Source organism: Clostridium sp. CAG:221 (assembly GCA_000435835.1).
Lineage (GTDB): Bacteria > Bacillota > Clostridia > Clostridiales > Clostridiaceae > Clostridium.
Map to the genome: position 1 here is coordinate 68855 of FR883427.1, position 57671 is coordinate 126525.

51 protein-coding genes, 2 pseudogenes and 3 other annotated features (1 of these 56 cut by a window edge) are annotated in these 57671 nt (G+C 30.0%); of the genes and pseudogenes, 43 read left to right on the forward strand and 10 right to left on the reverse strand.

Annotation, left to right across the window (positions count from 1 at the left end; genetic code table 11):
• Window positions 1-70: 70 nt before the first annotated feature.
• The 3 genes from Q5O44_RS13395 (at window position 71) to Q5O44_RS13405 (ending at window position 1134) form a co-directional block, all read left to right on the forward strand.
• The gene (locus tag Q5O44_RS13395; RefSeq protein WP_022168949.1) at window positions 71-193 is read left to right on the forward strand and encodes a hypothetical protein; all 123 of its coding nucleotides are present in this window, start codon (window positions 71-73) and stop codon (window positions 191-193) included.
• A gap of 40 nt (window positions 194-233) precedes the next feature.
• Entirely contained in the window at window positions 234-371 is a 138-nt protein-coding gene (locus Q5O44_RS13400; protein ID WP_022168950.1) for a clostri-philic family protein, read from the forward strand.
• Between the two features lie 109 nt (window positions 372-480).
• On the forward strand, window positions 481-1134 hold the full coding sequence (locus tag Q5O44_RS13405; RefSeq protein WP_022168951.1) for a peptidylprolyl isomerase: 654 nt from the start codon (window positions 481-483) through the stop codon (window positions 1132-1134).
• A gap of 167 nt (window positions 1135-1301) precedes the next feature.
• Here the strand turns inward: Q5O44_RS13405 and Q5O44_RS13410 are convergent, their stop codons facing one another.
• Complete coding sequence (locus Q5O44_RS13410; RefSeq protein WP_022168952.1) at window positions 1302-1811, reverse strand: L,D-transpeptidase; 510 nt, start codon at window positions 1809-1811, stop codon at window positions 1302-1304.
• A gap of 98 nt (window positions 1812-1909) precedes the next feature.
• Here Q5O44_RS13410 and Q5O44_RS13415 point away from each other — a divergent pair, with 98 nt between their 5' ends.
• The 4 genes from Q5O44_RS13415 to Q5O44_RS13430 all read left to right on the forward strand — a co-directional run bounded on the left by Q5O44_RS13415 (window position 1910) and on the right by Q5O44_RS13430 (window position 4709).
• Window positions 1910-2776 carry a hypothetical protein gene (locus Q5O44_RS13415; protein ID WP_022168953.1) on the forward strand — a complete coding sequence of 289 codons (867 nt, stop codon included), beginning with the start codon at window positions 1910-1912 and terminating at the stop codon, window positions 2774-2776.
• Between the two features lie 49 nt (window positions 2777-2825).
• Window positions 2826-3101: an ATP cone domain-containing protein gene (locus Q5O44_RS13420; RefSeq protein ID WP_022168954.1), complete on the forward strand. Its 276-nt coding sequence runs from the start codon at window positions 2826-2828 to the stop codon at window positions 3099-3101.
• 87 nt (window positions 3102-3188) lie between these two features.
• Window positions 3189-4001, forward strand: coding sequence for a sugar-phosphatase (gene yidA, locus Q5O44_RS13425; protein WP_022168955.1), 813 nt, complete (start codon window positions 3189-3191; stop codon window positions 3999-4001).
• 57 nt (window positions 4002-4058) lie between these two features.
• Window positions 4059-4709 (forward strand): nitrite reductase, encoded by a 651-nt coding sequence (locus Q5O44_RS13430; protein ID WP_022168956.1) that lies wholly within the window; start codon window positions 4059-4061, stop codon window positions 4707-4709.
• 137 nt (window positions 4710-4846) lie between these two features.
• Here the strand turns inward: Q5O44_RS13430 and Q5O44_RS13435 are convergent, their stop codons facing one another.
• Entirely contained in the window at window positions 4847-5488 is a 642-nt protein-coding gene (locus Q5O44_RS13435) for an undecaprenyl diphosphate synthase family protein (protein ID WP_022168957.1), read from the reverse strand.
• Window positions 5489-5821: 333 nt separating this feature from the next.
• Here Q5O44_RS13435 and Q5O44_RS13440 point away from each other — a divergent pair, with 333 nt between their 5' ends.
• Window positions 5822-7324, forward strand: a complete 1503-nt coding sequence (locus Q5O44_RS13440; protein ID WP_022168958.1) for a DUF1846 domain-containing protein — start codon at window positions 5822-5824, stop codon at window positions 7322-7324.
• A gap of 242 nt (window positions 7325-7566) precedes the next feature.
• On the opposite strand, the gene Q5O44_RS13445 is transcribed toward Q5O44_RS13440, so the two are convergent.
• Complete coding sequence (locus tag Q5O44_RS13445) at window positions 7567-8064, reverse strand: aromatic acid exporter family protein (protein WP_022168959.1); 498 nt, start codon at window positions 8062-8064, stop codon at window positions 7567-7569.
• 107 nt (window positions 8065-8171) lie between these two features.
• Window positions 8172-8405: a binding site (T-box leader), on the forward strand.
• Between the two features lie 58 nt (window positions 8406-8463).
• Between Q5O44_RS13445 and metG (Q5O44_RS13450) the strand changes: the two genes are divergently transcribed.
• From metG (Q5O44_RS13450) to Q5O44_RS13495, 10 genes are all read left to right on the forward strand, one after another.
• Window positions 8464-10407 (forward strand): methionine--tRNA ligase, encoded by a 1944-nt coding sequence (metG, locus tag Q5O44_RS13450; protein WP_022168960.1) that lies wholly within the window; start codon window positions 8464-8466, stop codon window positions 10405-10407.
• A gap of 219 nt (window positions 10408-10626) precedes the next feature.
• Window positions 10627-12255 (forward strand): methionine--tRNA ligase, encoded by a 1629-nt coding sequence (gene metG / locus Q5O44_RS13455; protein WP_022168961.1) that lies wholly within the window; start codon window positions 10627-10629, stop codon window positions 12253-12255.
• A gap of 235 nt (window positions 12256-12490) precedes the next feature.
• Window positions 12491-13264 (forward strand): zinc ribbon domain-containing protein, encoded by a 774-nt coding sequence (locus tag Q5O44_RS13460; RefSeq protein WP_022168962.1) that lies wholly within the window; start codon window positions 12491-12493, stop codon window positions 13262-13264.
• Between the two features lie 52 nt (window positions 13265-13316).
• Window positions 13317-14102 carry a TatD family hydrolase gene (locus Q5O44_RS13465; protein ID WP_022168963.1) on the forward strand — a complete coding sequence of 262 codons (786 nt, stop codon included), beginning with the start codon at window positions 13317-13319 and terminating at the stop codon, window positions 14100-14102.
• A gap of 214 nt (window positions 14103-14316) precedes the next feature.
• Complete coding sequence (locus tag Q5O44_RS13470; protein WP_022168964.1) at window positions 14317-15378, forward strand: G5 and 3D domain-containing protein; 1062 nt, start codon at window positions 14317-14319, stop codon at window positions 15376-15378.
• 252 nt (window positions 15379-15630) lie between these two features.
• On the forward strand, window positions 15631-16185 hold the full coding sequence (gene rnmV, locus Q5O44_RS13475; RefSeq protein ID WP_022168965.1) for a ribonuclease M5: 555 nt from the start codon (window positions 15631-15633) through the stop codon (window positions 16183-16185).
• A 1-nt stretch (window position 16186) separates the two neighbouring features.
• Entirely contained in the window at window positions 16187-17032 is an 846-nt protein-coding gene (rsmA, locus tag Q5O44_RS13480) for a 16S rRNA (adenine(1518)-N(6)/adenine(1519)-N(6))-dimethyltransferase RsmA (protein WP_022168966.1), read from the forward strand.
• Between the two features lie 207 nt (window positions 17033-17239).
• Window positions 17240-18487 carry a hypothetical protein gene (locus tag Q5O44_RS13485; RefSeq protein ID WP_022168967.1) on the forward strand — a complete coding sequence of 416 codons (1248 nt, stop codon included), beginning with the start codon at window positions 17240-17242 and terminating at the stop codon, window positions 18485-18487.
• 164 nt (window positions 18488-18651) lie between these two features.
• Window positions 18652-19482, forward strand: coding sequence for a hypothetical protein (locus tag Q5O44_RS13490; protein ID WP_022168968.1), 831 nt, complete (start codon window positions 18652-18654; stop codon window positions 19480-19482).
• A gap of 72 nt (window positions 19483-19554) precedes the next feature.
• A complete protein-coding gene (locus Q5O44_RS13495) occupies window positions 19555-19743 on the forward strand; it encodes a ferredoxin (RefSeq protein ID WP_291661619.1) in 189 nt (62 codons plus the stop codon).
• 50 nt (window positions 19744-19793) lie between these two features.
• Here the strand turns inward: Q5O44_RS13495 and Q5O44_RS13500 are convergent, their stop codons facing one another.
• From Q5O44_RS13500 to Q5O44_RS13510, 3 genes are all read right to left on the reverse strand, one after another.
• Window positions 19794-19985: a hypothetical protein gene (locus Q5O44_RS13500; RefSeq protein ID WP_022168970.1), complete on the reverse strand. Its 192-nt coding sequence runs from the start codon at window positions 19983-19985 to the stop codon at window positions 19794-19796.
• 81 nt (window positions 19986-20066) lie between these two features.
• Complete coding sequence (locus tag Q5O44_RS13505; protein WP_022168971.1) at window positions 20067-20516, reverse strand: PadR family transcriptional regulator; 450 nt, start codon at window positions 20514-20516, stop codon at window positions 20067-20069.
• 5 nt (window positions 20517-20521) lie between these two features.
• Window positions 20522-21367, reverse strand: a complete 846-nt coding sequence (locus tag Q5O44_RS13510; RefSeq protein ID WP_022168972.1) for a DegV family protein — start codon at window positions 21365-21367, stop codon at window positions 20522-20524.
• Window positions 21368-21651: 284 nt separating this feature from the next.
• Here Q5O44_RS13510 and nrdD point away from each other — a divergent pair.
• The 11 genes and pseudogenes from nrdD to argS all read left to right on the forward strand — a co-directional run.
• Window positions 21652-22128: pseudogene (nrdD, locus tag Q5O44_RS13515) on the forward strand (anaerobic ribonucleoside-triphosphate reductase); the annotation flags it as partial.
• 312 nt (window positions 22129-22440) lie between these two features.
• Window positions 22441-23250: a hypothetical protein gene (locus Q5O44_RS13520; RefSeq protein WP_022168974.1), complete on the forward strand. Its 810-nt coding sequence runs from the start codon at window positions 22441-22443 to the stop codon at window positions 23248-23250.
• Window positions 23251-24196: 946 nt separating this feature from the next.
• Window positions 24197-26026 carry a group II intron reverse transcriptase/maturase gene (gene ltrA, locus Q5O44_RS13525; protein WP_370545579.1) on the forward strand — a complete coding sequence of 610 codons (1830 nt, stop codon included), beginning with the start codon at window positions 24197-24199 and terminating at the stop codon, window positions 26024-26026.
• Between the two features lie 97 nt (window positions 26027-26123).
• A pseudogene (locus tag Q5O44_RS13530) lies at window positions 26124-27680 on the forward strand (anaerobic ribonucleoside triphosphate reductase); the annotation flags it as partial.
• Between the two features lie 263 nt (window positions 27681-27943).
• Complete coding sequence (gene nifV / locus Q5O44_RS13535) at window positions 27944-29107, forward strand: homocitrate synthase (protein WP_022168977.1); 1164 nt, start codon at window positions 27944-27946, stop codon at window positions 29105-29107.
• Between the two features lie 32 nt (window positions 29108-29139).
• Complete coding sequence (locus Q5O44_RS13540; RefSeq protein ID WP_022168978.1) at window positions 29140-31062, forward strand: aconitate hydratase; 1923 nt, start codon at window positions 29140-29142, stop codon at window positions 31060-31062.
• Between the two features lie 128 nt (window positions 31063-31190).
• Entirely contained in the window at window positions 31191-32087 is an 897-nt protein-coding gene (locus Q5O44_RS13545) for an aminoglycoside phosphotransferase family protein (RefSeq protein WP_022168979.1), read from the forward strand.
• Window positions 32088-32161: 74 nt separating this feature from the next.
• Window positions 32162-32668 carry an anaerobic ribonucleoside-triphosphate reductase activating protein gene (nrdG, locus tag Q5O44_RS13550; RefSeq protein WP_022168980.1) on the forward strand — a complete coding sequence of 169 codons (507 nt, stop codon included), beginning with the start codon at window positions 32162-32164 and terminating at the stop codon, window positions 32666-32668.
• Between the two features lie 385 nt (window positions 32669-33053).
• Window positions 33054-33359 (forward strand): helix-turn-helix domain-containing protein, encoded by a 306-nt coding sequence (locus Q5O44_RS13555; RefSeq protein ID WP_022168981.1) that lies wholly within the window; start codon window positions 33054-33056, stop codon window positions 33357-33359.
• Between the two features lie 60 nt (window positions 33360-33419).
• The gene (locus Q5O44_RS13560) at window positions 33420-34094 is read left to right on the forward strand and encodes a lipopolysaccharide assembly protein LapB (RefSeq protein WP_022168982.1); all 675 of its coding nucleotides are present in this window, start codon (window positions 33420-33422) and stop codon (window positions 34092-34094) included.
• Between the two features lie 73 nt (window positions 34095-34167).
• Window positions 34168-34385: a binding site (T-box leader), on the forward strand.
• Between the two features lie 48 nt (window positions 34386-34433).
• Window positions 34434-36191 carry an arginine--tRNA ligase gene (gene argS, locus Q5O44_RS13565; RefSeq protein WP_022168983.1) on the forward strand — a complete coding sequence of 586 codons (1758 nt, stop codon included), beginning with the start codon at window positions 34434-34436 and terminating at the stop codon, window positions 36189-36191.
• Window positions 36192-36540: 349 nt separating this feature from the next.
• Here argS and asnS read toward each other — a convergent pair whose 3' ends face one another.
• Window positions 36541-37935: an asparagine--tRNA ligase gene (asnS, locus tag Q5O44_RS13570; RefSeq protein WP_022168984.1), complete on the reverse strand. Its 1395-nt coding sequence runs from the start codon at window positions 37933-37935 to the stop codon at window positions 36541-36543.
• A gap of 50 nt (window positions 37936-37985) precedes the next feature.
• Window positions 37986-38218: a binding site (T-box leader), on the reverse strand.
• A 99-nt stretch (window positions 38219-38317) separates the two neighbouring features.
• Here asnS and Q5O44_RS13575 point away from each other — a divergent pair.
• Window positions 38318-38734: a cytochrome b5 domain-containing protein gene (locus Q5O44_RS13575; protein WP_022168985.1), complete on the forward strand. Its 417-nt coding sequence runs from the start codon at window positions 38318-38320 to the stop codon at window positions 38732-38734.
• Window positions 38735-38870: 136 nt separating this feature from the next.
• Here Q5O44_RS13575 and Q5O44_RS13580 read toward each other — a convergent pair whose 3' ends face one another.
• Window positions 38871-39569 carry a metallophosphoesterase gene (locus tag Q5O44_RS13580; RefSeq protein ID WP_022168986.1) on the reverse strand — a complete coding sequence of 233 codons (699 nt, stop codon included), beginning with the start codon at window positions 39567-39569 and terminating at the stop codon, window positions 38871-38873.
• A 136-nt stretch (window positions 39570-39705) separates the two neighbouring features.
• Between Q5O44_RS13580 and Q5O44_RS13585 the strand changes: the two genes are divergently transcribed.
• Complete coding sequence (locus tag Q5O44_RS13585; RefSeq protein WP_022168987.1) at window positions 39706-40782, forward strand: Xaa-Pro peptidase family protein; 1077 nt, start codon at window positions 39706-39708, stop codon at window positions 40780-40782.
• A gap of 174 nt (window positions 40783-40956) precedes the next feature.
• Here the strand turns inward: Q5O44_RS13585 and Q5O44_RS13590 are convergent, their stop codons facing one another.
• Together Q5O44_RS13590 and murC are read right to left on the reverse strand one after the other, a co-directional pair.
• Window positions 40957-41775, reverse strand: coding sequence for a purine-nucleoside phosphorylase (locus Q5O44_RS13590; RefSeq protein ID WP_022168988.1), 819 nt, complete (start codon window positions 41773-41775; stop codon window positions 40957-40959).
• Window positions 41776-41803: 28 nt separating this feature from the next.
• Window positions 41804-43180, reverse strand: coding sequence for a UDP-N-acetylmuramate--L-alanine ligase (gene murC, locus Q5O44_RS13595; RefSeq protein WP_291662688.1), 1377 nt, complete (start codon window positions 43178-43180; stop codon window positions 41804-41806).
• Between the two features lie 248 nt (window positions 43181-43428).
• On the opposite strand from murC, the gene purR reads away from it, so the two are divergent.
• The 12 genes from purR to Q5O44_RS13655 form a co-directional block, all read left to right on the forward strand.
• Complete coding sequence (gene purR, locus Q5O44_RS13600) at window positions 43429-44244, forward strand: pur operon repressor (protein ID WP_291662690.1); 816 nt, start codon at window positions 43429-43431, stop codon at window positions 44242-44244.
• A 120-nt stretch (window positions 44245-44364) separates the two neighbouring features.
• Window positions 44365-44646 carry a septation regulator SpoVG gene (spoVG, locus tag Q5O44_RS13605; protein ID WP_022168991.1) on the forward strand — a complete coding sequence of 94 codons (282 nt, stop codon included), beginning with the start codon at window positions 44365-44367 and terminating at the stop codon, window positions 44644-44646.
• A gap of 215 nt (window positions 44647-44861) precedes the next feature.
• Entirely contained in the window at window positions 44862-46232 is a 1371-nt protein-coding gene (gene glmU, locus Q5O44_RS13610) for a bifunctional UDP-N-acetylglucosamine diphosphorylase/glucosamine-1-phosphate N-acetyltransferase GlmU (protein ID WP_022168992.1), read from the forward strand.
• 59 nt (window positions 46233-46291) lie between these two features.
• A complete protein-coding gene (locus Q5O44_RS13615; protein ID WP_022168993.1) occupies window positions 46292-47254 on the forward strand; it encodes a ribose-phosphate diphosphokinase in 963 nt (320 codons plus the stop codon).
• A 184-nt stretch (window positions 47255-47438) separates the two neighbouring features.
• A complete protein-coding gene (locus tag Q5O44_RS13620; RefSeq protein WP_291662696.1) occupies window positions 47439-48125 on the forward strand; it encodes a response regulator transcription factor in 687 nt (228 codons plus the stop codon).
• Window positions 48125-49528, forward strand: a complete 1404-nt coding sequence (locus Q5O44_RS13625; RefSeq protein ID WP_022168995.1) for an ATP-binding protein — start codon at window positions 48125-48127, stop codon at window positions 49526-49528. The genes Q5O44_RS13620 and Q5O44_RS13625 overlap by 1 nt, the downstream gene beginning before the upstream one ends.
• Before the next feature lie 27 nt (window positions 49529-49555).
• Entirely contained in the window at window positions 49556-50668 is a 1113-nt protein-coding gene (locus tag Q5O44_RS13630; protein WP_022168996.1) for a S1C family serine protease, read from the forward strand.
• A 124-nt stretch (window positions 50669-50792) separates the two neighbouring features.
• Window positions 50793-51368, forward strand: coding sequence for an aminoacyl-tRNA hydrolase (pth, locus tag Q5O44_RS13635; RefSeq protein WP_022168997.1), 576 nt, complete (start codon window positions 50793-50795; stop codon window positions 51366-51368).
• A 23-nt stretch (window positions 51369-51391) separates the two neighbouring features.
• Window positions 51392-54934 carry a transcription-repair coupling factor gene (gene mfd / locus Q5O44_RS13640; protein WP_022168998.1) on the forward strand — a complete coding sequence of 1181 codons (3543 nt, stop codon included), beginning with the start codon at window positions 51392-51394 and terminating at the stop codon, window positions 54932-54934.
• A gap of 64 nt (window positions 54935-54998) precedes the next feature.
• The gene (locus Q5O44_RS13645; protein WP_022168999.1) at window positions 54999-56051 is read left to right on the forward strand and encodes a peptidylprolyl isomerase; all 1053 of its coding nucleotides are present in this window, start codon (window positions 54999-55001) and stop codon (window positions 56049-56051) included.
• 237 nt (window positions 56052-56288) lie between these two features.
• Complete coding sequence (gene spoVT / locus Q5O44_RS13650; RefSeq protein WP_022169000.1) at window positions 56289-56837, forward strand: stage V sporulation protein T; 549 nt, start codon at window positions 56289-56291, stop codon at window positions 56835-56837.
• A gap of 119 nt (window positions 56838-56956) precedes the next feature.
• On the forward strand, window positions 56957-57671 hold the 5' end (the start) of the coding sequence (locus Q5O44_RS13655) for a polysaccharide biosynthesis protein (RefSeq protein ID WP_022169001.1). The gene runs 821 nt beyond the window's last position; the window shows 715 of its 1536 coding nt (coding positions 1-715); the start codon lies at window positions 56957-56959; its stop codon lies off the right edge, out of view.

Below are 57671 nucleotides of genomic sequence, written 5' to 3' on the forward strand. Positions count from 1 at the left end.
GAGTCTAAAAAATTAACTAGGTATTAATATAAAAAATAGGTTAAAAATAATATGGAAAGGAGTGAAGCAAATGACTAAAGTAAAGCAAAAAAAGTTTGAAGAAAGCAAAATGAGAAGTAAAGAGGAAAATATTAATTTAAGCAATATAGAAAAGACTTTTCAATATAAAAATTTTGAAGGAAAAAATTGTTAACATATATTTATAATACTATGGTTAAGGAAGTGTAAAAGAAATGACAAAAAAAATGGCAACAATGAATCAAACAGAAAGAGGTTTAAGAAGACAAAAGCTACATAAGAATCAAAATAATATTGGTAATGATAAGAATCCGCCAGAATATAAGTCAATGGATGGAGAAGATTTAGAATAAATATAGCTACTTTTAAAGGAACGCTATTAATTAAATAGTGTTCCTTTTTATATAGAAAAAATGATATAATAAGTGTTATAGTAAAAAACTAGTAAATTGAGGTAGAAATATGAAGATTGTTAAAAAAATTATTTTAGCTGCAACAGTTTGTACAGCAATAATTGCAGCTATGGGATGTACTAAAAATGAAAGTAGTAAAGAAGTTAAAGAAAGTAATGATGATTCTATTGTGGAAAGTGGTGAACTTCCAATTGCTACAATAGTAGTAAAGGATTATGGTACTATTGAAGCAGAGTTATATCCAAGTAAAGCACCAAATACAGTAAATAATTTTATTTCTTTAGCAAACTCTGGATTTTATGATGGATTAACTTTTCATAGAATTATAGATGGTTTCATGATACAAGGTGGAGATCCAGAAGGAAACGGAACAGGAGGTCCAGGCTATTCTATAGCAGGGGAATTTTCCAGTAATGGTTATACAGAAAATGATTTAAAGCATACTGATGGTGTATTATCAATGGCAAGAGCAAGAAGTAAGGATTCAGCAGGAAGTCAATTTTTCATTATGGTAGGAGATTATAATAATCTAGATGGTGAATATGCTGCCTTTGGTAAAGTTATAAGTGGACTAGACATAGTAAAGAACATTAGCAAAGTAGCAACTGATAATAACGATAAACCCAAAAAAGAAGTAGTTATAGAATCTATTACAGTAGATACAAAGGGAGTTAATTATCCAGAAGTGGAGAAAGCAAAATAAAAATTATGAATTATGAATGATGAACTTAGTTAATGATGAATTATGAGTGATGAATGATGAATGAAGGAATAAACTCCCTTAGGGGAGTTTAGAAAAGATATATTTCTCAGAAATTCTGTAAGAATTTCATCTTTAATTCATAATTCATAATTCATAATTCATAATTCTTAATTAATAAAGATGGTTGTTCCTTCAGGGATGTTATCGTAAATCCATTTGGCGTTTTCGGTGGAAAGTCGAACACAACCATCAGTGAGTTGCATGCCAAGCCTATCATCCTTTATAGTACCATCTAAATAATAGACTATGGAGTGAAAGAGATAGTTTCCTTTAATTTGAGTATAGTAGAGGCATCTAAAGCCACGACTTTCACCAAAAGAATAACCTTTTGCGCCAACAAAAAAGGTTCCCTTAATGGTTGGTTGCCAGGGTTTGCCTATGGTACATAAAAAACTTTTATATAGGGTCCAGGAATTTTTAGATTTTTTAAAGATATTGGTTTTGAAATTAGAGGTATCAACCCAAATTAGATACATGCTAGAGCTAGTAATGTTTTTTAAGTTTATAAAAGATTCTGCAGTAGATAAGTAGTCTTTGGCATAACTTCTTGATGAAAATAGATGAAGGTTTTTTAAATTAAGTTTCGTATATATTTTTTTTATAAAGTTAGAAATCATAATTTAGAAATCCTTAAATCATTAATATACTATATATTATAAAAATAAATATAAAATGGTATAAAATTTATAGCATATATGCTATAGGGAGAATAGAAATGAATCAATTAAAAGTCTTAATAAAAATTATGATGCTTCAAGATTGGGGCATAAATGGCTTTTCCAATAAAATAGAAGAGAGTATGGAAAAGCGTAAGTTAAAATCCATATTGATGATGATTGTTTTCATGATGTGCTTATGTTGTTATCTTATATTAACATACTCTATATTGCTTAGAAATAAGCTAGAAGCTTCTAATTGCCAAGATGTTTTGTTCAAACTATCTAATATAATTGTATCAGTGGCAATATTTTTATTAGCTATGTATAAAGCAGATAATGGATTTTTTAATGTGAATAATAATAGTATGCTTAGAACATTGCCAATTTCACCTAAAAGTATAATTGCTGCAAAGATAATAAGTATTCTTATAGCAAGTTATATATTAATTATATTATGTGTTATTCCATCAATATATATATATTATTTTTATAATCCAAGCCGTGTAATTACATTTTACCTTATATCTTTAGTATGTATAATTATTACGCCATTTTTGCCAATGGCACTTGGAATTATGGTAGGAATGATAATAAAGTATTTTAAAATAAGTAATGAAAAAAAAGGAAGAATTTTAATCAGTATAGTTAGTATTTTGTTATTATTTATGATGGTATCATCTATGAAAGTTGATAATATGCTAAGAGTAATTATTAATAAAGGAGCAGCAATAGTTAATAATATAGCCTTGTATTATAGAGCAGCACAATATTTTGCAGATGCAATTTCTAAGTTTAAATTGATAGCATTAATTAAATATATACTGATAAATTTTGCATCATTGACATTAGTATCTAAAATAATAATAAGTAATTACAATAAGATAACTGAAATTTATGATAAAAGAAATAAAATCACCAGTTAGCAAGAGTATTTTCATTGGTAACAAGACAAAATAAATCTTGAGGTGATATATGATGAAAGTTATAAAGAGAGATGGAAGACTTCAAGAACTTGATCTTGAAAAGATAAAAATTAGTATTTTAAGTGCTACTAATGAAAGCAAGGAGCTACTAAATGAATCAGATGTAAAGATATTAGTGGAAGACATAAATTCTAAAATAAAAGAAGTAAGAAAAGAAGGAGAAGATACTTCTAGCTATGAAATATCTGGCATAGTAATTGCTATATTAAAAAGAGATGGATTTTCTGACATAATAGAGAAATATGTAGGTTATGAAAAAGAATAATATATATTTTTGCTATTGGATTTATAACTGTGATATAATAATTAGTAATTAAGAAGCAAAAGTATAAGTAAGGATTGGTGAGTATTTTTGAATTATAAATTAATAGCATTAGATATGGATGGAACTTTATTAAGAAAGGATAAGACAGTATCTGAAAGAACTAAAAAAGCAATAGAGGATGCTAGAAAAAAAGGAGTAACGGTAGTATTAGCAACAGGAAGACCTATAGATGGTGTAACTAAATATTTAGAAGAATTAGACATGTATGGTGAAAATGATTATGTACTTAGTTACAATGGTGGTTTAGTTTTAAAGACTAAGAATAGAGAAGCAATTTGTAAAATAGGCTTAACTGGTGAAGATTTACACTATCTATATGAAATAAGTAAGGAACTAGGGGTAAATATTCATGCTTTCTCAGAAACAAAAGGATTAATTACGCCTAAAAACAGTAAATACACTGAAGTGGAAGCAAATATTAATAATATAAAGATAAATATTGAAGATTTTAATAAGTTAGAAAAAGATCATAGTATTATAAAGATAATGATGATTGATGAAGAGGAAGTATTACAAAAAGCTATAGATAATCTTCCAAAGGAAGTATATGATAAATATACAGTAGTTAGAAGTGCACCATATTTTCTTGAATTCTTAAATAAAGAAGTAAATAAAGGCGTTGGTGTTGAAATGTTAGCTAAGCATATGGGAATAACATTAGACCAGGTAATAACTATGGGAGACGCAGGAAACGATCTTCATATGATTGAATGTGCAGGTATGGGTGTTGCTATGGGAAATGCTTTTGAAGAAATTAAGGAAGTAGCAAATTATATTACAGATACAAATGAAAATGATGGAGTTGCCAAAGCAATAGAGCATTTAGTTTTAAATAGTTAATAATATTTATATAAGGACTCTTTATAGAGTTCTTATATTTAGTTAGGAGAGAAATTTATGCATTATGGAAATTTACAAAAGATTCGTGATGGAAAGAGAACCTTTGGAATAACACCGGATATTCCAAGTGGATTTATACAACCAGAAACCTTAGAGAAAATTGTTAATGTGGCAAAAAAATACGAAGCCGTATTGAAGATAACATCAGGTCAAAGAATACTAATTACTAATTTAAAGGAAGAGGATTTACCGAAGGTATGGGAAGATCTTGGAATGGAGCCAGCAGTTATAACAACTAACTCAGTAAAGAATATAGAAAGCTGCCCAGCAGGATTTTGTAAAAGAAGTAAGTATAATACCATTGGTATAGGTGTGAAGCTTACTAAAAAATATGCTAAAAAAGAAATGCCATGCAGAACAAAGATTGGAGTGGCTGGATGCAGAAATGCTTGTGGAAGTGTATATGCAAGAGATCTTGGCATAATAGCTGATAAGTCAGGATTGATGGTTGTGGCAGGAGGATCAGCAGGATTTCATCCAAGAATAGCAGATATTATTGCTAAGGACCTTACAGAAGAAGAAGCCCTAAAATTAGTAGACAATATCTTTGAATATTATAAAGCAGAAGCTGAATTAGGGGAGAAGCTTGGTTTAATGATAGAAAGAGTTGGAGTTGAGAACTTCATTGAAAAAGTAAAACTTAGATAATGATGAGTGATGAATTATGAATGATGAATTGTGGAATAAACTCCCTTAAGGGGAGTTTAAGAAAAATATGTTTCTTAGAAACTCTTCGAGTTTCATCTTCAATTCTTAATTCATAATTCATCATTCATAATTAAATTTTATCCTCCCAGTGTGACGTCTTGCTTATTATACCAATTTAAGGCATCAACAAAGTGTTCTTCTTTAAAGTCTGGCCAAAGGGTATCTAATACATAAAAGTCTGAATAAACAGACTGAGCAGGCAAAAATCCGCTAAGTCGTCTTCTTCCTCCCCATCTTATTATTAAATCAATACGAGAAATATCTTTTGAATGAAGCTGAGGAATTATATGTTTTGTTTGAGAAGCAGATAGGTTTATGGAAGATAAATCCCATTCCCAACTATAATTAATTAGAAGGTTTACTTTTAATCCTCCAGACCCAAAGGTAGTTCTTTTAGTGTAAGGAAGTAGCTCCTTAGGAAAACATGGAGAGTCAGTATTACCAACAACTAATAAATCAACATCTTTCTTTTTCATTTCATTAACAGAATCTATACATGCATTAGTAAAAGCCTCTTTTTGGATGGCTGGTCTTTTAGTATTATCAACGGTAAAGCCATAAAAGGTAGCTTCTTCTATACCGTATTTATGACATAAGTCTATAACTGATAATCCAGGGGTAATTCCATAGGAGTATCCTGCTTCTTTACCTAAGCCCTTCTTAAGGGCAAAGCGTCTATTTCCATCAGGAATAATTCCTATATGCTTAGGAAGTCTCATTAAATTCACCTCTAAAAATAAAATCAATATAAGTATTCCAAAATTTTAAACTATATATTTATCTAAAAGTATGAAAAAATATGGTGCATGTGATAAAATGATAACCATTAAAGCTTAATTCTTCAGTGATTATTATTTTTTACGAACTATAAATAAGGAATTGAAAATTAATTTCGGCTTCGTGTTTACAATAATGTCTTTTTATGCAATAATATTATATATTTTGTAAAAATAAAATATGTGTATGTAGGATAAAAATACAAGCAATTATATATAATATAATTGCTTGTATATTGTAAAAGAAATAAAAATAATATACTGGAGTTGAAAAAAATGAAAATAGGATTTGATCATGAAAAATATTTAGAAGAGCAATCTAAATATATTTTAGAAAGAGTAAATAATTATGATAAGCTATACTTAGAATTTGGTGGGAAGCTATTATTTGACCTTCATGCAAAGAGAGTTCTACCAGGTTTCGATGAAAATGCAAAAATTAAATTATTACATAAGTTAAGAGAAAATGTTGAAGTAGTTATTTGCGTATATGCTGGTGACATAGAGAGAAATAAGATAAGAGGCGACTTTGGAATAACATATGATATGGATGTTATGAGACTTATTGATGATTTAAGATCTTATGATTTGGAAGTTAATTCAGTAGTTATAACTAGATATAATGACCAGCCATCTGCAACAGTATTTATTAATAAGCTAGAAAGAAGAGGAATAAAAGTTTATAAGCATAGAGCTACAAAAGGATATCCTACAGATGTAGATACAATTGTAAGTGATGAGGGATATGGTAAGAATCCATATATAGAAACTAGCAAGCCAATAGTGGTAGTTACAGCACCAGGTCCAGGAAGTGGAAAGTTAGCAACTTGCTTAAGCCAGTTATATCATGAATATAAGAGAGGAAATGCAGCAGGATATTCAAAATTTGAAACTTTCCCAGTATGGAATGTGCCATTAAAGCATCCTTTAAATATAGCTTATGAAGCAGCAACAGTAGACCTTAAGGATGTAAATATGATAGATCACTTCCACTTAGATGCTTATGGGGAAACAGCTGTAAATTATAATAGAGATCTTGAAACATTCCCTGTATTAAAAAGAATAATAGAAAAGATTACTGGTAAAGAATCTGTGTATAAATCTCCAACTGATATGGGCGTTAATAGAGTAGGATTTGGTATAATAGATGATGAAGTTGTTAAAGAAGCATCAAGACAAGAGATAATCAGAAGATACTTTAAAACTGGTTGTGAATATAAAAAGGGTTATGTAGATAAGGAAACTTTTGAAGCGGCAAAACTTATCATGGAGCAAGTTAATTTAAAGGAAGAAGATAGAAAGGTAGTTTTACCAGCTAGAAAGCGTGCAGAAGAATTAAAAGAAACAGTAGGTAAAAATGAAATAGTACCAGTTATTGCTCTAGAGTTGGCAGATGGAACTATAATTACAGGAAGAAGTACTGAAACTTTAGATAGCTCTGCTTCAGTTTTAGTAAATGCAATTAAGCATTTAGCAAATATTTCAGATGATATTCATTTAATTTCACCAGTAATATTAGAACCTATAAACAAATTAAAATCAGAAACTTTATCAAGTAAAAATGTTGCATTAAATTGTGAAGAAGTTCTTATAGCATTAAGTATTTGTGCAGCAACAAATCCAATGGCTCAAGCAGCAATGGAAAAACTACCAATGCTTAAAGGCGGGCAAGCACATTCAACAATAATACTTCCAACTAATGATGAACAAACTTTCAGAAAGCTTGGAATAGATATAACTTGTGATGCAGTATATCCATCAGAAAGCCTATATTATTAATTATGAATGATGAGTGATGAATGATGAATTAAGGAATAAACTCCTGTAAGGGGAGTTTAGAAAATGTAATTATAAAAACTCTGTGAGTTTTGTCATTAATTCATAATTCGTAATTCATAATTCATCATTAAATTGCTTGGGAGTTTAGAAAAAATTAATTTTCAGAAATTTTGTAAGAATTTCACCCTTAATTCATAATTCATAATTCTAAATTCATCATTAAATAGTAAAACTCAGTTCTACTATTTATGTGGTGGAGGAGTAATAAGTGTATTTACTAATATAGAGATTATTATTCCAAGGATTGTCTCACAAGATCTATTTAATGCATAATATAATGGATCAGAGTAAGCATGAGCAGTAGTTACTCCAAGAAATGATATGCATGTGATATTAATTGCACCAGGCCTTTTAACTTTATTACATAGTGATATCATAATAATTATTCCAAAGCCAATTAACATATAGATTATCAATTTAGAGACATATGTATTTGAAATATGATTTTCTAAAAATCTAAATATGAATAAGAATAATAACCCAGAAAATGCTCCAATTATAGTTCCACCGCCACGATTTATGCCTGTATCAACAGAATTTGTAACGGTATCACCTAAACAAATAACTGCTGTAAGGCAAGCAAAAAATGGTTCATTAGGAATTAAAAGTAGACATAGAAAAACAGCAAGTCCTGATTTGAAAGTTCTAAGGCCTACTTTAGGTAATTTAAAGTAATTCATTGTATGCATCCTCTCCTGTTAATATTATAACAAATAAAAAACAAAAATATAGAGGCTTAAGTATATAAAATTTGACAGTTTTTTTATTTTATAATATCATAAAATTGATAAATGCATAGAAGAGAAGAGTAGTATAATTGATTGCTAAAGAGAGCTGGAGATGGTGGAAACCAGTGCATTGAAATTATATGAAGATGGCCTCGGAGCAGATCATCTGAAAATTTAAGTAAGATGATACGGGTGCAACCGTTATATTGCAAAGTGAAGATATTCACTTAATGAGAAATTTATTGTGAAATAAGTTTAAAATAGAGTGGTAACGCGTATATAACGTCTCTATATGGGCAAAACAGCTTATATAGAGGTTTTTTTTATATAATTATTTTAGGAGGAATAGATATGTGTAAAAAACCTTACTATATAACTACACCAATTTATTATCCATCAACTAAGCTACATATTGGTAATACATATACAACTGTAGCAGCTGATGCAATAGCAAGATATAAGAGATTAACAGGATATGATGTAATGTTCTTAACAGGAACAGATGAACATGGACAAAAGATTCAAAGAATTGCTGAAGAAAAGGGAATAATACCAAAAGAGCACGTTGATGAAATAGTTGCTGGAATCAAAGATTTATGGAGCATGATGAACATAAGCTACGATAAATTTATCAGAACTACTGATGATTATCATAAAGCAACAGTTCAAAAAATCTTTAAGCAATTATATGATCAAGGAGATATCTATAAGTCTTCATATGAAGGATTATACTGTACTCCATGTGAATCATTCTGGACTGAAACTCAATTAGTAGATGGAAATTGTCCTGATTGTGGAAGACCAGTAGAAACATCAAAGGAAGAAGCATACTTCTTCAGAATGAGCAAATATGCTGATAGATTAATGGAATATATTGAAGCTCACCCAGAATTTATACAACCAGAGTCAAGAAAAAATGAAATGGTTAATAACTTCTTAAAACCAGGTCTTCAAGATTTATGTGTATCAAGAACAAGCTTTAACTGGGGAATTCCTGTAACATTTGATGAAGGACACGTAGTTTATGTTTGGATAGATGCATTATCAAACTATATTTCTGCTTTAGGATATGGTAGTGATAATGACGAATTATTCAAGAAATTCTGGCCTGCAGATGTTCATTTAATAGGTAAGGACATATTAAGATTCCATACTATTTACTGGCCAATAATGTTAATGGCATTAGGTCTTGAATTACCAAAGCAAGTATTTGGTCACGGATGGTTACTTGTTGATGGTGGAAAGATGTCAAAATCAAAAGGTAATGTAGTAGATCCAGTTACTTTAGTAGAAAACTTTGGAGTTGATGCTGTAAGATACTACTTATTAAGAGAAATTCCATTTGGAGCAGATGGATTATTTAATAATGAAATATTTATAAAGAAAATAAACTCAGATTTATGTAATGACTTAGGAAACCTTCTTTCAAGAACAGTTGCAATGGTTGAAAAATACTTTGCTGGAGAAATTCCAGCACCACTTGCTAAAGAAGCAATAGATGATGAACTTATAACATTAGCATTAGAAACTCCTAAGAAAGTTTCAGCTTCAATAGATGAATTAAGAATTCCAGAAGCATTAGAGCATATATTTGAACTTATAGGAAGAGCTAATAAATATATAGATGAAACAACTCCTTGGATATTAGCTAAGGATGAAGAAAAGAAAGAAAGACTTGGAACAGTTTTATATAACTTAGTGGAAAGTTTAAGATTCTCTTCAGTATTATTATCAGCATTCTTACCTTCAACAAGTGAAAAGATAGATGCACAATTAAATATAACTACAAAATCATTTGAATCATTAAGCGGATTTGATGGAACTACTCCAGGAACTAAGGTTTCAAAAGGAGAAGCATTATTCCCTAGAATAGATGTTGAAAAGAAATTAGAGGAATTAGAAGCTTTAAGATTAGCTACAATAGAAGCTAATAAGCCAAAAGAAGAATATAAAATGCAACCAATAAAGGAAGAAATCACAATCGATGATTTTTCTAAGATAGATTTAAGAGTTGTAAAAGTTCTTGCTTGTGAGCAAATTAAGGGAGCTAAAAAGTTATTAAAATTAAAGGTTGATTTAAATGGTGAAGAAAGACAAGTGGTATCAGGAATAGCAGTACATTATAAGCCAGAAGAATTAGTTGGTAAGTATGTAGTTCTTGTTGCTAACTTAAAGCCAGTTAAATTAAGAGGAGAATTATCTCAAGGAATGATTCTAGCAGCATCAACAGATGATGATAGCATCTTAACTTTAGTAAATCCAGGCGAACTACCAACAGGAAGCCAAGTAAGATAATTAAAACAAGGTGTTGAGCATGCTCAACACCTTATTTTAAAATTGAGAACTTAGGTAATGATAAACTTAGTAAATGATGAATTATGAATTAAGAATTATGAATTAATGATGAAATTCTTACAGAATTTCTGAAAATTATATTTTTAAAACTCTGTGAGTTTATTCGTAAATTCATCATTCATCATTCATAATTCATCATTAAAAAAGAGGGGGTATTTTATGAATATATTAATAGGTAATGCATGGCCATATGCCAATGGACCACTTCATTTAGGAAGAATAGCAGTGCTACTTCCAGGAGATATCTTAGCTAGATATCATAGGATGATGGGGGATGATGTTATTTTTCTTTCAGGAACAGACTGTCATGGTACTCCTGTTACAACTAAGGCTGAAGAGGAAGGAATAACTCCACTAGAAACAGTGGAGAAATATCACAATGAATTTAAGAAATGTTTCAAGACATTAGGGTTCTCTTTTGATATTTTTGAAAAAACACATACTTATTATCATGAAGATAAAGTTAAAGAGTTTATTTTAGATTTATATGATAAGGGATATATTTATGAAAAGGAAGTTGAACAGACTTTTTGTGAAAAGTGCAATTGTTATTTAGAAGATAAAAATATTGAAGGGCTATGTCCTGTTTGTGGAGAAAAAGCTCATGGATATGGCTGTAGCAAATGTCAGGCGCAATTTGAGTCTTATGAAGTAAGGGATAAAGTTTGTACAATTTGTGGAGAAAAGCCTGTAGTAAGAAAAACAAAACATTTATTTTTCACCTTATCTAAATTTGAAAATGATGTTAAGCGTATGTATATAAAGCAAAATGGTTGGAGAAAGAATGCACAAACCATAGTTAAGAGATATCTTGATGAAGGTTTGAGGGATAGAGCTGTAACAAGAGATTTTAACTGGGGTGTCCATGTACCTTTAGAGGGTTATGAAGACAAGAGGATATTCGTATGGATTGAAGCTGTAATGGGATATCTTACAGCTAGTATTAAATGTCTTGAAGAAAGAAATGAAGATTGGAGAGAGTATTGGCAGGGAGATGATTCGAGAATTTATTTTGTTCATGGAAAAGATAATATACCGTTCCATACAGTTATTTTCCCTGCTATATTAGTAGGATTAGGCATAAAAAATCCAAATTTAAGAATTATATCAAGTGAATATTTAAAGCTTGAAGGAAAATCTTTCTCAGCAGCAAAGAACTGGGCTATATGGGCTGATTATATAGCTAAGAATTATAATATAGATAGCTTTAGATATTATTTAGCTTTAAATTCTCCTGAAGAAAAAGATGCTGATTTTACCTGGAGAGATTATATAAACGTTAATAACCACGATTTAGCAGCAAACTTAGGAGGTTTTACAAGTAAAGTTATTTCTTTTGTTAATAAAAAATACAATGGAAGAATACCTAGTGGAAAGATTAGCAAGGAATTAAAAGAAGAAATGTTTAACTTGTATTTCCAAGTTGGAGATAATATTGAAGAGGGATATTTCAAGGAGGCACTTACCTTAGTGATGAATTTCTGTAAAAAGTATAGAAAATATTTTGATTCAGCAAATGTATGGGCTCTTATAAACACTAATCCAGCAAAATGCAGTGAGGTTATATATAATTGCATACAGATAATAGTGAATTTATCTAATTTATTAGAGCCTTTTATACCAAATACTTGCGAAAAAATAAGAAAGTCATTGAAAATAGAAGAACCTATTTGGAGTTATATTGAGCAAAATAACGTTAGAATAGATGAAATAGCTATATTATTTAATAAGATTGATAAAAAAAGAGCTATAGAAGAGGTAAATATATTAAAAGAAAAAAGAACATAAAAAAACCTAGAGCTATTACATTTGGGGGACGAATAGCTCTAGGACCAACTATATAAAGATGGTTTTAGGGGTAAATAATAATGCTTTAACTACTTTACAAATATTATAATAAAGATATTATGTGTCAATATGGTGTCAAATAAAGAAAGAAAATATGAATAAAAACTTTCGAAAAAATTAAGAATTATTTACTAAGTACATATATTGACAGTTTTATGAAGGGGAGAAGAGAAAGATGTTAATGAATTTAGTAGCGATTATACCACTTTTAGTAATGTTAGTTATATTCATTGGACAAGCTATATGGGTAGCTAGAGATGCAATGAAGAAAGGTGAGGAGTTTTGGTGGTTATGGACAATTATTTCAGTAATTGTTTTTCCAATAGGTATAATTATTTATATTTTAGTATCTAGAAATAACAAAAATATATGTAATAATTGTGGTAAGGCAACACCTAAGAACACTAATGCTTGCCCATACTGTGGAATAAGCTATAACAAAACTTGTCCAAGCTGTGGAGAAAAGGTAGAGAGAGGGTGGCAATATTGTGCTAATTGTGCTGAAAAGCTACCAGAGGGAATTGTTACAACAAAGAATAATAAAGGTGTATCAAAAAATCAGAAATTAGCTATAGCAGTAGTTATTGCAGTCTTTTTAATAGTAATAAGCACTCCTGTTATTACATTTATAGAGTATCTTAATATTGGAAATCACTATGAAGAGGTTGTAGTAAGAAATGATTATTTTTGCAATCAACAGTTTGAAGAAGAACATACAGGAACTAGAAGTTATACTATGTCTCCAACAATAATTAATTATGAAGGAAAGATAAAAAGCGGCTCTGTAGTTATTAAGTCTTATGATAGTAGTGGAAACTTACTTCAGGAAAGCCAAGTAATAAAAGAAAAAAATGCTGAAGGAAGTTTTAATACTGGATACGGTGGAGAAAAAGTGAAAGTAACAGTTGAGTTCACTGATTTTAAAGGTGAATTTAAAATGTATAGATAATATATAAAACTACATATTATATATGTAAAATTATAAAAATATGGAGGAAGTCATGGAAAATAAATATAGGATTATTGATACTCATGCTCATTATGATGATGAAGCATACGATGAAGATAGGGAAGAAGTATTAAAACAAATAAAAGAAGCAGGTGTAGAACAGCTGATGAATATAGCTTGCTCAAAGGAAAGTATAGAAACTACTAATAATTTGACATTAGAATATGATTTTATATATGGAGCATTAGGTATTCATCCAAGCGATGCAAATGATTATAATGAAGAAGTTAGAAATGATATTATTGCTAAGGTCAAAGCAAATAAAAAAATATTAGCCATTGGAGAAATTGGCTTAGATTATTATTGGGATGAAAATCCAGATAGAGAAATTCAAAAATTCGTATTTAGAGAACAAATGAAGTTGGCAGAAGAATTAAATCTTCCTGTAGTTATTCATGATAGAGATGCACATGTAGACACATTAGAAATTATGAAGAGTTTTCCTAATGTTAGAGGAGTAGTTCATTGTTTTTCAGGTAGTGTTGAATTTGCAAAAGAATGTGTAAAGCTTGGTTATTATATTGGAATCACAGGGGTTGTTACATTTAAGAATGCAAGAAAGATATGTGAAGTAGTTGAAGCTATACCATTAGATAGATTATTGGTTGAAACTGATTGTCCTTATATGGCACCTACACCATATAGAGGAAAAAGAAATAAATCAGATTATATTGAACATATAATAGAACAAATTTCTAAAATAAAGGAAATTGACCCTAAAGAAGTGAATATGGCTGTAAATAATAATTTTAATAACTTGATTGGATATTCCAAATAAAGTAAAATAGAAGAAAGGTATTACAAAAAATTCCAATTTTATTTGGTGAACTAACTTATAAACTGTGTACAAGTTATCATTTTCATTATTAATTTTTTTATGACGCAGTGCATTTTATTAACAGTTTATTAAGCGGTAAGAGGGTGAATTTGACAAAAACTTAGATTCTATAATATAATTCAAAAGACACTCTTGCCAAAGGAGGTTGAAAAAGATGATGGAAAAATGTAAGGAATACCTTAAAAACAATTTTTCTAATGGTCCTAAGGCAAAAAAAATATTAGCAATTACTGCACCACTTTTCGTTATAAGTGTTATGTCAATATGTGTAGTAGCTAATGCAAGAAAAACTGTAACAATAAACGTAGATGGAAATGAACAAACATTTGTCACATATAAAAGGACTATTAAAGGTGTGCTAAAGCAAGCAGGAGTTAAGTTAGGCTCCAAGGATAAGGTTGAACCAGCTTTAGGAAAGAAATTAGTTAAAGACGAAGTAATAGAGGTAAGAAAAGCGGTTAACGTAGAAATAGTATCAAAGGATAAGACAATATCAATAGTGACGGCAGAGCCAACTATTGGTGATATGCTTGAAGCTGAAATAGAAAAACTTAAAGCTGAAAACATTGAATTTGATAAAGATGAGGATGAGGTTATCCCTAGTCTTGATACAAAAATTAAGGACAACCTGTCAATTCAATTGGTAGATGTAGAAGTATTAAATGAGGTATCAACTAATACCATTGCATATGATACTTTAACAGAAGAAGACAATACTATGGAAGTTAATACTACAAAGGTAAAACAATCAGGTGAAGAAGGTCAAGTAGAAGTCACTTATAAAGTTACAAAAAAGAATGGCAAAGAGGTTTCAAGAGAACAAGTAAGTTCTAAGGTATTAAAGGAAGCAGTTACTGAAATAGTAGTACAGGGAACAGCTAAACTATATGCAAGCAGAAGTGGAGAAACAGGAACATATAAAGATGTTGTATATTGCCAAGCTACAGCATATACAGGTGGAGGCTTGACAGCAACAGGTTCAGTGCCAACATATAACCCAAGTGGGATAAGTACAATTTCAGTAGATCCAAGTGTAATACCGTTAGGATCTTTAGTATATGTTGATGGCTATGGAAAAGCTATAGCAGCAGATACTGGTGGAGCTATTCAAGGTAACATTATCGATGTATATGTTAACTCAAATAGTGATGCTATTAATTGGGGAAGACAATATAACGTACCAGTTTATATTATAGCTTACCCTGGAGAATGGTAGGAAAAAAAGATGGTCAAAGACCATCTTTTTTTAATTATGAATTGAGAATTATGAATTATGAATTAATGATGAAACTCAAAGAGTTTCTAATTATATATTTCTAAACTCCCTTAAAGGAGTTTATTCCACAATTCATCATTCATCACTCACCATTCATCATTACCTAAGTTCATCATTTAACAAAAGGGTTTGACATAATTGATAGATAGGGATACATTAATAGAAGAGATATAAGGAAAAGGGGAATATGCTTTGATTAAAGAAGTTATTGTAGTGGAAGGACGAGATGATATTACGGCTGTAAAACAAGCTGTAGATGCAGAGCTTATTGCTGTAGGTGGTTTTGGAATTAATGCAAAAGTCATTGAAAGAATTAAGGAAGCTCAAAAGAGAAAAGGTGTTATAGTTTTAACAGATCCTGATTTTGCAGGAGAAAAAATAAGAAGTATAATATCTAAACGTGTAAAAGGTATAAAACATGCTTATATAGCACAAGAGGATGGAATTAAAGGTGATGATATAGGTGTTGAAAATGCATCGCCAGAAGTAATTAGAGAAGCCTTAGAAAGAGCAAAGGTATCAGAGGAAGATAGAGAGCCTACATTTGATGCACAAGATATGTTTTATTTTAAATTAAATGGAGATGCACGTTCTAAAGAAAGAAGAATGAAATTAGGCAAGGAATTAGGCTTAGGTTATGGTAATGCTAGTCAAATGCTTTCAAGATTAAATAATTATGGCATTACTAAAGAAGAATTTATTAAAGCTATAAATAAAGTAGAAAAACAAATTGAAGAGGGAAAATAATATGGACATAAAGAACATAAAGACAGCAGAGCTGGTAAAGAAATATAATTTTAAGTTTTCAAAAAGTTTAGGTCAAAACTTTTTAATTGATGATTCAGTTCCAAGAGATATAGTAAGTGGAGCGGAAGTATGCAAGGATGATTTAGTTATTGAAATAGGTCCAGGAGTTGGAACGTTAACAGCACAATTATTAAATACAGCTAAAAGAGTTGTTGCCATAGAGCTAGATAATGATTTAATTCCTATATTAAGTCAAGAGTTAGGAGATAATCCAAACTTTACATTAATACATAATGATGCTTTAAAAGTTGATTTTAATGAAATAATAGGGGATGAGCAAAGTGTTAAGCTAGTTGCAAACCTTCCTTACTATGTAACTACTCCTATTATAGTAAAGCTTCTTAAGGAAAAGTATAACTTTAAATCATTAACTATAATGATTCAAAAGGAAGTAGCAGAAAGAATGGCAGCAGAGCCAGGTAATAAGGATTATGGTGCATTATCTTTACTAGTTCAATATTATTGTGATACTGAAATAGTAAGAAAAGTACCTCCAGCTTGTTTCATACCAAGACCAAAGGTTGATTCTATTGTAATAAGATTAGAAAAATTAGATAAGCCAAGAGTAGAAGTGCAAAATGAAAAACTATTCTTTGATATTATTAGAAATTCATTTAATATGAGAAGAAAGACATTATGGAATGGTGTTAAAAATATAGGATTATCTAAAGAAAAATTAGAAGAAGCATTTGATGAAGCAAATATTGATATTAAGAGAAGAGGAGAAACTTTATCTATAGAAGAATTTGCAGCATTAGCAGATGCTATATATAGCAGAATGAAATAAAAATAATAGGCTATGACGATACTTTGTCATAGCCTATTATTTTTATTAGTTAAAATTTTAGAAATTCCCTAAGGAATTTCCTCCTAAATTTTTCATTCTTAATTCTTAACAAATTAGCGTAGCTTTAATTTTCTAGTATTGAGAACATATCTGTTTATAGTAAGCATATAATATAGGGAATTATTTTAACTTGGAGGTTTTAAGAGAATGGCTAGTAATAGCAGGCTATATAGAAACTTCATTATTTTGCAGGAAGATGAACGTGGATATGCTAGTGCAAATGATAAATCACTGTCAGGGTATGCAAAGATTGAAGCAAAGGGAGATATATGTAAAATATCTTTTTATGCTCAAAACCTCAGAAAAGATGAAGATAAATACAATATGATGCTTATATGTGATAAGAAAGATAACAAGCAAATAGTAGATTTAGGTAAGTTAGATGTAAGCATTGCTGGAAAAGCAGATTATACTAAAGAATATAATGTTGATAACATAGCTGGAATAGAGCTTTCTTTGGATAAGATCTCTGGAGCAGCCATAGGTAAATATAAAGATGGCGTTCCAATTTTTATTATGTGCGGATTTTTAAATGGACAACAGCCTTGTGAGGACTGGAAAAATTATAAAGTAATAAAAGCTAAAGGTGATAAAGAACTGCAAAAGAAAATGCATTATAAAGAAGAGAAGAAACATGATAAAAAAGATAAGAAGGATAAATGTGACGATAGGGAAGAAATAAAAGAAGTAGTGAATGAAGAAATCAAGGTTGAGGAAGTTTCTCCAAAGATTGAAGAAGAAAAGAGAGTTGAATCCATTGAAGAAAAAGATATAAAAGAAGAATCTGTTGAGGAAAATAGTAAAGAACCAATAGAGGAAGTAAAGGAAGATAGAAAAGATCAGGCAGAAGAGGTTAAGTTACAGGCCACTATAGAAGAAAATATGGAAATTCAGTATCCAAAAGAAAATCTTAGAGGTAAATTTGAAGACTATGAAGAGTTTATAGAAGAAAACAAAGAATTTAATCCAAGAACTAACAAGATAAGAGGAACTATTGGTGAGTATTTTGAAGCTATTGCAGAGGGCTTTGAAGAAGATGAAGGTTATGATGAACTTAAATATTGCAAGTGGTACAAGGTTCCTGTACATGATTTATATGAAATGTGTAATATGTCTAATTATAATAAATATACATTAGTTTATTATCCAATGCTTAATTATTATCCTTATATTAAAAAGTATAATTATTTTAAATTAGGATATAAATGTGATTCTAAAGGGAATTTAAAATATATAATTTATGCTATTCCTGGAAAGAAGGATAAAGATGAACAACCATATGATGGAAGAACAGGATTTGTCACATGGGTTGCTAAGGATTCAGATACAGACATAGGTTGCTGGCTAATGTTCTATGACTTTAAGAATTCTACAGTTGTAGTTCCTATGCAATAAAGTAGAATGATTGTACTTATATTAATTAGTGAGTTCATAAATAATGAGGCCATGTAAATATTTAAATTGCCAATGATAACAGAAAGTATTATAATTTTTATAATTAGGAGGAGGCTTATCTCCTCCTAATTATTTGAATAAAAAGTATTGGAAGGAGAGATGAAATGTTAAAAAATATTAAGCTTAGCTGCTTAACTGTAGTATTAATAGGTATAATAACTACATTTTCTGGTTGTAGTGTAGTAGAAAATATAGAAAAGAAATTAGGATGGAAGACAGAATATTTTGAGTACTTAGATTCTAAAAATTTAGAACAAATAAGTATTCAGAGTACTAGAGATTTAGGATTTAAGTTTATTGTTACTGAAGGGTCAGCAAAAAATACAATGTATAACTTACTTTGTAAAGCACAAAAAAGCGATAAAAAATCAAGCTTAGATCCAGATTATATATTTGAGTTTGATTTAGGAGATGAAGTTAAACAATTCTATTATGTGGTAGGTAGTGACAGCGGTAATTTCTATAGTGATACTGATGTTTATACAGTTTCTAATAGAATAGATGAAGTTATCATACAAAACTTATCTTTTATTAGAAAGCCTAAAGAATTTAATTATATTTATTATAGACCAATATTAGAAGTTCTAGAAAAGATTGAACCTTCCTTAAAGGATAAGGATTATAAAATAGGTATAAATATAAAAGGCGATGCAGACTGTTTAAAATACATTTTTTCTAATGATTTAAAGAATTTTATTTCAGAGGCAGATAAGATAATTTCTAATGTAGAATTAGTTCAAACCACTACGGCAGGTTATGATGTAGTTATCACTATCAAGAATAGAGGATATGACACATTAGTTTATAAGACTGCTATAACAGTAACTAATAAGAGAGAAAATACAGAAGAGATTTATTATGTAGTGGCACAATATGAGTATAAGAAATGGAATATTTCAATTAGTGAGCCAAATGTAAAACCATCAAATTGGTAATGAATTTTTAATACATATTTTTAGTGAATTAGTAAATAATATCATTATAAGTATGAGGAAAGGATGATTTATATGAAAGCTCATGTTGATAAAGATACATGTATAGGTTGTGGATTATGTCCATCTATATGTGAAGCTGTGTTTGTGTTAGAGGATGATGGAAAAGCAGCTGCTTATGTTGATGAGGTACCTTCAGAAGTAGAAGATGAAGCTAAAGACGCAGAAGCAAGCTGTCCAGTTAATGCAATAGTAGTAGAATAAAAAAGATGCTTAAGGCATCTTTTTTGCTTTATAAACAAAGTTTTATATTATTAAAAAAAGTCTTCAGATTTATGTAGAGGATGATATTTTAGATTATTACAGTTATTTAAAGTAGATAAATTAATATTACTTCCTATAGGTAATAATGTAGGCAAAGAGTTTATTGGAACTGTGCTTACTGAATCATCTTCTAATAAAATGAAAGCTTCAGAATGGTTATAATCTAGTATTAAACCTTTCATCACTACACCACCTTAATAATTTTACTTAGTATATGTAAAATAAAAAAAAATATACAAGTAAGGCTATTCTTACTTGTATATTTATAGATATAGATCTTTATAAACCATTTGAAATACTTTTAATGATTCTTCAATCCTTGGTTTTAGTAGATGTCTTCTATGTTGAAACTCTTTTTTCCCTAAATCTGTAAGGTAGTAAATCTTTTGGAACTTCTTCTTAGGATCATCCCACTTGCCAATTACCAGTCCGTCCTTTTCAAGCTTTTTTAAAAGTGGATAAATTCCTCCAGTACTTGGAGTCCAAAGATTAGAAGTTCTTTTAGATATTTTATTAGAAATATCATTGCCATTGGAAGGGCCTAAATGAAGAATAAATAAAACATAGATTGGAAGCAGGCCTTTGGTAAAAACTTGACCTACAGCTTCTTTTTCTTTTTGAATCTTTTTTAATTCAGCAACCTTTGCTTTATATTCTTCATAGAGCCTTTTTTCTTCTGCCTTTATATCATCGATATTTTTAAAATCATCCATAAGGTTTACTCTACAAGCTTTACAGAAAGTCCTAATAGTCCTGGACCGCCGTGCACTCCCAATGCTGGACTAAGAACATTTAGTTTTATATTTTCTACATTTGGTAACTTTGCAAGTTGTTCCATATATTTTGTTGCTTCTTCTTTACAAGCACATTCTAATACTGTAACTTCACATTTTCCTAAAGCAAGCTTTTCTTTTAGAAGCTCAGTCATTTTTGAAAGTGCTTGTTTTCTTCCTCTGGCTTTACATATAGTATAGTAAACTCCTGTATCATCAGTAGTAATTATAGGCTTTAAGTTTAATAATTCGCCAATTGTACCTGCAACCTTACCAATTCTACCACCTTTTTGTAAGTATTCTAAAGTATTAATAGTATAGAATCCAGTTATTCTTTCTCTTATTTTAGGTAGTGCTTCAACTATTTCTTCAAAGCTTTTACCAGCTTCAACAAGTTTAACTGCTTCTAAGACAACTTCTCCTTCAGGATAAGCAAGAATCTTAGTGTCATATACATATGATGTTAGCTTTGGGTGATCTTCTAACATTAATCTTAATGAATTACATGTTCCAGAAAGACCTCCTGAAAGACATATGGCAATAACATGAGTATAGCCTTCCGATTCTAATTTGCTAAGAATATCTTCCATAGTTTGTGCACTTGGAAGTGATGTTTTAGGAATTTCTTTATCTAAATTTAAATATATTTCTTCTGGTGTAATGTCTAATTTATCTTGGTAATCTCCATGAGAGTAGATTATTCTAAGGGGCAATAAATTAATGTTCTTTTCTTTTACAATCTCTAATGGGATGTCAGATGCACTATCAGTTATTATAGCAATTTTTTGCATTGTAATCCTCCTAACCTAATTATTAATTATATTATAGCATAAACCACATAGTTATCAATACTGATAAGTATAAACATTATCAATACTGATATAGTTCAATTAATATATATTAAGTAAAAATTTCAATAGAGACTTTTATATGAAATAAGGAGTTATTAATATGTAAACAATTTTTAAGGAAAAATAGGGGATAATATCATATATTAAAAATTTTTTTTGATTTGAAAACAAAAAAGCATAGAAGTATAATGTATACCATATATTGTGTATAGGAGGGAAAAAATGTGCTATATGTAGTGAAGAGAGATGGAAGGGAAGTAGTATTTAATAAGGATAAAATAAGTAATGCAATAAGAAAAGCCAGCAAGGAAGTTTCAAAAAAATTAGACCACAATGAAATCATAAATATAACGGAAAACGTATATAAATCCATACTTAAAACTGAAAAATCAAGTATAACTGTGGAAGAAATTCAAAATTTAATTGAAAAGACCTTGATGGATGAAGGGTACAATGAAATTCAAAGAGCTTATTCTATCTATAGGATGGATAGGACACGAGTGAGAGATACAAAATCTGATTTAATGAAAGCCATTAATAGAATTGGCGTGGAAACTGATAGAGACAATGCCAATGTAGGCAATAACTTTTCATCAAAGCTTTTAAGAATAGCATCAGAATCAAATAAGTGGCATAATTTAGCCAATATGCCTAAGCATTTAGCAAAAGCTCATGAAAATGGTGAGCTTTATTTTCATGATCAAATGGGTCGTCTATATTAGAAATAATGTGGAGAAATAAGTTGTCTTTTTGCTGGAACGCCCTAAAGCCAATTAAACTACAACGTAAATAGTAATATTAAGCGTGAAAGTTGCGAAAGCAGAAAAAATTAATTGGATAGCTCATGCTGAAAAAAAGTTTTATTAGAAATGAATCAGCTAATAAAATGCTAAAAGTAATAAACAATGGGTAATCAGCAGGGAAGTATTTATATTAAAATGTATTATCATGTATTTAATCCTTATAACTTGACAAAATAGTATAGTAATTAGGCTGTGAAAGGAATTAATTCTATGGCTAAATATTATAAGGATTATACAGAAGAAGAGAAATTGAGAATAGTTGATGATATGATTAATTCAAATTTAACATATAAGGAATTAATGGAGAAACATTCTATTGGAGCAAGAAGCTATAAAAAACTAAGAGACGAGTATAATATAAGAAAAATAGCAATAAGAAATAAAAAATTTAAAGTTAATGATGATTATTTTGAAATAATAGATACTGAAGAAAAAGCTTATTGGCTAGGTTTTTTATATGCAGATGGATGTGTAGCAAGGAAGGGTAATTATTATACTATTAAAATAGATCAGGCATTATATGATTATGAACATGTATTAAAGTTTAAAGAAGCAATTAATTCAACATATCCAGTAAAAATATATAATGATACAGAATCAGGTCATGCAAGAATAATTGTAGGTAGCAAAAAGATGTATGATGACTTAATAGATAAAGGATGTTATCCAAATAAAACAAAAGAGTTACTATTTCCAACATATGAGCAAGTTCCAAAAGGGTTGATGTGGAGCTTTATAAGAGGATATTTTGATGGCGATGGAACCATTAATATTATGTCACAGTTTAATGTTCCTCAAGCAAGATTTCAGATGTTAGGAACAAATGCCTTTTTAAATGGTTTTTGTATGTTTTTAGAAGAGTATGTTGGCAAGATAAACATACATCCAAGTAGAGGAATATTTTATGTACAAATCGGCGGAAATAGAAAAACAAAAATTATTTTTGATTTAATGTATGATAAGTCTACGATATATTTACAAAGAAAGTTTGATATATATGATAATCATTTTTATAAATAAACCTTCAACGAGCATATGGCAACTACCTAAGCTTACAAGAAGTATGGTAAAGATGTGCTCTAGTCCGTCTATTAAGTAAATAATAGAGTTAAAGTATAGCGAAAGCTACGGTATTTACGCTAGATTCATATAATTTAACAATTAATTGTCTTCATATTCCTACTAGAGAGCTTTTGGAAAGTGGATTTAATACCGGATATGGTGCGACTTGTTGCTAATGGAAAATATTAGCCTAATCTAATAATAGTAAGATTAGAACTATTGTTACGAGAAATCAAATGATAGGGTAACGCCTTGAAGGGTTTCCTCTAATACTCCGAATAGCGTTATAATGAGTAAACATTATAAGGTTATGAGCTCGGTGAAGTCAGCTGAGAACTACCGTAAGTAAATAGAAATATTTACACGAAATGCGAACTGGAGGCAGTCGAGTAGCGATAGGCTGGGGGTCTATAAAATGTCTATGGTTAGGATGTATTAAGCAATATAATACTGACGAATTTGGGAAATTAAGGGTCTAAACGGTGAATATCTAGAAATGGATATGGCACTAAATGTGCAGTTAGTTGTGGATGAGTAAGAATCGTATCTATGAAAATCCATATAATATTAAAGGTATTATTGAACTAACAGGCTCACACTAAAAACCTAAGGATATATGTAAAGATAGTGACAATGGAACAAGGAAAGCTTAGAATATGGAGGTTTTACTGCCAATGAAATAGTGATAAGGAAAAGAAAAATTTAAATTCTATAACTTATCTTAATCTAAGTGAGAGTGGTGGCATGAAGCAGAGAAATAGTTGTAATGACTATGGAGCGATAGCCACTAGACAATTTATTATAAATATAATTATTATTGAATAATCCAAGGTTCTGGTAAGACTAAGAGATATGAAACATTAAGGTAAAAGGAGGAATTCCTTTGAATAATGAAGTAGTAGACTTGGAGGAAAGCTTAAAATGTAGGAAAAGACAAAAACTAAGAAATTCAGAATATTACGAGATGCAGTATATATTCGATGATTTATACAGAAAAAGTAGCAAAAATTATAAATTTAATAATTTAATGCAATATATAAATGACGAAAAAAATATATTACTAGCTTTTAGAAATATAAAAAAGAATAAAGGTTCTGTAACAGCAGGTACTGATAATATAAACATAAATTTATATAAAAATATGAATTGTGATGTGTTTATAAATAAAATTAGAGAAAGTCTAAAAGATTACAGACCTAAGGCAGTAAGAAGAGTAGAAATTCCAAAACCTAATGGAAAGAAAAGACCATTAGGGATACCTTGTATGGAAGATAGAATTATACAGCAATGTATAAAACAAATATTAGAACCTATTTGTGAAGCAAAATTTTATAAACACAACTATGGCTTTAGACCAAATAGAAGTGTAGAACATGCTTTTGAAAGATGCAATTACTTAGTGAATAAGAGCAAGTTGCATTATGTAGTAGATATAGACATAAAAGGTTTCTTTGATAATGTAAATCATAGCAAATTAAAGAAACAAATGTGGTCTATGGGGATATGTGATAAGCAATTATTAAGTATTATAGGGAAAATGTTAAAAGCGGAAATAAAAGGTATAGGTATACCGGAAAAAGGTACACCGCAAGGTGGAATTTTAAGTCCATTATTAGCTAATATAGTTTTAAATGAACTAGACTGGTGGATTAGCAAGCAATGGGAAAATTTTAATAATAATAAAGGATACTCTAAGGATTGTCACAAATATAGAGCATTAAAGAAAAGTAATTTAAAAGAGATGTGGATAGTAAGATATGCTGATGATTTTAAAATCTTTTGTAGAGATTACAAATCTGCCATTAAAATATATAATGCAGTAAAGCAATGGTTAAAAGAAAGATTAAAATTAGATATCAGTGATGATAAATCTAAAATAACTAATTTGAGAAAAAACTATTCAGAATTCTTAGGATTTAAACTAAAAGCTAAAATAAAAAGAAATAAATATGTATGTATAAGTCATATGAGTGATAAGGCAAAAAATAAAGTAATAAATGAAATTAAAAAGCAAATAAAAATTATAAAAAAGAATACAACTACAAAAGAAATTATGAAATTAAATTCAATAATATTAGGAAGTCATAATTACTATAAGATTGCAACACATGTGAATTTAGATTTCAATGATATAAATTTCTTAGTTATGAGAACTTTGAAAAATAGACTTAATTTAGAAAAGAATAGAGGAAGTCCCATATTTACAAAAACTTATTTGAAATTATATGGGGACTATCAAAAGAATATTTGTAGGATTAAAGGGATAAACATATTTCCAATTTATGGAGTAAAAACAAAGCCTAGTAAATGCTTTAATCAAGAAATCTGTAATTATACCAGTAATGGAAGAAGCATTATACATGATAATCTAATAGGTAGAGGGCCTTGTATGATTGAACATCTATTAAGATATCCAACAAATGATTACGGAGTAGAGTATAATGACAATAGAATTTCATTGATGATAGGGCAAAATGGACTGTGTGGAGTTACTAAAAAAGAATTAGAAATTGGAGATATGGAATGCCATCATAAAGTACCTAAAAGTATAGGCGGAGATGACAGTTATAAAAACCTAATTTGGTTAAAGAAAAGTGTGCATAAATTAATACATGCTAAAAATGAAGATATAATCCAAAAATATATGAATGAACTTAAATTAAGTTGGAATGAATTAGAAAAGGTAAATAAACTACGTAAGTTAGTAGGAAATTCAATGATATTATATGAATAATAAAATGTTGGAACGCCGTATGCGGTGAAAATCGCACGTACGGTGTGAACCGGGGGAAAAGGAAGAGATAATATCAAATCCTTACCTATCGGAATGTACTATAAATAGGCCTAAAAGAATAGAAACAGCAGCAGAATTATCTTGTATTTTATTGCAGTCAAGCCAAAATGATATGTTCGGGGGCCAAGCACATCCTGACTTTGATAATGATATGTCTATTTTTATTGAGCCTACCAGACAGGAGATAAGAAGTGATTTAGAAGCTTTAGGTATTGAAGAAGAAAGAATAGAAAAGATTGTAGAAGAAAGATTAAGCTCAAGAGTTCATCAAGCTATGCAGGGGATTGTCTATAATTTAAATACCATGCATAGCCGTGCAGGATCTCAGGTTCCATTTTCTTCCATTAATTTAGGGATACCTAAAGATAAAGATGCAGCAATGATATGTGAGATATTTTTACAAGAATATGAAAAAGGTTTAGGAAAGGGAGAACAGCCTATTTTTCCTAATATAATCTTTAGAGTAAAAGAAGGAGTAAATAGAGAACCAGAAGATGAGTATTATTATCTTTATAAATTAGCCTGCCAAGTAGCAGCAAAGAGAATGAATCCAACATTTATGAACATAGATGCTGATTTCAATAAGGAATATTACGATAAGGGATATATGCCAGCAACCATGGGATGCAGGACATATGTAATGAAAAATATTAATGGAGAACCAGGATGCAAAGGTAGAGGAAATATAGCACCAGTGACCATTAACCTTCCTAGAATAGGCATTGAAGCAAAAGGTGATATAGATAAATTTTTTGAAATATTAAAAAGTAGATTAATATTAGCAAAAGAATCATTACTTCATAGATATGGCATTCTTAAAAAGTTAAGGGTAAAGGATCTTCCTTTTGTGGCTGGTCAAAAGCTGATGAAGGGAGCAGAAAATCTAGAAGAAGAGGATTCAATTGAGCCTATTTTAAAACAAGGCACATGGGGCATAGGATTCATAGGGCTAGCAGAAGCACTTACAGCTTTAACAGGAAAGCATCATGGTGAAAGTGATGAAGCTAGAGAACTTGGTGTGAGAATTGTTACTTTTATGAGACAATATACCGATAAATTTTCACAGGAAACAAATCTTAATTGGAGTTGTTATGCCACACCAGCTGAAGGCTTAAGTGGTAAGTTTATTAAGAAGGATCAAAAAATGTTTGGTATCATTAAAGGAGTCACTGATAAAGAGTATTATACTAATAGCTATCATATTCCTGTAAAGTTTCCTATTTCAATAAAGCGAAAGATAGACATTGAAGCACCTTATCATAAGCTTTGCAATGCAGGTCATATATCATATATAGAGGTAGATGATTCTCCAACTGGAGAACAGATTATGGATATCATTAATTATGCATATAAGAATACTAATATAAGTTATATAGGAATAAATTTTCATATAAGGTACTGTAAGAATTGTGGAAGTAGTGTAAATAGCAATGAAAAGAAATGCCCTAAATGCAGTAGTATAGATATTCAAGGCATATCAAGAGTTACTGGATACTTAAGCTTAGATGAACGATTTGGTCCAGGAAAGTTCGAAGAAAGAGCAGATAGACGTTCCCATACAGGCAGTAATATGAATAATTATGGTTTTATATAAATATATATCAATAAAGGCATTAATTTTTCAAAGTCTTAAATTTAAGATTAATAAAAATTAATGCTTTTATTTTTCATATAGAAACATGTATATGAAGGAAAAAAATAATAAGTTGCAAAAACATGATATTTAATCATGAAATACATTGTTTTTAAGGAGTATTTTGAAAAAATAAATATTTTCCTTGCAAAAAAAGTAAATATTACATTGAAGTTATAGGATAAAAATGGTAAAATTGGAATTAAAATAAAGGGGGCTATAACATGGCAATTAAAGATCCGAGAAATGATAGACAAATAAAGATAGTGGATACTACATTGCGTGATGGGGAACAAACGGCAGGTGTTGTATTTGCTAATGAGGAAAAAATTATTATTGCATCTATGTTAAGAGATTTAGGGGTAGATCAATTAGAAGTTGGTATTCCAACCATGGGTGGAGATGAAAAGGAAGCAATAAAATCAATAGTAAAAAGGAATAGAAGTAGTAGCAATGCAAAGAGCATAATGGCATGGAATAGGGCTGTTATAGGAGATATAGAGCAATCTATCGATTGCGATGTTGATGCAGTGGCTATATCTATATCTGTTTCAGATATTCATATTAAGCATAAGCTTAGAACATCAAGGCAATGGGTTCTTGAAAATATGATCAAATCAGTGGAGTATGCCAAGAAAAATGGCTTATATGTATCTGTTAATGGGGAAGATGCATCAAGAGCTGATAGAGAATTTTTAGTAGAGTTTATTAATGCAGCAAAGAATGCAGGAGCAGATAGGTTTAGATATTGTGATACTGTAGGTATAATGGAGCCTTTTAAATTAAAGGATGAAATTTCATATTTATATAATAAAACAAAATTTGATATTGAAATGCATACTCATAATGATTTTGGAATGGCTACAGCCAATGCTATAGCAGGTGTTATGGGTGGTGCAAATCATGTTGGCGTAACAGTAAATGGCCTTGGTGAAAGAGCTGGTAATGCTGCTTTAGAGGAAGTATTAATGGCTCTAATTTATGTTTATGGTTATAAGACAAATATTGATACTAGAAAATTTAAAGAAGTATCAGAGTATGTATCTAGGGCTTCAGGACGATTCTTACCAAAATGGAAGGCCATAGTAGGAGAAAATACCTTTGTGCATGAATCAGGTATACATGCCGATGGAGCTATTAAGAATCCAATGAATTATGAAGCTTATGATCCAGCAGTGGTAGGTCTTGAAAGGCAGATTGTAATAGGAAAACATTCAGGAAAGGCAGCTATAGTAAATAAATTTAAAGAATATGATATAAAGCTTTCAGATGATGAAGCAAAGGATATCCTTAATTTAGTGAGGGCAACTACTGTCAGAGTAAAAAGAAACCTTTTTGATAAGGAACTTGTAAGTCTTTATAAACAATATAAAGAAAAGGAACAATAAATAGGAGATAGAAAAGAAGGGGGAAATTAGCATTGGGAAGAAATCTAGCAGAAAAAATTTTAAGCAACCACATTGTTGAAGGAGAATTAAGAAAGGGAAGTTCTATTGGTATTAAAATTGACCAAACTCTTACACAGGATTCAACGGGGACAATGGCTTACTTACAATTAGAAGCTATGGGCATAGATAAGGTTAAGACAAAAAGATCAGTAGCTTTTGTAGACCATAATATGTTGCAACAAGGCTTTGAAAATGCAGATGATCATGAGTTTATAAAAACTGTAGCATCTAAGCATGGAGTATATTTTTCTAAACCAGGAAATGGAGTGTGTCATCAAGTATTTTTAGAAAGATTTGCAGTGCCAGGTGAGACGCTAATTGGTTCAGATAGTCACACACCAACTGCTGGTGCAGTAGGTATGCTTGCTATGGGTGCAGGTGGTCTTGATGTTGCATTGGCTATGGCTGGAGGAGCATATTATATAAATGTTCCTAAGGTATGTAAAGTAAATATCATAGGTAGTTTTAAACCAATGGTTACAGGAAAAGATGTAGTTTTAGAGGTTTTAAGAAGGCTTACTGTTAAAGGTGGGGTTTCTAAGATATTTGAGTATGGCGGTGAAGGAATCAAGAATCTTTCAGTGCCACAAAGAGCAACCATAACTAATATGGGAGCAGAGCTTGGTGCTACCACATCAATATTTCCTAGTGATGAAAGAACTTTGGAGTTCTTTAAAGCTCAAGGACGTGAAGAGGATTGGTTTGAATTTAAAGCAGATGAAGATGCTGTTTATGATGAGGAAATAACTATTGATCTTAATACTTTAGAACCACTAGCTGCAATGCCTCATAGTCCTGATAATGTGAAAAAAGTAAGTGAAATAGGAAAAATTAAGGTAGATCAAGTTGCCATAGGAAGTTGCACAAATTCTTCTTATGAAGATCTAATGAAGGTAGCTAAGATATTAAAAGGAAAAAAGGTTCATCCAGATGTAAGTCTTGTAATAGCTCCAGGTTCAAGGCAAGTAATGGAGATGATAGCAAGGAATGGAGCTCTTGCTGATATAATCAGTTCAGGGGCAAGAATATTGGAAAATGGATGTGGACCTTGTATAGGAATGGGACAGGCACCAGGTACTAATGGTGTATCACTTAGAACTTTTAATAGGAATTTCTATGGAAGAAGTGGAACATTATCAGCAAAAGTATATCTTGTAAGCCCTGAAACTGCTGCAGTTTCTGCAATTAAAGGTGTACTTACAGACCCAAGAGAGTTAGAAACAGATTTATGTATTAATATGCCAGAAAGGTTTATTGTTGATGACTCAATGATACTTAAGCCAGCTGAAGATGGGACTAAGGTAGAAGTGAAGAGGGGACCTAATATTAAACCATTTCCAATAAATAAGGAATTAGGAGATAAAATAGAGGGAAAGATATTAATAAAGGTAGAAGATAATATTACTACTGATCATATTATGCCTTCAAATTCAAAGCTTTTACCATTTAGATCTAATATTCCGTATTTATCTCAATTTTGTTTTAATACAATAGATACTGATTTTCCAAATAGAGCTAAGAATTTAGGCGGAGGATTTATAATTGCAGGAGAAAACTATGGTCAAGGATCTAGTAGAGAGCATGCTGCCTTAGCTCCTCTTTATCTAGGAGTAAGAGGTGTTATTGCCAAATCCTTTGCTAGAATTCATAAAGCTAATTTAATTAACAATGGAATAGTTCCACTAGAGTTTAAAAATGAAGCTGATTACAATGAAGTTGATCCATTAGATGAGTTGGTAATAGATAATATTAAAGAAGCTTTAACTAAAGGAAGTGTTAAAGTTAAAAATATAAGTAAGAATAGTGAATTTGAAGTATTAATAGATTTAACAGAAAAGGAAATTCAGGTAATAAAAGCTGGTGGTAGATTAAATTACGTTAAAAACTTAGGTTAATTATAAGGAAAAAATCACAAATACAATAGGAACTCCTAAAAGAGTTCCTTAAATTTTTTCATAATTATTTTGGTTTCTTTCAAGAGGGATTTTCTATTTAAATTAGTAAAGGTGGGAGTTGAAAGGTAATGGAGTATGAAGATATTGGGCAAAGCAGGGAATGGGAGGATATAGAGTATATTAATAAAGGATGGTCTGATGATAAAAAATATAAAATAAAAACTAGAGAAAATGAGGAGTTATTATTAAAAATATCCGATATAGGCCAATTTGCTAAAAAGAAAAAAGAATTTGAAATTATCAAAGACTTAGAAGAAAAGAAAATTCTTATGCCCAAAGCTGTGGATATAGGAGTTTGTAATAATGATCAGTCCATATATTCTTTATACACATGGATAAAGGGAGAAGATGCAGCAGAAGAAATTAGTAAATTTAGTGAAGAGGAACAGTATAAGTTAGGTGTTAATGCTGGTAGATATTTAAAGGAGATTCATAGTGTAAATGCTCCTAAAAGTATTGAAGATTGGGAAAGTAGATTTAATAGAAAAATAGATAAAAAAATAGAAAACTATAAAAAGTGTGGTGTAGTTTTAAAAGATGAAAAGAAGATATTAGAATATATAAATAAAAATAGAGTATTACTAAAGAATAGACCACAGTGTTTACAACATGGAGATTATCATATAGGAAATATGATAATTACGCCAGAAAGAAAATTGGGAATAATAGATTTTAATAGATATGATTATGGTGATCCATGGGAAGAATTCAATAGGATAGTTTGGTCTGCAGAAGTAAGTCCAGAGTTTGCCAGTGGATATATTAATGGATATTTTGATGATGACGTTCCAGAATTGTTTTTTAAATTGTTATTATTATATATTTGTTCAAATGAGATTTCATCTGTTTATTGGGCTCAATCTTTTGGAGAAAAAGAAATGAATGTAATGATTAAGCAAGTGGATAATGTAATGGAATGGTATGATCAGTGTGATAGTTACATACCTAAATGGTACCATAAGTAAAATTAAAAATGAAAAATTAAGAATTAAAAATTAAGAATTAAGAATTAAGAATTAAGGGATAAGGAAGCGGGAGTATGTCAAAGAAAATAAGGTTAGCAGGAATTGCATATGAATCTTTAGTTAATGGACCAGGAATGAGAAGGGTATATTTTTCTCAAGGGTGCAGACATAATTGTGAAGGATGTTTTAATCCAGATACTCATGATTTTAATGGAGGAGAAGAGCGAGATATGGATGAACTCATAGAAGATGCACTAGATAATCCTTTACTTAAAGGAATAACCTTTAGTGGAGGAGATCCCCTTGAAAGAGCTGAAGAATTTGCTTATATGGCAAAGGCTTTTAAGAAAGCTGGCCTTAATATTTGGTGCTATACAGGATATACTTTTGAGGACGTATTAGAAAAGATGAAAAAAGATAATAATATAAAAGATTTAATTGAAAATATAGATGTATTAGTGGATGGACGTTTTGAAAAAGATAAAAAGGTTGATGGTTTAAAGTTCAAAGGTTCCAGCAATCAAAGATTAATCGATGTTAAGAAAAGCTTAAAAAGTAATTGTATAATTGTTTTAGAATAAGGAACAAAGAACCGTACCATAAATAAATGAGGTTTTTACTAAAATTGGATTGATAAAAATAAGGTTATAAGATATTAAAGCTCTTACTTATATATAATATATATTGGTAGGAGTTTTTATTTATAATAAAAGAGTAAAAGTTCACAAGAAATGAATTATAAGACTAGATAGTTTCACTTTCAATTCACCGATAATTAGGAATTTGTAGGGGAGATTAAAGTATAAATTGTATAGCTTTTATATTAATTATTTATATTAATTAACTCATGGTTAAATTTTTATCTTTACAATTAACTACAGCTCAATTGTTTACATTAAAATATCTTGTTAAAATAATAATACCAAAAGCTTTTGATATTATTTAAAATGAGAGGTTAATAATACTATGAAAATAAATGATATTATAAAGAAAAAGAGAATTACCCTAGGAATGACACAGGAGCAAGTTGCAGATTATCTTGGTGTTTCAACACCAGCAGTGAATAAGTGGGAAAAAGGTGGCTGTTATCCTGATATAACATTATTACCAGCACTAGCTAGGCTTTTAAAAGTAGATTTAAATACATTACTTTCTTTTAATGATGACTTATCAGAGAAGGAAATAGGTGATTTTTTAAATGAATTATATGAAGTTGTAAGCACTAAAGGTTTTAATACAGCATATGAAGTAGCTATTGATAAGATTCAGTAATTTCCTAATTGCTATAAGTTGATTCTAAGCACTGCAACCATGTTATCAGGAATGATTTGTATGTTTGGAGTAGATAATAGAGAATACTATGAAGGACAAATAGAAGCTTTATATGTAAGAGTGCTAGAAAGTGAAGACTTAGAGGTTAGAAATGAGGCAACCTCTATGCTTATAAATAAATATTTAGAGAGAAATGAATATAAAAAAGCACAAAGCTGTATAGATAAATTACCTACTGTTACATATGATAAAAATAGGTTACAAGGAAGACTTTATATTAAAAAAGGTGAGTTTGATAAGGCCTCTGAACTTTTTAGCTATAAGTTAATAGAAGCAACCACAGATATTTTTACAATATTAATATCCATGATGGAAATAGCTTTAAAGGATGGTAGAAAAGAGGATGCCAAATATTTTGCAGAGATTTTAGAAAAAACAACAGATTTATATGACCTATGGGATTACAATGGACAAGTTGGATATTTCAAATTATACAGTGATGAAAAAGATGCAGATAACTTTGTAATTGTACTTAAAAAAATGCTAGAAGCAATGAAAAAGCCATGGAACCCATCAAAATCTAAGCTATATGCAAATATGAAGGTTAATCAAAGTGAAGAAGGATTTGAACAATTTATTGATACCTTTGTAAATACTCTGAAAAGTGATGTTGAAGGTGAACTAGGTTTTGTAAAAAATAATGAAGAATTTAATGAATTAATAAACAATATTTAATAAATAAAATAATAATTTGATTTTTAATTAAATTTGTTTTATCATATATTTTATATTAATATTAAGAAGAATAAAAAATTCTATGAAAAGAAGAGTACTTATTTATAATTATCTACCAGCGAGTAAGAATAGAGTGGAAGTCTTACAAGATATAAAATAAGGAAGAGGAACTTGGAGAAGCTACCTGAGCATTTATATGTAAGGGTGTGACGTTAACTGCGTTAAAGTTTTGAGTGAACTAGAATTTTCTAGTTAAATTGAGTGGTACCGCGGAAATATTCCGTCTCTTTGTATTATAAAGAGACGGTTTTTTTATATTAAAAAAATAGGAGGCAGATTATGAAAATATTTATTGATCAAATCAGCGATATAGTTAAAGATGTTTTTGAAGAACTTGGATATGACAGGGAATCAGGAAAGGTAACTGTATCAAATAGACCAGACCTTTGCCAATATCAATGTAATGGAGCATTACCTAATGCTAAGAAACATGGAAAAGCACCAAGAGTTATAGCAGAAGAAGTAGTTGCTAAATTACAAGAAAATAAAATTTTCTCTAAATTAGAAATAGCAGGACCAGGATTTATAAATATAACAATTAATGATGAGTTTTTAATTGATTATATTAATAAAATGAACAAGGATGAAAAGTTTGGTACTTCACCAGCAACAGAAATTAAAAAAATAGTTGTAGATTATGGTGGAGCTAATGTTGCTAAACCTCTACATATAGGACATTTAAGATCTGCAATCATTGGTGAAAGTATTAAGAGAATTGCTAAATACTTAGGACATGATGTTATTGGTGATGTTCACTTAGGAGATTGGGGTCTTCAAATGGGTATGGTTATTTCAGAAGTTGAAAGAAGAAATCCAGAATTACCATACTTTGATGCAAGCTTTGAAGGAGAATATCCTGAAGAAGCACCATTTACAATAGATGAACTTGAAGATATATATCCATATGCAAGTAAGCTTGCTAAATCAGATGAAGCTGTAATGGAAGCTGCTAAGAAGGCAACAGTTGAACTTCAACAAGGTAGAAGAGGATATGTTGCATTATGGAAGCATATCTTAAATGTATCTGTTGCTGACTTAAAGAAAAATTATGGTGCATTAGATGTAAGCTTTGAATTATGGAATGGTGAAAGTGATGCACAAAAATTAATTCCAGATATGGTTAAGGAATTAAAGGAAAATGGATATGCACATGAAAGTGAAGGAGCTTTAGTTGTTGATGTAAGTAAAGAAGATGATAAAGCACCTATTCCACCACTTCTTTTATTAAAATCTGATGGAGCTTCATTATATGGAACTACAGATTTAGCTACAGTAGTAGAAAGAGTTAGAGATTTAAAAGCTAATGAAATAATATACTTAGCTGATAAGAGACAAGGACTTCACTATGAACAATTCTTTAGAGCAGCAAGAAAATCAGGAATTGCTGGAGAAGATGTAGTATTAGATTTCATTGGTTTTGGAACAATGAATGGTAAAGATGGTAAGCCATTTAAAACTCGTGAAGGTGGAGTAATGAGACTTGCTGACTTAATAAGCATGATTAAAGAAGCAGGTAAAGAAAAGCTTAAAGATAATAAAAATATAACAGAAGAAGAAGTTGAAGAAATATCATCAAAAGTAGGATTAGCTGCTTTAAAATATGGTGATTTATCAAACCAAGCTTCAAAAGATTATATCTTTGATATAGATAGATTCGCTTCATTTGAAGGAAACACAGGACCATACATTCTTTACACAATAGTAAGAATTAAGTCTATTTTAAATAAAGCTGCCATGGATATTTCTAATGTTGATATAGCTGTACCGACAACTGAGGCAGAAAGAAACTTAATGCTTCAAGCAATTAAGTTTAATGAAATGGTAGAAAACAGCTTTAGAGATAGAGCACCACATAAGGTATGTGAATATATCTATGAATTATCAAATAACTTCAATAAGTTCTACAACGATACAAGAATAATATCAGAAGAAGATGAAGCTAAGAAAGCATCATGGCTTGCTCTTATTAATCTTGTGAAAAACATTTTAGAAACATGCTTAGATTTATTAGGTATGGAAAGCGTTGAAAGAATGTAATTAGATAATGATGAACTTAGATAATGATGAATGATGAATGACGAGTGATGAATTGTGGAATAAACTCCATTAGGGAGTTTAGAAAAATATATTTTTCAGAAACTCTGCGAGTTTCATCCTTAATTTATCATTCATAATTCATCATTAAAAAAGGGTGGTTTTGGCCACTCTTTTTTGTACAAAAAAAGCACCTTCAACAGGTGCTCTTTTAAATAATGGGGGGATGGGAACCTGTTTTTACACAGGTTTATATCTACACTTATAGTATTGACTTCATTAATAAAATTATACAAAAAAATGAAAAATAATTTAAAAATAAAAAGAGCACTAAAGTGCTCTTTTTACAATATTAGAAGTCAGATTGACCAGTAGTTCTTGGGAATGGTATTACGTCTCTGATGTTAGACATACCAGTGATGTACATTATTAATCTTTCAAATCCTAAACCAAATCCAGCGTGCTTAGTTTCTCCGTACTTTCTAAGCTCTAAGTACCACCAGTAATCTTCTTCCTTAAGACCTAATTCAGCCATTCTTGCCTTTAATACATCAAGTCTTTCTTCTCTTTGGCTTCCTCCGATGATTTCACCTATTCCTGGAACTAAACAATCTGTTGCAGAAACAGTTTTTCCATCATCGTTAAGTCTCATATAGAATGCTTTGATGTCTTTTGGATAATCTGTAACGAATACAGGCTTTTTAAAGATTTCCTCTGTTAAATATCTTTCGTGCTCTGTTTGTAAATCCATACCCCATTCAACTGGATATTCAAAATCTTTTCCACAGTTCTTAAGAAGTTCAACAGCTTCTGTATAAGTAACCTTTCCAAAGTCAGAAGTTACTATATGATTTAATTTATCTAATAATCCTTTTTCAACAAATTGGTTGAAGAATGCCATTTCTTCTGGACATTCATCCATAACGTATTTAATTACGTATTTTAACATGTCTTCAGCTAATTCCATATCATCTTCTAAATCAGCAAAAGCTATTTCAGGTTCAACCATCCAGAATTCAGCAGCGTGTCTTGCTGTATTTGAGTTTTCAGCTCTGAAAGTAGGTCCAAATGTATAAACATTTCTAAATGCTAATGCAAAAGTTTCAGCATTTAATTGCCCTGAAACTGTAAGGTTAGTTTCTTTTCCAAAGAAGTCTTCTTTGTAATCAACAGCACCTTCTTCAGTTCTTGGAATATTATCAAAGTCTATTGTAGTTACTTTGAACATTTCTCCAGCACCTTCACAGTCACTTCCAGTTAAGATTGGAGTATTAGCATATACAAAGCCTTGATCTTGGAAGAACTTATGTATTGCATAAGCAGCAACAGATCTTACTCTAAATACTGCTGAGAAAGCATTACTTCTTGGTCTTAAGTGAGCTATTGTTCTTAAGTATTCAAATGTATGTCTTTTCTTTTGTAATGGATAATCAGAATCTGACATACCTTCAACTATAACTTCTTTAGCTTGAATTTCAAATGGCTGTTTAGCCTCTGGAGTCGCAACTAAAGTACCAATAACTTTTATTGATGAGCTGATTGGTAATTTTGAGATTTCTTTAAAGTTTGATAGGTTGTTATCGAAAACCACCTGAATATTTTTAAAGAAGCTACCGTCATTAACTTCTATAAATCCAAATGCATTTGAAGCTCTTAAAGTTCTTATCCAACCAGAAATAGTAATTTCTTTAGTTAAATATTCTTCAGAGTTTCTGTAAAGTGATTTTACTAAAACTACGTCTTTCATAATTTACCTCCTAGAATTTTTTATAATAAAAAAACCTTTCATCTCCATAAAAATGGGACGAAAGGATAACTTACGTGGTACCACCCAAATTGCCTAAATAAAGGCCACTTAGTGCATAATGCAAAATTAATAACGGATTAAACCCGTCTAAGCCTACTAAAGTTTTACTCGTTCGGTTAGAAACTCCGAGATGTTCTTCACAAATGATTTCGTATAAGGCTTACACCATCCCTTATTCGCTAAAACTACCTTCAAGTGTTACTCTTCTCTTCATAGTAATTACGATATTTACATTTAATAATTCGATTTTACAATAGTTTACTAACATTTGCAACTTAAATTCATAATATAATTTTAAGGAAAATTATAAATGGAGGACTAAATGGATAAGAAGAGTTTCCTTGAAGAAAGATATTGTGAAATAAATAAATTAAAGAATATGCTGCAAACTTATCCTAAAGAATATTGCAGTACGATAATTAAGGTTATGGAATCTGTATGTGAAGATATAACCAGTTATTTAAATAAAGGTAAGAGTAAGAAAGATAAGAAAATGAGAAGCACAGATAATGTCTTTACTAAGGAACAGTTATCAGAATATGATGGGCAAAATAGGAATAAGATATATATAGCCGTTGATGGTATAGTATATGATGTAACAGATAAGGATACATGGAGTGGAGGAAGACACTATGGAGTTGCTGCCGGAAAAGACCTTACTAATTATTTAAATAACTGTCACAAAAATCAAAGAGATATTCTTAATAAATTAGAAATAGTGGGAAGATTAGAAGATTAATTTAAAATTATGAATGATGAATTATGAATTGATGAATAAACTCCTTTAGGGAGTTTAGAAAGTAGCTTTATTTTTTGAAACTCTTTGAGTTTCCTCATTACATTCATCAATCATCATTCATAATTCATCATTATGATTACTCTTGTCCTGTTTCGTATGAGTTTACTATGGCTGAAGGAAAGTTTAGCATAATGCAGTCTTTCATGATTCTTCTGTATTCATATTCAAGCTCTCTTATTGTAACATCAACATTTCCAGCATCATCAATATTTAGTATTGCATATGTGATATTAGGACGCCCTATTTTAGGTTTTCCAATGCTTCCTACATTGACAATAAGTTTATCGTTAACTTTTTTAACAAAAGGTATATGAGTGTGAGCACAAATTAAAACATCATCTTCAAAGTTTTCCATAACTTTTTTTGTGTTTTCTGCATCTTCAAATAGGTATTCATTTATTAAATTAGGACTTCCATGAGTGAAGCATAAATTAACACCATTAACTGTATATTTTAATTTTTCAGGTAGTGAATCTAAATAAAACTTATTTGAAGTTCTTAATTCAGAGCACGTCCAAGGTAAAGAAAAAGAGTTAATTGTAGTATTTCTTATATAAGTATAAGCACCATTTACCACTGAAACATCATAATTACCTTTTATACAAGGAATTTCTCTTCTTTTTATTAAAGCAATAACTTCATTAGGGTGAGGTCCATAACCTACAAAATCTCCAAGGCATATAATCTTATCTACTTTTTGCTCGTCTATATCTTCTAACGCTTTCATTAATGCGTATATATTTCCATGAATATCTGATATGGCTGCTATTTTCATCTTTAAATCCTCCAATGTAATTACTAAAATAATTATATCATTAATTATAGTTTTTAGTGACAAAATAGAAGTGGATATTATTGCAAATATAAAGTATTATTATAGAAAGAATTGATAATGTTTTTGAGGTGTTTTTATGAAAAATAGTAGAGTAAATAAGATTTTAGAAGGAATGGCTAAAGAAGGATTATCACAAATGATAATTACATCTCCAGCATCTATATTTTATTTAACAGGAAAGTGGATATATCCAGGGGAAAGAATGATTGCATTATACATAAATCAAAACGGTGATCATAAATTGGTAATCAATAAGTTATTCCCTGTATATGAAGATTTAGGTGTAGAGATGATTTGGTATGAAGATACTGAAAATCCTATAGATTATTTAAATAGATGCATTAATAAAAATGAGATATTAGGAATAGATAAAGATTGGCCAGCAAGATTTTTAATACAACTTATTAATAGTAATGCAGCTAAAGGATTTGTTAATGGCTCTCCTATTATTGATAGGGTAAGAATGATTAAGGATGCTGAAGAGATAGAAATAATGAAAGCATCATCAAAAATAAATGATGCAGTAATGCTTAAGCTTTGGGATAGCTTAAAAGTAGGAAAGTCAGAAAAATATTATGCAGGACTTTTACAAGAATTATATGAAAGTGAAGGAGCATCAGGATTTTCATTTTCACCAATAATAGCTACAAGTCCTAATGGTGCAGATCCACATCATGGTACAGGTAAGGACCTTATTAAAGATGGTGATAGCATCGTTTTAGATATTGGTGGAAAATATAATTCTTACTGCTCAGATATGACTAGAACAGTGTTTATAGGAAAAGAACCAAGTAAAGAGCATGCTGATATATATAATATTGTAAAGAGTGCCAATGAAAAAGCTATTTCAATCATTAAAGAAGGCGTGAAGTTCTCAGATATAGATAATGCAGCAAGAAATATTATTAAAGATGCTGGGTATGGAGAATACTTTACTCATAGAACAGGACATAGCATTGGAATAGAAGTACATGATTTCGGCGATGTAAGCGCAGTAAATCATGAAGAAGTTAAAGCAGGTATGATATTCTCAGTAGAACCTGGAATATACTTAAAAGATAACATAGGTGTAAGAATAGAAGATTTAGTATTAGTAACAAAAGACGGATGTGAAGTACTAAATTCAGTAACTAAAGAAATAGTAGTACTTTAGTTAATGATGAACTTAAATAATTATGAATTACGAATGATGAATTAAGGATGAAACTCGAAGAGTTTCTATAAATTTTATCCTTTCTAAACTCCCTTAAGGAGTTTATTCCACAATTCATCATTCATCACTCATAATTCATAATTAAAAAAAGCTGTACCCTAAGGCACAGCTTTTTTATATTATTTTAACGATTCTATTCATTAAGTTAATGAAGTCATTTTTAACTTTTGTAGAAGTTTCCATAACTTCATCATGGCTTAAAGGCTGATCTAGTATACCAGCAGCCATGTTAGTGATGCAAGATATACCTACAGTTTTTATACCAGAGTGATTTGCAACGATAACTTCAGGAACAGTAGACATACCAACAGTGTCACCACCTAAAATTCCAACCATACGAATTTCTGCTGGAGTTTCATAGGTTGGACCAGATAGCATTACATAAACTCCTTGTTTTAAATTTAATCCTAAATCTTTACCTGCTTCTAAGACTTTATTTCTTAAATCTTTGTTATAGGCTTCAGACATATCAGGGAATCTTGGACCAAATTCATCAAGATTTCTACCAATTAAAGGATTTGCTCCAGAAAGATTTATATGATCAGTAATAACCATTAAATCTCCAGGATTAAAATCTGTATTTACAGCTCCACAAGCATTAGTAACAACAAGTTTAGAAACACCTAAAAGCTTCATAACTCTTACAGGGAAAGTAACTTCCTGCATTGAATATCCTTCATAGAAGTGAAATCTTCCTTGCATAGCAATAACTTGTTTTCCTTCTAATAAACCAATTACTAGTCTTCCTTTATGTCCTTCTACAGTAGATGTAGGGAAGTTAGGAATATCGGCATAGTCAAAGAATTCAGCTTCTTCTATGGTATCAGCTAAAGAACCAAGACCAGAACCTAGTATTAATCCTATTTCAGGAGTATATTTGCTTTTGTTTTTTATAAATTCAGCAGCAGCTGATATTTTGCTTAGTAAGTTCATTAGTATCACCTCTTAAGTTTATTATTTATTAAGAATTAAGTAGAAGTTCTCCTACTTTAACAACATCTCCAGCTCCAACAGTAAGAACTAGATCATCTTTTTTAATTTTATCCTTTAAATAGTTTGTTACGTCTTCATGGCTATGAAGGTTTATGCAGTTAAATCCTTTTGCTCTTATTGCATCACCAAGTTCATCAGATGAAACAAGACCTGTGTCTTTTTCACGTGCTGCATATATATCCATTAGGATAAGCTCATCACAATCTTTAAAGCAAGTAGTAAATTCATCAAATAAAGTCTTAGTTCTAGTATAAGTATGTGGTTGGAATACACAGTACACTTTATTATGAGGAATAAGCTTTGCTGTATTTAAAGTTGCAGCAATTTCTACTGGATGGTGAGCATAATCATCAATTATAGTAGCACCATTAAATTCACCTTTATATTCAAATCTCTTATGAGCACCTTTACAAGCAGCTAAGCCATTAATGATAGCTTCATTAGGAATTTCTAATATTAAAGATGTACAGATTGTTGCTAAAGCATTTAGGATATTGTGTTTTCCTGTTGTGTTTAAAGTAACATCAAATAATTCTTTACCATTATGGAATACAGTGAAAGTTGCACAACCTTTATTATTAAATGAAATATTACCAGCTGTAACATCTCCTTTATCAAATCCATAGCTCATAGTTTTGCACTTTGCATAGTTAAGAACTTCCATAACTCTATGATCCTCTGCACATCCTACTAGATATCCATCAGCAGGAATTAAATCAGAGAACTTTTTGAAGGTGTCTTCAATGTGATTGATATCTCTATAATAATCTAAATGGTCAGCATCTATGTTAAGAATAATACCTATGTAAGGATAGAATTTTAAGAAAGATGCTTTATATTCACATGCTTCTGTTACAAAGTATTCGCTTTCACCAATTTTATAGTTTCCATGGATAGCATCAACATCTCCTCCAACAAGTATAGTTGGATCTAAGTTTGCTTCAAGAGTTATGTGGGAAAGCATTGAAGTAGTAGTGGTTTTTCCATGTGTACCAGCAACAGCTACATTATACTTATGTCCTTTCATTATATAGCCTAAGAATTCAGCTCTATCCATCAATTCTATGTTTTGAGCCTTGGCTTCTATTATTTCTGGATTATCAGAAGGAATTGCAGCTGTGTAAACAACTAAGTCAACGTTTCTTAAGTTTTCTTTTTTATGTCCAATATATATTTCAGCATTTGCTTCTCTCAATTTATTTAAAACTTCAGATTCTTTAGAATCAGAACCAGAAACTTTATATCCTTTTGTTAGTAGTACAGCAGCAAGTCCGCTCATACTTACTCCACCAATTCCAATAAAGTGGACTTTTTTGTGTTTATCCATATTTAAGTCAAAAGCCATCATATCAACTCCTTTATATAATCTATCTATAATTATATACAAAATTTTCAACTTGAACATATAAAATAATAAATATATGAAAATATATATTGAAAAAAGGAAATAAGGCAATTATATATGTTAGAAAGATTTTTAAAATTAGTAAATAAAACTATTGATAATAAGCTATATTTAGAATAAAATATGAATATTATAGGGTAAATAAAATATGAAAGTTCGTGAAGGGACAGATGAAGAAAGGAGAAAAAATGGAAAAATTAAGTAGGAATAATAGAGTTGTAATCATTACTAAGATTTTAGTTGAAAATCCTAATAAGGTAATAGGCCTAAATAGATTTTCAGAATTGTTAAATGCAGCTAAGTCAACAATAAGCGAAGATATAGTTATTGTTAGAGAAGTGTTAGACAAATTAGATATGGGTAAAGTTGAAACTATATCTGGAGCAGCTGGAGGAATAAAGTTTATTCCACAAATGGGTAGTAATGCAAAAGAAGAGTTTGCTAAGGAATTATGTGATGCACTTATGGAAGAAGGAAGAATTGTTCCAGGTAACTTCATTTATTTAACAGACATAATGTATAATCCACAAATAATAAGCAAAGCCGGTGTAATATTAGCTTCTTATTTTAAATCAATGGATGTAGATTATGTTGTAACAGTTGAAACAAAAGGTATTCCACTAGCATATGAAGTTGCCAAGAGTTTAGGTATAGAACTGGTAATTATAAGAAGAGAAAATAAAGTTACAGAAGGTCCTACTGTTTCTATTAACTACTTATCAGGCACAAGCGGAAGAATACAACAAATGTCTTTAGCAAAGAAATCAATGAAGCCTTCTAGTAGATGTGTATTTATAGATGACTTTTTAAGAGGGGGAGGAACAGCTCAAGGTATAACTGACTTATTAAAAGAATTTGATAGTGAATTAGTTGGTACTGGAGTATTAGTTGATAATGTAGGTGTTGCTAATAAGAGGGTAACAGATTATGTTTCAATCATCGATGTTGAGCATATAAGTGAAGATGGAAAGATAAAAGTAACTCCTTCAAGCCTAATAAAATAGGAAAAAACCAGTTATTTAATATATTTTTTTGTAAAATTTGAAAAAAATTAAGTAAAAAAAAGGATTTTTAAACTTTTTATAGAAATATATTTATATAAAAGCAACTGGAGGTGGAGTGAAATGACAATCACAGACGTTAGAGTTAGAAAAATAGCATCAGAAGGAAAAATGAAAGCTATTGTATCTGTGACATTTGATAATGAATTTGTAGTACATGATATTAAGGTTATTGAGGGGCAAAATGGCTTGTTTATAGCAATGCCAAGTAGAAAGACACCAGATGGTGAATTTAAAGATATTGCACATCCAATCAATACTGAAACAAGAGAAAGAATACAAGGTGCAATTTTAGAAGCCTATGAAAAGGCAGTTTCAGAAGAAAGCTTAATTGTAAGTGAATAAAATTTATATCAAATATTAATTAAAAAGAGAGGCATTGCCTCTTTTTTTGTTAAAATAGATATAATATGTTAGTTCATTATTGTGGAGTTACAACCATATATATTTTATATAGGAAGGTTGAAATCAAAACGCTAATGAAATATAATATATTAAGATATACGAACAATAAATGGATAAAATGCAATTTTGTCCTTATAAATTGAAGAGGTGGATTTATGTATAATTGTGCTCTTATTTTAGCAGCAGGCCAAGGAACAAGAATAAAATCTGATTTGCCAAAAGTATTACACAAAGTTTGTGGAAAAGAAATGGTTAATCATGTTATTGATACATTAAGAAAAGCTGAAATTGAAGATGTAAATGTTATTGTTGGAAAAGGTGCTGAATTAGTTAAAGAAAAAACTAATAGTAGAAATGTTAGCTATTCGCTTCAGACAGAGCAGCTTGGAACTGGTCATGCAGTTAAAAGTGCTATAGAGTTTTTAAGTGGAAAAAAAGGAACTGTAGCAGTTTTTTGTGGTGATGCTCCATTAATAACAGAAGAAACAATAGGAAGATTGTTTAAGGAACATATTAATAAAGGAAACAGTACAACACTTTTAACATCTATCTTAGATGATGCCACAGGGTATGGAAGAATCATCAGAGATGGAGAAGAAGTACTTAAGATAGTAGAACATAAAGATTGTAATGAAGAAGAACTAAAGGTTAATGAAATGAATGCAGGAGTTTACTGCTTTGATATTGAAAATCTTTTAAGCTCTTTAGAAAAATTATCAAACAACAATGCACAAGGAGAATACTATTTAACAGATGTTATAGGAATTCAAAAAAGCGAAGGTAAAAAAGTGGGTGCTGTTGTTGTTGATTATGAAGAAACAATTGGTGTAAATTCAAGAAGACAGCTAGCAGAAGTTGAAGAAATACTAAGAAATAGAATAAATAATAGACATATGGATAATGGAGTCACATTAATAAATCCAAGTGTTACGTATATAGGTGCTGATGTTGAAATAGGAAAGGATACTATTATATATCCAGGAAATATCATTGAAGGTTCAAGTAAAATAGGAAGTGGATGTACTATCTATTCAAATTCAAGAATAAATAATAGTATTATTGAAGATAACGTTCAAATAGAAAGTTCTGTGATAATAGATAGTAAAATAGGAAGTGACACAACAGTAGGTCCATTTGCTTATATAAGACCAGAATCTGTAATAGGAAACAATGTTAGAATTGGTGATTTCGTTGAAATAAAGAAATCAACAATTGGAAATAATACAAAAGTATCACATTTAACATATGTTGGTGATGCTGAAGTGGGAGAAAATTGTAATTTTGGCTGTGGAACAGTAACAGTTAATTATGATGGAAAAAATAAAAATAAAACAATAATAGGAAACAATAGTTTCATTGGATGCAATACTAATCTTATATCTCCAGTTAAAGTTGAAGATAATACTTATATTGCAGCAGGATCAACAATAACTAATGATGTAAAAGAAGGCGAGCTTGCAGTAGCAAGAGCTAAACAAAGAAACATTGAAGGTTGGGTTGAAAAAAGAGGGTTAATTAAAAAGTAAGTATTCTTACTTTATAATATAAATAGCTAGACAGCCAAAATAAGGAGGATCTAATAAGTATGATAGCTCATGGAAAAAATATAAAAATATTCGCAGGTAATTCACATCCAGAATTAGCAGAAGAAATTGCAAATTTATTAGGATTGACATTAGGAAATTCAAAGGTTTCAACTTTTAGTGATGGGGAAATATCAGTAGATATAAATGAAACAGTTAGAGGAGCAGATGTATTTATCGTTCAATCTACAAGCAGCCCAGTAAATAATAACTTAATGGAGCTTCTAATCATGATAGATGCTTTTAAAAGAGCATCAGCAGGAAGGATAACAGCAGTTATTCCATACTATGGTTATGCAAGACAAGATAGAAAGGCAAAATCAAGAGATCCAATTACAGCTAAGTTAGTGGCTGACATATTAACTGCAGCAGGAGCAGATAGAGTATTAACAATGGATTTACATGCATCACAAATTCAAGGATACTTCAATATACCAGTAGATCATTTATTAGGATCACCAATACTGGCAGAACATTTCATTGAAAATGGATTTGAAGATCAAGATGATGTAGTTGTTGTATCACCAGATTTAGGTAGTGTTACTAGAGCAAGAAAGTTTGCTGATAAACTTCATGCACCAATTGCTATAATTGATAAGAGAAGACCTAAGGCAAATGTTTCTGAAATAATGAACATTATTGGAGATGTAAAAGATAAGAGATGTATACTTATCGATGATATGATTGATACAGCAGGAACTATTGCTAATGCAGCAAATGCATTAAAAGATTTAGGTGCTAAAAATGTATATGCATGTTGTACTCATGGTGTATTATCAGGACCAGCTTTTGAAAGAATAAATAATTCTGCTATTGAAAAGCTTGTTATGTTAAACACAATACCATTGCCAGAAGACGAGCAAAATTTAGAAAAGTTTAATTCAATATCTGTTGCTCCTATATTTGCAGAAGCTATTAGAAGAATTTATGACGATAAGCCAATAAGTAAATTATTCGAAAACTAATTACATAAAATAATCCTCAAGTAATAATTAATTTGAGGATTATTTTTTTATTATAAAACTATAATTGGATTTTTATGGAATAATAAATATAAAGAAAATGTAACAAATGTTAAATTTGTAAGAAAAATAAGGTAGTTTGTTAGGTTTTAGGATAGAATATTTTTATAAGGATGGTGTAAAAAATATGGACGATAAATTAGGAAAAATATTAATTGTAGATGATGATGAAAATATCAATGAATTAATAGATATGTATTTAAAAAGCTCAGGGTATGAAACAAAAAAATGTTTTAATGGGTTAGATGCTTGCAATATAGTTACTAATGATAATATAGGATTAGTACTTTTAGATATTATGCTTCCAGGAAAAGATGGAGTAGAGGTATTAAAATTTATTAGAAAACAAAGTAATATACCTGTGATAATGCTTACTGCAAAAGGTGAAGTTTTTGATAAAGTACTTGCTTTAGAATTAGGTGCAGATGATTATGTGGTAAAACCCTTTGATCCCAAGGAGCTTTTAGCAAGAGTAAAGGCTGTAACTAGGAGATATAGTCCTGAAGTTAAAAATAATGATGTTATAAAGTTTAGCGATCTTACTATTGATATAGGAGCATATGAGGTAGTATATAAGAATAATATAGTGAAGCTTGCACCAAAAGAACTGGAATTACTACATTATATGGCCAGTTCTCCCAATAAGGTATTTACTCGTGAACAACTGATGTATGAAGTTTGGGGATATGATTATCCAGGAGATTCAAGAACTGTAGATGTCCATATTAAGAGGCTTAGAGAAAAGCTAAAAGGTGGAGAAACATGGGAAGTACAGACAGTATGGGGAGTTGGATATAAGTTCGAGGTGAAGTAATGTCAAAAAAAGATAGCATAAACAGAAGGATAATGGTTATTTTTATATCCATTACTAGCATAGTGCTTATTTCTTTTGGGTCAATTATAACTGTATTGTTTAATAAAAATTACCATAGTACAAAATTATCCAATTTGGAAAAGCAAATGGATATAATCGAAACTTCCATAAATAACTACTTAAATCAGCAAGATGGCTCATATCAGCAACTTAAACAAATAATAAAGATGGCCTGTATATCAACTAATAGTGAAGCTATAATTACAGATAGACTTGGATATGTATATCTAGTAAATGGGGAAGATTATGAAAATTTATTGTATAGCAAGATTGAATTAGATACAGAGTCCTTATCTTCCAATATAGAATTTAAGAAAGATGTGTATAAAATAAACAATACATCAATAAAGGGATATGTGAAAGCTATATATGAAGATGATGAAATTGATGGATATATGATTATGGTTACACAAGATAAAAGTGAAAGAAATTTTAATATGTTCATTATCTGGATGGCAGTAATCATTGAAATAATAATTTCAGCAATATTAATTAAAATAGTAACTAAGAAAATAATTATAAAGCCAATAGATGATATTAATAATGCAGCTAAAAGGCTGGCAAAAGGTGAAGTTGAAAAGAGAGTAGTGGTAAATTGTAATAATGAAATTGGAGAATTAGCAGAATCATTTAATATGATGGCGGAATCCTTAGAAAAGTCAGATACAAAAAGAAGAGAATTTATATCTAATGTGTCCCATGAGCTAAGGTCTCCAATTACCTCTATAAAAGGATTTATTGGTGGTATTTTAGATGGAGTAATTCCAAGAGATAGGGAAAATTATTATCTTAAAATTGTTTATGATGAAATAGACAGGCTAGCAAGGTTAGTAAATGATTTGTTAGATATATCTGCTATGGAATCAGGAAAATTTAATTTGGCAATTACTGAATTTGATATTAATCAAGTTATAAGTCTTTGTATTTTAAACTTAGAGCACAAGATTAAAGAAAAAGGGTTAAATGTTAAAGCTACATTTCACGATAAGAGAGCTTATGTATTAGGTGATAGAGATAGAATAATACAAGTAGTTACTAATATTATTGAAAATGCAATTAAATACAGTAATGATGATGGAGAAATAAAAATAGATGCATATTCTAAAGGAGAAAAAATATATGTAGATATATTTAATTCTGGAAAATGTATTGATGAAAAAGAACTTAATAAGATATGGGATAGATTTTATAAAAGTGATAAATCTAGAACTAATAAGCTTAGTACTGGATTAGGACTTCCTATAGTAAGATCTATATTGTCACAACATAATGAAGACATATGGGTAAAAAATATAGAGGGAAAAGGTGTTAGCTTTATATTTACGCTAAAGAAATCTCATTAAAAGGGAATTGTTTCGGAGGTGTAACTAATGGATGATAATGATGATAGAAAAGCTAAAGAAAATGATAAGATATATAAGATAATTTTTGAAAATAAAAATACCCGTGCCAATATACGTATGGGAATAAACTTAGGAATAATATTGATAATAGCATTGATAGTAGTAGGTGTATTTTTTAATTTTATTATTAAATATAAATATGGAGATGTTATTGAAGAGGCTAAAAATACAAAGTTCAATAAAAATAATATGATTATTAGCGATTATACATCAGTAGTAAAGGAAGTATCAAAGTCATTGGTGACCATAACTGGAGATGACGGAGAAACTAGTAGCGTTACAGGAGTAGTAATAACTGAAACTGGAGTAATATTGACTAATTATTCAAGAATTAAGGATATGAAACACTTAAATGTAATTTTTCATAATGATGAAGAAGGGGCAGTAGATGGTAAATTAGTATTAAAGGATGAAGAATTTGATTTAGCACTAATTAAAGTAGATTATAAAGGTGATCTTTTTGCTATTAAACTGGCTGATGAGGATAGTGTTATGGAAGGACAGGGAATTGCCGTGTTAGGTAGTGTATACTCTGGAGATCAAAAAGTCCAAAGCATTATTCCAGGAATAATTACGGCTCGATATAGTAAATCAGAAAATTATGATACATTAGCAGAAGAGTGCAGTTTGCTTCAAATAAGTGCTCCTATAAATTTAAGTAATACAGGCGGACCTATATGTAATTCTAATGGTGAGCTTATTGGAATAGGTAGTCTTTACCTTACTGAAAAGTTTGGCTCAGAAGGCGTATATTATGGTATTGAACTAAAGAATTTAGAAAATATAATAAATTCAACAGTAATAATAAAAGAAGTACTAGGTATTACAGAAGGCGGAATATTGATGGATATAGAGCAGCATCAACATGGCTTTTATGTTGGACAATTGCAGAAAGATGGAAATGCATATAAATCAGGCATTAAGCCAACAAATATAATATTATCCATTGAAGGTGTGAATGTATCTAATATTAATGGAATAACTGAAATGTTAAATTCTAAAAATAAAGGAGATATTATATCTTGTGAAGTCTTAAGCGATGGAATTATAAAAGAAGTAGAAATAAAAATATATAATTAATATATAAAAGGATATTTAGTAATTTATGCTAGGTATCCTTTTATTAAATTTATTATTATTTTATAAAAGGAAAAAATGGTATAATATAAAGTAGATTATTTTAGTACAGAGAGGAATTGACAGAATGTATTTAGTAGTAGGATTAGGAAATCCAGGAAAAGAATATGAAGGAACAAGACATAATATAGGATTTGAAGCAATAGATTATTTAAGCGATAAGTATAATATAGAACTAAATAGGGAAAAATTTAAAGGTGTTTTTGGTGAAGGATTTATAAAAGGGAAAAAAGTAATCTTATTAAAGCCAACTACATATATGAATTTAAGTGGGGATAGCATAAGGGAGGTAGCTAATTTTTATAAACTTTCCAATGAAGAGATTATCGTTTTATATGATGATATAAGCTTAGCTGTTGGAAGGCTTAGAATAAGAGAAAAAGGAAGTCACGGAGGACATAATGGGATAAAAAGCATCATAGCTAATTTATCAACAGATGTATTTCCAAGAGTTAAAATTGGTGTGGGAGCTCCAAAGGGAGATTTAGTTTCACACGTTTTAGGAAAATTCTCTAAAGATGAAAATGAAATTTTAGCTAAGACATTAAAGGCAGTGACAGAAGCTGTGGAAATAATGATAGATAAAGATACTAAGGAAGCCATGAATAAGTGTAACGGATTTGATGCTTTAAAGTGTGTTTAAACTTTTAAGGAAGGTGTGTATAAATGAGATTACAGGGGGTAATGCAGCCCTTAAAGGATAATATGAAATTTAAATCAATAACTGAGAAAATTTCAGAAAAAACATTTCCTATAAATATATATGGCATATCAGAGTCAGGTAAAAGCTACATTATAAATGGAATATTTGAAGAAAATGATAATTCTATGGTGGTAGTAACACATAGCGATGTAGATGCCAAAAATTTATATGAAGATTTAAGTTTTTATACAACTGATGTTTTTTATTTTCCAGTGAGAGAAGTAGTGTTTTATAATGTAGATGCTATTTCAGGAGATTTAAGATGGGCAAGGTTAAAGGTAATAAAGGAAATATTACAGAACGAAAGAAAGAAGATAATAGTTACTTCTATAGATGCACTTACATCTTTATATACTCCGAAAGAGTATTATTTAAGATATAGTATGATAATAAAGACGGGAGATGATATTGATTTAAAAGAAATATCTAAAAGTCTTCTTCAATGTGGTTATGAAAGAGTGGAAGTTGTTGAAGGAAAAGGTGAATTCTCATTTAGAGGAGGGATACTTGATGTATTCCCTCCTACATCTGCATACCCATATAGAGTGGAATTGTTTGGTGATGAAGTAGATTCCATAAGGACATTTAATACGGAATCTCAAAGAAGTATTGAAAAGGTTGAAGAATTTAGCATTTTTCCATCTAAAGAGGTAATTGTAGATGATGAATGTAGAAGTAGGGCAGTACAGAATATTAACGAAGAATTAAAAAAAGTAATTGCAAATGTATCTAAAGAAAACAAAGAGAGTGTTGAAAAAATAAAGGGAATAGTAGGAAAGAATATTGAACTTCTAAATAATACTTATTATTTTGAAACCATTGATAGCTATTTACCATTTTTCTATGAAAAATTAGATAGCTTCTTTGATTATTTACAGGGATATACTTTTGTAGTAGATGATTTTAAAAGAAGCTCAGGAAAAATGGAAAGCATTTATTATGAGTTTAATGAAAACTACATGTCATTTCTACAAAGAGGCGATATACTTCCATCACAAAATAGTCTTTTATTAAATAAAGGAGAGCTGGAGTCTAAGTTAGAAAATAGTAGTCTTATAACATTAAGTTCATTCTTAAATAAAAGCGACGGTTTATTTAATACTGTAGATATTGGTTTTGAGGAAGTTACTTTAAATAAATATAATGGCCAGTTGAATATGCTTATTGAAGATATTCAGGAACGTAAGGAAAAGAAATATAAGACAGTCATACTTGCAGGGACAAGACCAAGAGGTGAAAGGCTAGTAAAAACCCTTATGGAAAAAGGAATTTTTAGCACTTATAAGGATTCAATAGATAAAATTGAAGCTGGAGAAGTAGTAATTACTTTTGGTAATCTTCTTAGAGGCTTTGATTATCCAGAATTAGAACTTAGTATTATTTCAGATAAAGATATTTTTGGTGAGACAAGAAGAAAACGTTCTGGCAAGGCAGTAAGAAAAAAAGGTGTTGCTAAGATAACCAGCTTTGCAGAGTTAAAGCCAGGTGATTATGTAGTTCATGCAAACCATGGAATTGGTGTTTATAAGGGAATTAAGCAAATGGCAGCAGGTGGAACCACTAGAGATTATCTAGATATTGTTTATGATAAGGGTGATAAGCTATATGTACCAGTAGACCAACTTGATTTAGTACAAAAATATATTGGTAGTGAAGGAAACTCACCAAAGATTAATAAGTTAGGCGGAGCAGAATGGCAGAAGGCAAAAGCAAAGGCAAGAAAATCTATCAATGAAATTGCTCAGGATTTAGTGAAGCTTTATGCAGCAAGAGCAACTCTTAAAGGCCATAGCTTTGGAAAAGATACTGAGTGGCAGAGACAGTTTGAAGATGAGTTTCCATATGAAGAAACACCAGATCAATTAGCGTCACTTGAAGAAATAAAAAGAGATATGGAATCAGATAAACCAATGGATAGATTGCTTTGCGGTGATGTTGGATACGGTAAAACTGAAGTTGCCATAAGAGCTGCTTTTAAAGCTGTAATGGATGGAAAACAGGTTGCTTTCTTGGTGCCAACCACTATTTTAGCAGATCAGCATTATAATAATTTTATTAAAAGATTTTCCGATTTCCCTATAAAAATAGATATGATAAGCAGGTTTAGAACACCAAAGCAACAAAAGGCAACCCTTCAAGCTTTAAAGGAAGGAAATGTGGATATACTAATAGGAACTCATAGGCTTGTATCAAAAGATATTGTATTTAAGGATTTAGGATTACTTATTGTTGATGAAGAGCAAAGGTTTGGTGTTGCTCAAAAAGAAAAAATAAAGGGCATGAAAAAGAATGTGGATGTACTTACATTAAGTGCAACTCCTATTCCAAGAACGCTTCATATGTCACTTACAGGAGTGCGTGATATATCAGTGATTGAAACACCACCGGAAGATAGATATCCTATTCAGACGTATGTTGTTGAGCAAAACGATCAACTTATAAGAGATGCAATACTTAGGGAAATAGGCAGAGGTGGTCAAGTTTACTTTGTTTATAATAGAGTTGAAAGCATTGATAGTATGGCCAATTACATTAGAGATCTTGTACCTGAATGTAAAGTTGGTATTATGCATGGTCAAATGACAGAAAAAGAATTAGAAACAGAAATGATAGCCTTTATGAATAAGGAATATGATGTTTTAGTATGTACTACAATTATTGAAACTGGTATTGATATATCAAATGTTAATACAATGATTGTTCATAATGCAGATAAAATGGGCCTTTCTCAGCTTTATCAATTAAGGGGAAGAGTTGGAAGAGCTAATAGAATAGCATATGCTTACTTTATTTATACCAAAGACAAGATACTTACAGAAGTAGCTGAAAAAAGACTGAAAGCATTAAAGGATTTCACTGAGCTTGGATCAGGCTTTAAAATTGCCATGAGGGACTTGGAAATAAGAGGAGCAGGAAATATGATGGGTTCATCTCAGCATGGACATATGGCTAGTATTGGATATGATTTATATTGTAGGATGCTAGAAGATACTATAAAATTAATAAAAGGTGAAATTGAAAATGAACCTATAGAAACATCAGTAGATATAAAGGTAGATGCATTTATACCATCATCATATATAACTGATGAAATACAAAAAATTGAGGTTTATAAGAAGATTGCAGCCATTGAAAATATCAATGACTTTATGGAGATAAAAAGTGAATTAGAAGATAGATACTCTAGTATTCCTGATTCGGTTTATAATTTGATGGATATAGCATATATAAAGAGTATATGTAAAGGCTTGTATATTGAAGATATAAAAGAAACTGCCAAAGAGTTAAGATTTAAGTTTGTTAAGGGATATAAAGGCTTTGAAGATATATATAGTGTATTACTAAATCAGTATAAAGATGATGTGATATTGTATTTTGGAGAAACACCATCATTTGCAATAAAGTTAGCAAATATAAAAAAAGAAACTGCTTTAGAATACTATAAAAAATTATTAGAAGATATAAGTGAAAATTCACAAAAAAAATACACTATAAAAATTGAATAAAAGCAATAATACTGTTATACTTAGACGTAGATACTTAAAAAAGATGTAAAGTGAGGGAGTAACTTTGGGAAAAGTAAAGAAATTAGTAGCAGCAGCTATGGTATCTGTTATGTCATTATCAGTTGTAGGCTGCAATATGATAGAACAAACAGCTGAATCAAAAGCTAAGACTGTATTAGCTAAAGTTGGAGATACTAATATAACACTTGGAGATGTTGATTCAGAGTTAAAGGCTGATATAGACAATTTAAAACAAACTTATGGGCAAGATTATGAATCATCTATACCTGAATCTTTAAAAGAGCAATTAAAGACTGTAAGAACTCAAGTTTTAAATCAATTAGTTAATGAACAGATAATGTCTCAAAAAGCAAAAGCACTAAATTTAATTCCTTCAGATGAAGAATTAGAAAGTAAAATAAGTGAAAAAACAGAAGAATTAAAAGGTGTTTATGGTGGAGAAGAAGCATTCAAATCAGCTTTAGAGTATTATGGATATACTGATGAAACTTTCAAAGAATTTATGAAAACTCAAGTAATTAGTGAAATAGTAACAGAATATATGACTAAAGATGTTACTATATCTGATGAAGAAGTGGAACAATACTATAATACTAATATAGCTAATTACACAACAAAACCATCTGCTACAGCAAACCATATATTATTTAAGTCTGATAATGAAGATAAGGATGCAGCAGATGCTGAAGCTTTAGCACAAGCTAATGAAGCAAAGGCTAAAATTGATGCTGGCGAAGTATCATTTGATGAGTTATTTGAACAATATTCAGGAAATAAAGCAGCTGGAGTATATCCTATATCAGAATCTTTAGGAACAGTTGCTTATGATCAAGCAAACTATGATACAGATTTCTTAGCAGGACTTGCAGCACTTGGAGAAGGTGAAATTTCAGCTCCAGTTAAGAGTTCTTTTGGATATCATATAATAAAAGCTACAAATGTTGTAAAAGAGTCAACAGTTAAAAGCTTTGATGAAGTTAAAGACAGCATTAAAGAAAAGCTATTAAATGAAAAGAAAAAAGAAGTTTATAACACTACATTAGAAGAATGGAAAAAAGAATTAAAAGTTAAAACTTATGAAAATAAGCTTTCATAATTAGTAATAGTGCAGGATTAATTTTCTGCACTATTTTTTTGTATAAATATAGATAAAAATTTCTTTAATTTATTATTCATTACTGAGAATTCAGAATTTAAATATGTTGGAATAGGTTAGAATTAAATCCTCTTTAGCCCATTATAAATAATGGGTATAAGTGCATAAAATTTCTAATACTCCAAATAATAATAGCGTAAATACAAGTTAAATTAAAAAGGGAGGTAGCTCGTAGAGATGAAAGCCACTGGAATTGTAAGACGTATTGATGATTTAGGAAGAGTAGTAATACCAAAGGAAATAAGAAGAACTTTAAGAATAAGAGAAGGGGATCCTTTAGAAATTTTTACAGATAGAGAAGGTGGAGTAATATTAAAGAAGTATTCACCAATTGGTGAATTAACTGATTTTTCAAAGGAATATGCAGAAAGCTTACAGCAAGCAATTGGACATATAATATTAATATCAGATAAAGATGCCTTTGTTTCAGTAAGTGGTGCATCAAAAAAAGATTATATAGAAAGAAAAATCAGCAATGAATTAGAAGGAATTATGGATGGAAGAAAAGCCACCTTAATTGTTGAAGAAGGCAAGACTATACCTCTACATAATGATGAAGATGCAGGTGAGTATAGCAATCAAGTTATAGCTCCTATCATAGCTGAAGGTGATGCTATTGGTGCAGTAATGATACTTTCTAAAACTCCTGGAGAAAAGTTCAGTGAGATAGAATTGAAACTTGCAGAAACTGCAGCAGCTTTTTTAGGAAAACAAATGGAACAATAAAAATTTTTAAAATACAAAGAAAAATTACGGTAAAAGGAGGAAAAGAAAAAATAAAAGTCATAATACCTCTAGGCTTGAAATAAGAATTAATTAGTAATATAAGTTTGGAGGTATTAAATATGAAGAAGCAATCTTTGATTAAAGGTAGCATAATTCTTGGACTAGCAGGAATTATCGCGAAATTTTTAGGCTTCTTTTTTAGATGGCCGTTAATAATGCTTATAGGCGATACTGGAATTGGATATTATCAATTATCATATCCTTTATATATGTTTTTTGTAGCAATGGCTTCAGGAGTACCTATTGCTATTTCTAAAATGATTTCTGAAAAAAATGCTGTGGGAGATATTGAGGGAAGTTATGAAGTTGTTAAAGAATCAGTTTATTTAATGGCAATATTAGGTATAGGCACGTCTTTATTATTATTCTTCTTTGCAAAACCTATAATATCCTTTCTTAAATGGAATCCTAAATCATACTATTCATTAATAGCAATTTCCTTTGCCCCTATGATGATATCATTTGTAAATGTGTTTAGAGGATTTTTTCAAGGAATGCAGAACATGACACATACGGGGGTTTCACAAATATTAGAACAAATGGGACGAGTTATAGTAGGCGTAGGGATGGCAATAATTCTTTTGCCAAAAGGTATTGAATATTCAGCAGGTGGTGCTTCACTTGGTGCAGCAGGTGGAGGTGTATTAGCATTAGCATATTTATATATTAAATATTCTGAAATTAAAAAGGAAAATGGAATAAAGAAAATAAAGAGCAATCCTGAAATATTAAATAAAATACTTCAAATAGCTATTCCAATTTCCATAGGAACTA

Coding starts and splice junctions, on each gene's coding strand:
- Q5O44_RS13395 (WP_022168949.1), top strand. CDS start 71: ATGACTAAAGTAAAGCAAAAAAAGTTTGAAGAAAGCAAAATGAGAAGT.
- Q5O44_RS13400 (WP_022168950.1), top strand. CDS start 234: ATGACAAAAAAAATGGCAACAATGAATCAAACAGAAAGAGGTTTAAGA.
- Q5O44_RS13405 (WP_022168951.1), top strand. CDS start 481: ATGAAGATTGTTAAAAAAATTATTTTAGCTGCAACAGTTTGTACAGCA.
- Q5O44_RS13410 (WP_022168952.1), bottom strand. CDS start 1,811: ATGATTTCTAACTTTATAAAAAAAATATATACGAAACTTAATTTAAAA.
- Q5O44_RS13415 (WP_022168953.1), top strand. CDS start 1,910: ATGAATCAATTAAAAGTCTTAATAAAAATTATGATGCTTCAAGATTGG.
- Q5O44_RS13420 (WP_022168954.1), top strand. CDS start 2,826: ATGATGAAAGTTATAAAGAGAGATGGAAGACTTCAAGAACTTGATCTT.
- Q5O44_RS13430 (WP_022168956.1), top strand. CDS start 4,059: ATGCATTATGGAAATTTACAAAAGATTCGTGATGGAAAGAGAACCTTT.
- Q5O44_RS13435 (WP_022168957.1), bottom strand. CDS start 5,488: ATGAGACTTCCTAAGCATATAGGAATTATTCCTGATGGAAATAGACGC.
- Q5O44_RS13440 (WP_022168958.1), top strand. CDS start 5,822: ATGAAAATAGGATTTGATCATGAAAAATATTTAGAAGAGCAATCTAAA.
- Q5O44_RS13445 (WP_022168959.1), bottom strand. CDS start 8,064: ATGAATTACTTTAAATTACCTAAAGTAGGCCTTAGAACTTTCAAATCA.
- metG (WP_022168960.1), top strand. CDS start 8,464: ATGTGTAAAAAACCTTACTATATAACTACACCAATTTATTATCCATCA.
- metG (WP_022168961.1), top strand. CDS start 10,627: ATGAATATATTAATAGGTAATGCATGGCCATATGCCAATGGACCACTT.
- Q5O44_RS13460 (WP_022168962.1), top strand. CDS start 12,491: ATGTTAATGAATTTAGTAGCGATTATACCACTTTTAGTAATGTTAGTT.
- Q5O44_RS13465 (WP_022168963.1), top strand. CDS start 13,317: ATGGAAAATAAATATAGGATTATTGATACTCATGCTCATTATGATGAT.
- Q5O44_RS13470 (WP_022168964.1), top strand. CDS start 14,317: ATGATGGAAAAATGTAAGGAATACCTTAAAAACAATTTTTCTAATGGT.
- rsmA (WP_022168966.1), top strand. CDS start 16,187: ATGGACATAAAGAACATAAAGACAGCAGAGCTGGTAAAGAAATATAAT.
- Q5O44_RS13485 (WP_022168967.1), top strand. CDS start 17,240: ATGGCTAGTAATAGCAGGCTATATAGAAACTTCATTATTTTGCAGGAA.
- Q5O44_RS13490 (WP_022168968.1), top strand. CDS start 18,652: ATGTTAAAAAATATTAAGCTTAGCTGCTTAACTGTAGTATTAATAGGT.
- Q5O44_RS13495 (WP_291661619.1), top strand. CDS start 19,555: ATGAAAGCTCATGTTGATAAAGATACATGTATAGGTTGTGGATTATGT.
- Q5O44_RS13500 (WP_022168970.1), bottom strand. CDS start 19,985: ATGAAAGGTTTAATACTAGATTATAACCATTCTGAAGCTTTCATTTTA.
- Q5O44_RS13505 (WP_022168971.1), bottom strand. CDS start 20,516: ATGGATGATTTTAAAAATATCGATGATATAAAGGCAGAAGAAAAAAGG.
- Q5O44_RS13510 (WP_022168972.1), bottom strand. CDS start 21,367: ATGCAAAAAATTGCTATAATAACTGATAGTGCATCTGACATCCCATTA.
- Q5O44_RS13520 (WP_022168974.1), top strand. CDS start 22,441: ATGGCTAAATATTATAAGGATTATACAGAAGAAGAGAAATTGAGAATA.
- nifV (WP_022168977.1), top strand. CDS start 27,944: ATGGCAATTAAAGATCCGAGAAATGATAGACAAATAAAGATAGTGGAT.
- Q5O44_RS13545 (WP_022168979.1), top strand. CDS start 31,191: ATGGAGTATGAAGATATTGGGCAAAGCAGGGAATGGGAGGATATAGAG.
- nrdG (WP_022168980.1), top strand. CDS start 32,162: ATGTCAAAGAAAATAAGGTTAGCAGGAATTGCATATGAATCTTTAGTT.
- Q5O44_RS13555 (WP_022168981.1), top strand. CDS start 33,054: ATGAAAATAAATGATATTATAAAGAAAAAGAGAATTACCCTAGGAATG.
- Q5O44_RS13560 (WP_022168982.1), top strand. CDS start 33,420: ATGTTTGGAGTAGATAATAGAGAATACTATGAAGGACAAATAGAAGCT.
- argS (WP_022168983.1), top strand. CDS start 34,434: ATGAAAATATTTATTGATCAAATCAGCGATATAGTTAAAGATGTTTTT.
- asnS (WP_022168984.1), bottom strand. CDS start 37,935: ATGAAAGACGTAGTTTTAGTAAAATCACTTTACAGAAACTCTGAAGAA.
- Q5O44_RS13575 (WP_022168985.1), top strand. CDS start 38,318: ATGGATAAGAAGAGTTTCCTTGAAGAAAGATATTGTGAAATAAATAAA.
- Q5O44_RS13580 (WP_022168986.1), bottom strand. CDS start 39,569: ATGAAAATAGCAGCCATATCAGATATTCATGGAAATATATACGCATTA.
- Q5O44_RS13585 (WP_022168987.1), top strand. CDS start 39,706: ATGAAAAATAGTAGAGTAAATAAGATTTTAGAAGGAATGGCTAAAGAA.
- Q5O44_RS13590 (WP_022168988.1), bottom strand. CDS start 41,775: ATGAACTTACTAAGCAAAATATCAGCTGCTGCTGAATTTATAAAAAAC.
- murC (WP_291662688.1), bottom strand. CDS start 43,180: ATGGCTTTTGACTTAAATATGGATAAACACAAAAAAGTCCACTTTATT.
- purR (WP_291662690.1), top strand. CDS start 43,429: ATGGAAAAATTAAGTAGGAATAATAGAGTTGTAATCATTACTAAGATT.
- spoVG (WP_022168991.1), top strand. CDS start 44,365: ATGACAATCACAGACGTTAGAGTTAGAAAAATAGCATCAGAAGGAAAA.
- glmU (WP_022168992.1), top strand. CDS start 44,862: ATGTATAATTGTGCTCTTATTTTAGCAGCAGGCCAAGGAACAAGAATA.
- Q5O44_RS13615 (WP_022168993.1), top strand. CDS start 46,292: ATGATAGCTCATGGAAAAAATATAAAAATATTCGCAGGTAATTCACAT.
- Q5O44_RS13620 (WP_291662696.1), top strand. CDS start 47,439: ATGGACGATAAATTAGGAAAAATATTAATTGTAGATGATGATGAAAAT.
- Q5O44_RS13625 (WP_022168995.1), top strand. CDS start 48,125: ATGTCAAAAAAAGATAGCATAAACAGAAGGATAATGGTTATTTTTATA.
- Q5O44_RS13630 (WP_022168996.1), top strand. CDS start 49,556: ATGGATGATAATGATGATAGAAAAGCTAAAGAAAATGATAAGATATAT.
- pth (WP_022168997.1), top strand. CDS start 50,793: ATGTATTTAGTAGTAGGATTAGGAAATCCAGGAAAAGAATATGAAGGA.
- mfd (WP_022168998.1), top strand. CDS start 51,392: ATGAGATTACAGGGGGTAATGCAGCCCTTAAAGGATAATATGAAATTT.
- spoVT (WP_022169000.1), top strand. CDS start 56,289: ATGAAAGCCACTGGAATTGTAAGACGTATTGATGATTTAGGAAGAGTA.